This window comes from Pseudomonas sp. TH32 (assembly GCF_016650855.1).
Taxonomy (GTDB): domain Bacteria; phylum Pseudomonadota; class Gammaproteobacteria; order Pseudomonadales; family Pseudomonadaceae; genus Aquipseudomonas.
The window spans coordinates 3,381,799-3,439,153 of record NZ_JAEKFA010000002.1 but is presented as its reverse complement, the minus strand read 5'-3'; the positions used below and the strand labels follow the sequence as shown (position 1 = coordinate 3,439,153).

General features: G+C 62.2%; 45 protein-coding genes, 1 rRNA gene and 1 pseudogene (2 of these 47 running past the window's edge). 21 read left to right on the top strand and 26 right to left on the bottom strand.

Annotation, left to right across the window (positions count from 1 at the left end; genetic code table 11):
• Positions 1–1,005, top strand: partial view of a GNAT family N-acetyltransferase gene (locus JFV30_RS19210; protein ID WP_201124938.1) — the 3' portion only. It extends 9 nt beyond the left edge of the window; the window shows 1,005 of its 1,014 coding nt (coding positions 10–1,014); the start codon falls outside the window, past its left edge; its stop codon occupies positions 1,003–1,005.
• 893 nt (positions 1,006–1,898) lie between these two features.
• Here JFV30_RS19210 and JFV30_RS19205 read toward each other — a convergent pair.
• Positions 1,899–2,450, bottom strand: coding sequence for an RNA polymerase factor sigma-70 (locus JFV30_RS19205; protein ID WP_076953019.1), 552 nt, complete (start codon positions 2,448–2,450; stop codon positions 1,899–1,901).
• A 278-nt stretch (positions 2,451–2,728) separates the two neighbouring features.
• Between JFV30_RS19205 and JFV30_RS19200 the strand changes: the two genes are divergently transcribed.
• The 3 genes and pseudogenes from JFV30_RS19200 (at position 2,729) to JFV30_RS19195 (ending at position 16,486) form a co-directional block, all read left to right on the top strand.
• Positions 2,729–3,487 (top strand): thioesterase II family protein, encoded by a 759-nt coding sequence (locus tag JFV30_RS19200; RefSeq protein WP_201124937.1) that lies wholly within the window; start codon positions 2,729–2,731, stop codon positions 3,485–3,487.
• A gap of 62 nt (positions 3,488–3,549) precedes the next feature.
• Positions 3,550–5,432: pseudogene (locus JFV30_RS33685) on the top strand (AMP-binding protein).
• Positions 5,393–16,486 (top strand): non-ribosomal peptide synthase/polyketide synthase, encoded by an 11,094-nt coding sequence (locus JFV30_RS19195; RefSeq protein ID WP_446739863.1) that lies wholly within the window; start codon positions 5,393–5,395, stop codon positions 16,484–16,486. The pseudogene JFV30_RS33685 and the gene JFV30_RS19195 overlap by 40 nt, the downstream one beginning before the upstream one ends.
• 125 nt (positions 16,487–16,611) lie before the next feature.
• On the opposite strand, the gene dsbG is transcribed toward JFV30_RS19195, so the two are convergent.
• The 3 genes from dsbG to dsbD are packed head-to-tail and all read right to left on the bottom strand — an operon-like array spanning position 16,612 to position 19,948.
• Positions 16,612–17,373 carry a thiol:disulfide interchange protein DsbG gene (gene dsbG / locus JFV30_RS19190; protein ID WP_201124936.1) on the bottom strand — a complete coding sequence of 254 codons (762 nt, stop codon included), beginning with the start codon at positions 17,371–17,373 and terminating at the stop codon, positions 16,612–16,614.
• A complete protein-coding gene (locus JFV30_RS19185) occupies positions 17,349–18,218 on the bottom strand; it encodes a TlpA disulfide reductase family protein (RefSeq protein ID WP_201124935.1) in 870 nt (289 codons plus the stop codon). The genes dsbG and JFV30_RS19185 overlap by 25 nt, the downstream gene beginning before the upstream one ends.
• On the bottom strand, positions 18,218–19,948 hold the full coding sequence (dsbD, locus tag JFV30_RS19180) for a protein-disulfide reductase DsbD (RefSeq protein WP_201124934.1): 1,731 nt from the start codon (positions 19,946–19,948) through the stop codon (positions 18,218–18,220). Before dsbD ends, JFV30_RS19185 begins: the two co-directional genes overlap by 1 nt.
• Before the next feature lie 175 nt (positions 19,949–20,123).
• On the opposite strand from dsbD, the gene JFV30_RS19175 reads away from it, so the two are divergent.
• The 5 genes from JFV30_RS19175 to JFV30_RS19155 all read left to right on the top strand — a co-directional run bounded on the left by JFV30_RS19175 (position 20,124) and on the right by JFV30_RS19155 (position 24,874).
• Positions 20,124–20,804 (top strand): response regulator, encoded by a 681-nt coding sequence (locus JFV30_RS19175; protein WP_003209011.1) that lies wholly within the window; start codon positions 20,124–20,126, stop codon positions 20,802–20,804.
• The gene (locus JFV30_RS19170) at positions 20,804–22,123 is read left to right on the top strand and encodes an ATP-binding protein (protein WP_201124933.1); all 1,320 of its coding nucleotides are present in this window, start codon (positions 20,804–20,806) and stop codon (positions 22,121–22,123) included. The genes JFV30_RS19175 and JFV30_RS19170 overlap by 1 nt, the downstream gene beginning before the upstream one ends.
• A gap of 121 nt (positions 22,124–22,244) precedes the next feature.
• Positions 22,245–23,018, top strand: a complete 774-nt coding sequence (locus tag JFV30_RS19165) for an N-acetylmuramoyl-L-alanine amidase (RefSeq protein ID WP_201124932.1) — start codon at positions 22,245–22,247, stop codon at positions 23,016–23,018.
• 150 nt (positions 23,019–23,168) lie between these two features.
• The gene (locus tag JFV30_RS19160) at positions 23,169–24,569 is read left to right on the top strand and encodes an aspartate aminotransferase family protein (RefSeq protein ID WP_201124931.1); all 1,401 of its coding nucleotides are present in this window, start codon (positions 23,169–23,171) and stop codon (positions 24,567–24,569) included.
• 80 nt (positions 24,570–24,649) lie between these two features.
• Positions 24,650–24,874, top strand: a complete 225-nt coding sequence (locus tag JFV30_RS19155; RefSeq protein ID WP_003209001.1) for an MbtH family protein — start codon at positions 24,650–24,652, stop codon at positions 24,872–24,874.
• 55 nt (positions 24,875–24,929) lie between these two features.
• Here JFV30_RS19155 and JFV30_RS19150 read toward each other — a convergent pair whose 3' ends face one another.
• From JFV30_RS19150 to JFV30_RS19115, 8 genes are read right to left on the bottom strand one after another with little or no spacing between them, the layout of a single operon-like run.
• Positions 24,930–25,877, bottom strand: coding sequence for a metal ABC transporter solute-binding protein, Zn/Mn family (locus JFV30_RS19150; protein ID WP_201124930.1), 948 nt, complete (start codon positions 25,875–25,877; stop codon positions 24,930–24,932).
• On the bottom strand, positions 25,877–26,776 hold the full coding sequence (locus JFV30_RS19145; RefSeq protein ID WP_169385853.1) for a metal ABC transporter permease: 900 nt from the start codon (positions 26,774–26,776) through the stop codon (positions 25,877–25,879). The genes JFV30_RS19150 and JFV30_RS19145 overlap by 1 nt, the downstream gene beginning before the upstream one ends.
• A complete protein-coding gene (locus JFV30_RS19140; RefSeq protein ID WP_201124929.1) occupies positions 26,773–27,519 on the bottom strand; it encodes a metal ABC transporter ATP-binding protein in 747 nt (248 codons plus the stop codon). The genes JFV30_RS19145 and JFV30_RS19140 overlap by 4 nt, the downstream gene beginning before the upstream one ends.
• The gene (locus JFV30_RS19135; protein ID WP_029615742.1) at positions 27,516–28,436 is read right to left on the bottom strand and encodes a metal ABC transporter substrate-binding protein; all 921 of its coding nucleotides are present in this window, start codon (positions 28,434–28,436) and stop codon (positions 27,516–27,518) included. The genes JFV30_RS19140 and JFV30_RS19135 overlap by 4 nt, the downstream gene beginning before the upstream one ends.
• Positions 28,437–28,462: 26 nt before the next feature.
• Positions 28,463–29,020 (bottom strand): DUF6162 family protein, encoded by a 558-nt coding sequence (locus tag JFV30_RS19130; protein WP_201124928.1) that lies wholly within the window; start codon positions 29,018–29,020, stop codon positions 28,463–28,465.
• A complete protein-coding gene (locus tag JFV30_RS19125) occupies positions 29,017–29,346 on the bottom strand; it encodes a hypothetical protein (RefSeq protein WP_177042805.1) in 330 nt (109 codons plus the stop codon). Before JFV30_RS19125 ends, JFV30_RS19130 begins: the two co-directional genes overlap by 4 nt.
• On the bottom strand, positions 29,343–29,882 hold the full coding sequence (locus JFV30_RS19120) for a thiamine pyrophosphate-binding protein (protein WP_201124927.1): 540 nt from the start codon (positions 29,880–29,882) through the stop codon (positions 29,343–29,345). Before JFV30_RS19120 ends, JFV30_RS19125 begins: the two co-directional genes overlap by 4 nt.
• Positions 29,879–31,081 carry a PepSY-associated TM helix domain-containing protein gene (locus tag JFV30_RS19115; protein WP_201124926.1) on the bottom strand — a complete coding sequence of 401 codons (1,203 nt, stop codon included), beginning with the start codon at positions 31,079–31,081 and terminating at the stop codon, positions 29,879–29,881. Before JFV30_RS19115 ends, JFV30_RS19120 begins: the two co-directional genes overlap by 4 nt.
• 251 nt (positions 31,082–31,332) lie before the next feature.
• Between JFV30_RS19115 and leuC the strand changes: the two genes are divergently transcribed.
• Both leuC and leuD read left to right on the top strand, forming a co-directional pair.
• Positions 31,333–32,754, top strand: a complete 1,422-nt coding sequence (leuC, locus tag JFV30_RS19110) for a 3-isopropylmalate dehydratase large subunit (protein WP_201124925.1) — start codon at positions 31,333–31,335, stop codon at positions 32,752–32,754.
• Positions 32,751–33,365: a 3-isopropylmalate dehydratase small subunit gene (leuD, locus tag JFV30_RS19105; protein ID WP_201124924.1), complete on the top strand. Its 615-nt coding sequence runs from the start codon at positions 32,751–32,753 to the stop codon at positions 33,363–33,365. The genes leuC and leuD overlap by 4 nt, the downstream gene beginning before the upstream one ends.
• A gap of 867 nt (positions 33,366–34,232) precedes the next feature.
• On the opposite strand, the gene JFV30_RS19100 is transcribed toward leuD, so the two are convergent.
• From JFV30_RS19100 to JFV30_RS19085, 4 genes are all read right to left on the bottom strand, one after another.
• Positions 34,233–35,147 carry a LysR substrate-binding domain-containing protein gene (locus JFV30_RS19100; RefSeq protein ID WP_201124923.1) on the bottom strand — a complete coding sequence of 305 codons (915 nt, stop codon included), beginning with the start codon at positions 35,145–35,147 and terminating at the stop codon, positions 34,233–34,235.
• A gap of 155 nt (positions 35,148–35,302) precedes the next feature.
• A complete protein-coding gene (gene dctA, locus JFV30_RS19095; protein ID WP_010166551.1) occupies positions 35,303–36,607 on the bottom strand; it encodes a C4-dicarboxylate transporter DctA in 1,305 nt (434 codons plus the stop codon).
• A gap of 99 nt (positions 36,608–36,706) precedes the next feature.
• Positions 36,707–37,582: an alpha/beta fold hydrolase gene (locus JFV30_RS19090; RefSeq protein ID WP_201124922.1), complete on the bottom strand. Its 876-nt coding sequence runs from the start codon at positions 37,580–37,582 to the stop codon at positions 36,707–36,709.
• Between the two features lie 238 nt (positions 37,583–37,820).
• A complete protein-coding gene (locus JFV30_RS19085; protein ID WP_201124921.1) occupies positions 37,821–38,282 on the bottom strand; it encodes a VOC family protein in 462 nt (153 codons plus the stop codon).
• Positions 38,283–38,517: 235 nt separating this feature from the next.
• On the opposite strand from JFV30_RS19085, the gene JFV30_RS19080 reads away from it, so the two are divergent.
• The 3 genes from JFV30_RS19080 to JFV30_RS19070 are packed head-to-tail and all read left to right on the top strand — an operon-like array spanning position 38,518 to position 41,216.
• On the top strand, positions 38,518–39,741 hold the full coding sequence (locus JFV30_RS19080) for an SfnB family sulfur acquisition oxidoreductase (protein ID WP_201124920.1): 1,224 nt from the start codon (positions 38,518–38,520) through the stop codon (positions 39,739–39,741).
• 3 nt (positions 39,742–39,744) lie between these two features.
• A complete protein-coding gene (locus JFV30_RS19075; RefSeq protein WP_010166559.1) occupies positions 39,745–40,410 on the top strand; it encodes a methionine ABC transporter permease in 666 nt (221 codons plus the stop codon).
• Between the two features lie 35 nt (positions 40,411–40,445).
• Positions 40,446–41,216 carry a MetQ/NlpA family ABC transporter substrate-binding protein gene (locus tag JFV30_RS19070; protein ID WP_201124919.1) on the top strand — a complete coding sequence of 257 codons (771 nt, stop codon included), beginning with the start codon at positions 40,446–40,448 and terminating at the stop codon, positions 41,214–41,216.
• 130 nt (positions 41,217–41,346) lie between these two features.
• On the opposite strand, the gene soxR is transcribed toward JFV30_RS19070, so the two are convergent.
• Complete coding sequence (gene soxR / locus JFV30_RS19065) at positions 41,347–41,790, bottom strand: redox-sensitive transcriptional activator SoxR (protein ID WP_201124918.1); 444 nt, start codon at positions 41,788–41,790, stop codon at positions 41,347–41,349.
• 90 nt (positions 41,791–41,880) lie between these two features.
• On the opposite strand from soxR, the gene JFV30_RS19060 reads away from it, so the two are divergent.
• Complete coding sequence (locus JFV30_RS19060; protein ID WP_201124917.1) at positions 41,881–42,243, top strand: antibiotic biosynthesis monooxygenase; 363 nt, start codon at positions 41,881–41,883, stop codon at positions 42,241–42,243.
• Here JFV30_RS19060 and JFV30_RS19055 read toward each other — a convergent pair.
• From JFV30_RS19055 to msuE, 4 genes are read right to left on the bottom strand one after another with little or no spacing between them, the layout of a single operon-like run.
• Entirely contained in the window at positions 42,235–43,338 is a 1,104-nt protein-coding gene (locus JFV30_RS19055) for a sigma-54 interaction domain-containing protein (protein ID WP_010166567.1), read from the bottom strand. The two genes, JFV30_RS19060 and JFV30_RS19055, sit on opposite strands and share 9 nt — an antisense overlap.
• Positions 43,339–43,349: 11 nt before the next feature.
• Positions 43,350–44,537, bottom strand: coding sequence for an acyl-CoA dehydrogenase family protein (locus JFV30_RS19050; protein WP_010166569.1), 1,188 nt, complete (start codon positions 44,535–44,537; stop codon positions 43,350–43,352).
• A gap of 47 nt (positions 44,538–44,584) precedes the next feature.
• The gene (gene ssuD, locus JFV30_RS19045) at positions 44,585–45,730 is read right to left on the bottom strand and encodes an FMNH2-dependent alkanesulfonate monooxygenase (RefSeq protein WP_201124916.1); all 1,146 of its coding nucleotides are present in this window, start codon (positions 45,728–45,730) and stop codon (positions 44,585–44,587) included.
• A gap of 9 nt (positions 45,731–45,739) precedes the next feature.
• Positions 45,740–46,303, bottom strand: coding sequence for an FMN reductase (gene msuE / locus JFV30_RS19040; RefSeq protein ID WP_010166573.1), 564 nt, complete (start codon positions 46,301–46,303; stop codon positions 45,740–45,742).
• A gap of 397 nt (positions 46,304–46,700) precedes the next feature.
• On the opposite strand from msuE, the gene JFV30_RS19035 reads away from it, so the two are divergent.
• From JFV30_RS19035 to JFV30_RS19025, 3 genes are all read left to right on the top strand, one after another.
• Positions 46,701–46,970, top strand: coding sequence for a hypothetical protein (locus JFV30_RS19035; protein ID WP_201124915.1), 270 nt, complete (start codon positions 46,701–46,703; stop codon positions 46,968–46,970).
• Between the two features lie 228 nt (positions 46,971–47,198).
• Complete coding sequence (locus JFV30_RS19030; RefSeq protein ID WP_201124914.1) at positions 47,199–48,359, top strand: cysteine desulfurase family protein; 1,161 nt, start codon at positions 47,199–47,201, stop codon at positions 48,357–48,359.
• A gap of 36 nt (positions 48,360–48,395) precedes the next feature.
• Complete coding sequence (locus JFV30_RS19025) at positions 48,396–50,204, top strand: aminopeptidase P family protein (RefSeq protein ID WP_201124913.1); 1,809 nt, start codon at positions 48,396–48,398, stop codon at positions 50,202–50,204.
• On the opposite strand, the gene JFV30_RS19020 is transcribed toward JFV30_RS19025, so the two are convergent.
• The gene (locus tag JFV30_RS19020; RefSeq protein WP_201124912.1) at positions 50,197–51,105 is read right to left on the bottom strand and encodes a LysR family transcriptional regulator; all 909 of its coding nucleotides are present in this window, start codon (positions 51,103–51,105) and stop codon (positions 50,197–50,199) included. The genes JFV30_RS19025 and JFV30_RS19020 overlap by 8 nt on opposite strands.
• Before the next feature lie 115 nt (positions 51,106–51,220).
• On the opposite strand from JFV30_RS19020, the gene JFV30_RS19015 reads away from it, so the two are divergent.
• Positions 51,221–52,216: a zinc-dependent alcohol dehydrogenase family protein gene (locus JFV30_RS19015; RefSeq protein WP_201124911.1), complete on the top strand. Its 996-nt coding sequence runs from the start codon at positions 51,221–51,223 to the stop codon at positions 52,214–52,216.
• On the opposite strand, the gene JFV30_RS19010 is transcribed toward JFV30_RS19015, so the two are convergent.
• Both JFV30_RS19010 and JFV30_RS19005 read right to left on the bottom strand, forming a co-directional pair.
• Positions 52,213–52,803: a 2-hydroxychromene-2-carboxylate isomerase gene (locus tag JFV30_RS19010; RefSeq protein WP_201124910.1), complete on the bottom strand. Its 591-nt coding sequence runs from the start codon at positions 52,801–52,803 to the stop codon at positions 52,213–52,215. The genes JFV30_RS19015 and JFV30_RS19010 overlap by 4 nt on opposite strands.
• Before the next feature lie 35 nt (positions 52,804–52,838).
• Positions 52,839–53,570, bottom strand: coding sequence for an SDR family oxidoreductase (locus JFV30_RS19005; RefSeq protein ID WP_169385838.1), 732 nt, complete (start codon positions 53,568–53,570; stop codon positions 52,839–52,841).
• Positions 53,571–53,659: 89 nt separating this feature from the next.
• Between JFV30_RS19005 and JFV30_RS19000 the strand changes: the two genes are divergently transcribed.
• Positions 53,660–54,220, top strand: a complete 561-nt coding sequence (locus tag JFV30_RS19000) for a TetR/AcrR family transcriptional regulator (protein ID WP_169385837.1) — start codon at positions 53,660–53,662, stop codon at positions 54,218–54,220.
• Positions 54,221–54,232: 12 nt separating this feature from the next.
• Here JFV30_RS19000 and JFV30_RS18995 read toward each other — a convergent pair whose 3' ends face one another.
• The gene (locus tag JFV30_RS18995; protein ID WP_003210144.1) at positions 54,233–54,514 is read right to left on the bottom strand and encodes a hypothetical protein; all 282 of its coding nucleotides are present in this window, start codon (positions 54,512–54,514) and stop codon (positions 54,233–54,235) included.
• A gap of 167 nt (positions 54,515–54,681) precedes the next feature.
• Positions 54,682–55,569, bottom strand: coding sequence for a threonine/homoserine exporter RhtA (rhtA, locus tag JFV30_RS18990; protein ID WP_003210146.1), 888 nt, complete (start codon positions 55,567–55,569; stop codon positions 54,682–54,684).
• 697 nt (positions 55,570–56,266) lie between these two features.
• Here rhtA and JFV30_RS18985 point away from each other — a divergent pair.
• A 16S ribosomal RNA gene (locus JFV30_RS18985) occupies positions 56,267–57,355 on the top strand (it continues 448 nt past the right edge of the window).

Genomic DNA, 57,355 nt, shown 5'->3' with positions numbered 1-57,355 from the left:
CTGAATGACCTGTCTGCCCTGCCGTTGCCGGCGGGGCCTGCCCTGAATGCTGATGAAACTGACACGCGCCTGAGCCTTACCCTTGAAGGGCAGCCGCTGATTCGCCTGCGCCTTGAGCGGGGCGATGAGCTGCAGGTGCACTTGCAGGAGCCCGGCAGTGTGCCGGCTGCCCGTGCGTTGTGGGCGGCCTGTTACTGGTTGTTTGCCAGGGAGCCTGGGCGGCAGCGGCTGGCCTGGCGCCTTGAGCATGTGCCGGAGGATGCCTTGCGCAGTGGGCTGTTGGTGGCGACTGAGGTTGCCGGGCAGTTTTATTGCGAACGCACGTTGTTTTGGCAATTGCCGCAACCGTGGCTGGGGCAATCCCTCACGGGGACTTATCCGCAGCAGATGATTATCAGCGCCGGTAAGCGTCATCCTGCCCGTGCGCCGAAGCCTCGGGGTGAGGTTTATCGACGGTTCGATGCGCGGTTGGGGGCGTGGATTTCACTGCGCACGGTGGAGATTGATGTTGATCTGGCGCGGTTTAATCGGTGGCAGAACAGCACGCGCGTGGCGAATTTCTGGCAGGAAAGTGGCAGCCTTGAGCAGCATCGGGAGTATCTGGACACGCTGGAAGCGGATCCTCATGCGTTGACGTTGATCGGCTGTTTCGATGATGAGCCGTTTGCGTATTTCGAGGCGTATTGGGCCAAGGAGGATCGGATTGCGCCGTTCTATGACGTGGCGGATTACGATCGCGGGATTCATATGCTGGTGGGGGAAGAGCATCACCGGGGGCCGCACAAGGTAGCGAGTTGGTTGTCGGCGTTGGTGCATTACCTGTTTCTGGATGATCCGCGTACGCAGCGGGTGGTGGCTGAGCCTCGGGCGGATAACGGGAAGATGATTGGGTATATGCAGAATCAGTGTTTCCACTGTGAGAAGGAGTTTGATTTTCCGCATAAGCGGGCGGCGTTGATGATCCTGGGGCGGGAGCGGTTTTTTGAGCGGTGTGGGTTGGTTTGAGTGTGTACATATCCGTTATTTAGGTAACGGCTGAATATGGTTTCGCTCTTACAGCGACTCACTTTGGAAAAGCCCCAAAGTAAGCAAAGGGCTCTGCCCCGCCTGTCGGCGCCTCGCTAGGGCTCGGCGTTCCCTCACTCCGGCATTGCTCCGCGGGCCGCCGCGACGGGGCGTCCCTGCCCCGTCGCGGCTAAACCGGCGTCCTGCCGGTTTACCCGCTCCTCAATCCCTGCGTTCGGCCTCGGGCTTATTGGGGCAGTCAGAGCCAGATCAAGATCAAAAGCAAGAGCACAGCGGCCTACAGGCCGGCTTGAGTGGTAGAAGCCAGAGCAAAAGCCAAAGCGAAAGCCAAATCTGAAACTGCTGCAGGTCTGCTTTTCTGTGGGAGCTGGCTTGCCTGCGATGCAGACACCTCGGTTTTTCAGGTACACCCAGTTGATGCCATCGCAGGCAAGCCAGCTCCCACATTTGACCGTGCCCGCTGTAGATTTTGATCTTGATGTTGCCTTTGCTTCACACCACTCAAGCCGGCCTGTAGGCCGCTGTGTTCTTGATCTGCTTTTGATCTTGATCTTAGGCGCCCCGTTAAACCACGCTGGCCGAACGCAGGTAGTACGGAGCGGGTAAACCGGCAGGGCGCCGGTTTAGCCGCGACGGGGCAGGGACGCCCCGTCGCGGCGGCCCGCGGAGTAGTACCGGAGTGAGGGAACACCGAGCCTGAGCGAGGTGCCGAGTGGTGGGGCAAGAGCCTTTTGGTTACTTTTGGGCTCCTTTCAAAAGTGACCCGCTGTAAGAGCGGAACCCATATCAGCCATCACCCAAATAACGGATATGCACTCAGCAGCAGGGCAGAGCAGAGCAGAGCAGAGCAGGGCAGGGCAGAGCAAAGCCAATCAAACCCGCCGCGCAAACGTGTCGCTATGGGTCCCGGAAACCTTGCGGCAATGCACCAACGCATCCCGAATCATAAAGTTCACCAGCGTCGGCGACACCCCCAGCTCCTTGGCAATATCCTTCTGCGGCACCCCATGCAACCGGTACATCTCAAACGCATAACGCGTGCGCTGAGGCAACTCCGTCAACGCATCCGCGATGTTTTCCAGCGTAGAAAAATTGATGTGCGAAGTCTCAGGTGAAGCCCCGTGAATAACCACATTCAACCCTTCCTCTTCAGTGCCGGAATATTTCAACTCCAGCGCCTGCTTGCGGTAATGATCAATGGCCAGGTTACGCACGATCTGGAACAGGTAACTGAGCTGAGCCTTGAACGATGACGTGATAGTCGGTGCCGATTGCAACCGGAAGTAGGCGTCTTGCACCACATCTTCAGCACGGGAGCGACAGCCGGTAATACGCGCCGCGATCTTGACCAGGATCAGCCGGTTATCGACGAAGGCCTGGAGGAGGGGTGAGTCGCACCTGCCTGTGGATACTTGTTCCGTCATGGAAATCACCTTGTTGCAAGAGAAGGTTGGGGGAGGGCGTCCTTGCTGAGGCCTCCTACACATCGGGCAACAAATTATGCTTAATGATAATGATTGTCAAATGAGAAGACGAACTAATCTTATGCCTTATCGAGAGGTGTGAACCGCGTCTCGCTGACTAATTATTTCCAGGGGCCATCCGTTCTCATGGGTGACAGGCCAGTTAACAAACCGGCCAAGGATCAGCGCCTGGAGGAGGACAAAATGGGTTTTTATCGTGTGAGCGGGAGTGGTCTGAAATGAACACGCCGGCTCGATTACGCCTGTTTTGCCTGCCTTATTCCGGCGCCAGCGCCATGGTCTACAGCCGCTGGCGGCGGGTGCTGCCCGAGTGGTTGCAGGTGCGGCCGCTGGAGTTGCCGGGGCGCGGCATGCGCATGGACGAGCCGTTGCAGCGCGACATCAAGGCCCTGGCCGGGCAACTCGCCGATGAGATCAGCGCGGAGCTGGACGGCCCCTACGCCTTGTTTGGCCACAGCCTCGGCGGCCTGCTGGCGTTCGAGTTGGCCCATGCCCTGCGTGAGCGAGGTGTGCCGCAGCCACTGGCGCTGTTTGCGTCGGGTACTGCCGGCCCGGCCTGTCGGGATGTCAGCGAGTACGCCATCGAGAAAAACGACGGACAACTGATCGCCCGCCTGCGTGAACTCAAGGGCACGGGCGAAGACGTGCTGGCCAATGCCGAGTTGATGCAGTTGATGCTGCCGATCCTGCGGGCCGACTTCCTCCTGTGCGGCAGTTTTGAATACGGCGAGCGTGAGCCGTTGGCCCTGCCCATCCATGTGTTTGGCGGCAAGCAGGACACTGTTCGCGCCGATCAACTACTGGATTGGCAGCAAGACACCGCCAGCGGTTTCTCCCTCGACATGTTTGACGGTCACCACTTCTTCCTGGTGCAGCACGAAAGTTCTGTACTGCGCTGTGTGCGGCGCTATGCCGACGAACACCTGGCCCGCTGGCGCAATGGCGCGGCGCGGCAGATGGCCCGGGCGACCGGCTGAACAAGCCCCCTGGCCACACATTCCCCCGATTTCCCAGTAAGCCGATTTCAGGCAGGAACCCCATGATGGACGCCTTCGAACTTCCCCGCACCCTGGTTCAGTCCCTTCAACGCCGCGCCGCGCAAACCCCGGATCAACTGGCGTTGCGCTTTCTCGCCGAGACGGCTGAACAGGGCGCTGTCCTCAGTTACCGTGACCTTGACCTGCGCGCCCGCACGATCGCCGCCGCCTTGCAGGCCAGCGCCGGGCTGGGTGATCGCGCGGTGCTGTTGTTCCCCAGTGGGCCGGATTACGTCGCGGCGTTTTTGGGTGCCTGTATGCCGGGGTGATCGCGGTGCCGGCGTATCCGCCGGAGTCCGCTCGCCGTCATCATCAGGAGCGGCTGCTGTCGATCATCGCGGACGCCGAACCTCGGTTACTGCTGACCACCGCCAGCCTCGGTGATTCGCTGCAGCAACTGGAAGGTGCGCCGCAGCTGCTGTGCGTCGACCAACTGAGTGCCGACATCGCCACCGACTGGATGGCGCCGAACCTTTCGGACGATGACATCGCCTTCCTGCAATACACCTCCGGCTCCACCGCGTTGCCCAAGGGGGTGCAAGTCACCCACGGCAACCTGGTGGCCAACGAAATGCTGATTCGCCGGGGCTTTGGCATCGACCTGAACCCCGATGACGTGATCGTCAGCTGGCTGCCGCTGTACCACGACATGGGCCTGATCGGTGGCCTGCTGCAACCGATCTTCAGCGGTGTGCCGTGCGTCTTGATGTCGCCGGCCTACTTCCTCGGCCGGCCACTGCGCTGGCTGGAAGCGATCAGTGAATACGGCGGCACCATCAGCGGCGGGCCGGACTTTGCTTATCGGCTGTGCAGCGAGCGGGTCAGTGATTCGGCCCTGGAGCGCCTGGATCTGAGCAAGTGGCGCGTGGCGTATTCCGGCTCGGAGCCGATCCGCCTCGATACCCTGGAACGCTTCGCCGAGAAGTTCGCCGCCTGCGGTTTCACCCCGAACAATTTCTTCGCCTCCTACGGGTTGGCCGAAGCCACGCTGTTTGTTGCCGGCGGCACACGTGGCCAGGGCATCCCGGCCCTGCGCCTGGACGAAAAGGCCCTGGCCGCCAACCGCGCCGAGCCGGGGCAGGGCGCGGCGATCATGAGTTGCGGTACCAGCCAGCCTGAACATGCCGTGTTGATTGCCGATCCCGCCAACCTGATGACGCTCCCCGACAATGCCGTGGGTGAAATCTGGGCCGCCGGCCCGAGCATCGCCCACGGTTACTGGCGCAACCCGCAAGCCACCGCCAAGACCTTCGTCCAGCACGCTGGCCGCACCTGGTTGCGGACTGGCGACCTGGGTTTTATCCGCGAAGGTGAAGTGTTCATCACCGGCCGCCTCAAAGACCTGCTGATCGTGCGCGGCCACAACCTGTATCCCCAGGACATCGAGCAAGCCATCGAACGTGAAGTGGAAGTGGTGCGCAAGGGCCGCGTCGCGGCGTTTGCGGTGAATGACAACGGCCAGGAAGGCATCGGCATCGCCGCGGAAATCAGCCGCAGCGTGCAAAAAATCCTGCCGCCCGAAGCGTTGATCAAGGCGATCCGCCAAGCGGTGGCCGAAGCCTGCCAGGAAGCTCCGAGCGTGGTGGTGTTGCTCAATCCTGGCGGCTTGCCGAAAACCTCCAGCGGCAAGGTGCAGCGTTCGGCTTGCCGCACGCGCCTGGCGGATGGCAGTCTCGACAGTTATGCGCAGTTCCCCGGCGTGCAGGCCCAGGCCGGTGATGCGGCGCTGGAATCCGAACTGCACAGCCAGATTGCCGCGATCTGGTGCGAGCAATTGCAGGTGGCGCAAGTCGCTGCCGACGATCACTTCTTCCTGCTGGGGGCAACTCCATCAGCGCCACCCAGGTGGTCGCCCGACTGCGGGAAACCCTTGGCCTGGAGCTGAACCTGCGCCTGTTGTTCGAAGCGCCAACCCTGGCTGCCTTTGCCGCCAGCGTCGCGCAATTGCAGCAGGACGGCGGTGTTGCCCAAGGCGCGATCCACGCCCTGTCGCGTCAGGAAGACTTGCCACAATCCCTGGCACAAAACCGCCTGTGGATCACCTGGCAACTGGACCCGCACAGCAGCGCCTACACCATCCCCGGCGGCCTGCGTTTGCGCGGCGAGCTGGACGAAGACGCGGTGCGTGTGAGCTTCCAGCAACTGATCCAGCGCCACGAAGCCTTGCGCACGCGCTTCTTTGAACGCGATGGCCAAGGCTTCCAGCGAGTCGACGCCAAGGTTGATTTCGAGCTGCAAGTCATCGACCTCAGCGACCTGCCTGCCGCCGAGCGCGAAGCCCGCGCGAACCAGATCCGCGAAGACGAAGCCCGCACCCAGTTCGACCTGGAGAAAGGCCCGCTGCTGTGGGTAACGCTGGTGCGCCTGGACGACGAAGACCACCAGTTGCTGGTGACGATGCACCACATCATCGCGGACGGTTGGTCGCTCACTGTATTGATCGACGAATTCTCGCGCCTGTATGCCGCAGCGTCCCAGGGCCAAACCCTTGAGCTGCCGGCGCTGGCCCTGCAATACGCCGACTACGGCAGCTGGCAGCGCCAGTGGCTGGCCGAAGGCGAGAGCCAGCGGCAACTGGCTTACTGGAAAGCACAGCTTGGCGACGAACACCCGACCCTGAGCCTGGCCACCGATCACCCGCGCTCGGCTCAAACGGTACGCAGTGCTTCACGCCACAGTGTGCGTTTGAGTGCGAGCCTCGGCGAAGCCATTCGCAAGACCGCCCAAACCCACGAATCCACCCCGTTCATGCTGTTGCTCGCCGCGTTCCAGAGCTTGCTCCATCGCTACAGCGGCCAGCGCGATATCCGCATCGGCGTGCCCAACGCCAACCGTCCGCGCCAGGAAACCCAGGGCCTGATCGGGTTCTTTATCAACACCCTTGTGCTGCGCGCCGAACTGGATGCCCGCCTGCCCTTCGCCGAGTTGCTGGCGGCGACGCGAACCACCGCGCTGGGTGCCCAGGCCCATCAGGACCTGCCGTTCGAGCAGTTGCTGGAAGCCTTTCCGCAAGCCCGGGAACAAGGCCTGTTCCAGGTGATGTTCAACCACCAGCAACGCGACGTGAGTGCCTTGCGCCGCCTGCCGGGCCTGCTCGCCGACGAGCTGGCGTGGCACAGCCGCGAAGCCAAGTTCGACCTGCAACTGCACAGTGAAGAAGACCGTAACGGGCGCCTGAGCCTCTCCTTCGACTACGCCGACGAACTGTTCGACGCCGCGACTATCGAGCGTCTGGCCGAGCACTTCATCAACCTGCTGCAAGCCGCCTGCGAACAACCGCAACAGGCCATCGGCGACTTGAAACTGCTGCATGACGACGAGCACACGCAGCAACACCAGTGGAGCGCTGCACCTTGCGCGGCGGCGCAGCAGTGGCTGCCGGAACACCTCAACCAACAGGTCTCGGAACGCACCGCGCTGGTGTGGCAGGACGGCAGCCTGACCTTCGCCCAACTGCACACCCAGGCCAACCGCCTGGCCCATTACCTGCGGGACAAGGGCGTCGGCCCGGACGTGTGCGTGGCCATCGCCGCCGAGCGCTCGCCGCAACTGTTGATCGGCCTGCTGGCGATCATCAAGGCCGGCGGCGCCTACGTGCCCCTGGACCCGGATTACCCAGCCGATCGCCTGGCCTACATGCTCAAGGACAGCGGCGTGCAGCTGCTGTTGACCCAGACTTCGCTGCTGGAACAATTGCCTACGGCAGAAGGCGTCAGTGTCATCGCCATGGACAGCCTCAAGCTGGAGAGTTGGCCAACCCACGCGCCGGGCCTGCACTTGAATGGCGACAACCTGGCCTACGTGATCTACACCTCCGGCTCCACCGGCCAGCCCAAGGGCGTGGGCAACACCCATGCCGCGCTGGCCGAGCGCTTGCAGTGGATGCAAGCCACCTACGTACTGGATGAAACCGATGTGCTGATGCAAAAGGCGCCCATCAGTTTCGACGTGTCGGTGTGGGAATGCTTCTGGCCGTTGATCACCGGTTGCCGGCTGGTACTGGCCGGGCCGGGTGAGCACCGCGATCCCCATCGCATCGCCCAGTTGGTGCAGGAACACGGCGTGACCACGCTGCACTTTGTGCCGCCGCTGTTGCAGCTGTTTGTCGATGAACCTTTGGCGGCCGAATGCACCAGCCTGCGCCGCCTGTTCTCCGGCGGCGAAGCGTTGCCCGCCGAGTTGCGCAACCGGGTGCTGGCGCAGTTGCCGGCGGTGCAGTTGCACAACCGGTATGGCCCCACCGAAACCGCGATCAACGTGACGCACTGGCATTGCCAGGCGGATGACGGCGAGCGCTCGCCGATTGGCCGGCCACTGGGCAATGTGATTTGCCGGGTGCTGGATGATCAGTTCAACCCGCTGCCAGCGGGTGTGCCGGGTGAATTGTGCATCGGCGGCATCGGCCTGGCGCGGGGGTACCTCGGGCGTGCGGGGCTGACCGCTGAACGGTTTGTCGCCGACCCGCTGGGCGAGGCGGGCGCACGCCTGTATCGCACCGGTGACCGCGTGCGCTGGGCTGCCGACGGTGTTTTGGAATACCTGGGGCGCCTGGATCAGCAGGTGAAGTTGCGCGGCTTCCGTGTCGAACCGGAAGAAATCGAAGCGCGTCTATTGGCCCTCGACGGCATCGCCCAAGCGGTGGTGCTGGTGCGCGAAACCGCTGCCGGTGCGCAGTTGATCGGTTACTACACCGCCAGCGAAGCGCTGGATGAACAGGACGTAAAAACCGCCCTGGCCGCCGAGCTGCCGGAGTACATGGTGCCGGCGCAGTTGATGCGCCTGGACGCAATGCCCCTGAGCCCCAGCGGCAAACTGGATCGCCGTGCGTTGCCGGAACCGGTGTGGCGGGTGCGTGAACACGTCGAACCTGAAACACTGCTGGAACAGCAAATCGCAGCGATCTGGCGCGAAGTGCTGGCCCTGCCGCGTATCGGCCTGCGGGACGACTTCTTTGCCCTCGGCGGCCATTCGTTGCTGGCCACGCAAATCATCTCCCGCACCCGCCAGGCCTGCGACGTCGAGCTGCCGCTGCGCACGCTGTTCGAAGCCAGCGAGCTGGGGGCTTTCGCCGAACAGGTCCGCCTGATCCAGGCCTCGGGCCAACGCAATCAACAACGGGCCATCGGCAAGGTCGACCGCAGCCAACCGGTGCCGCTGTCCTATTCCCAGCAGCGCATGTGGTTCCTCTGGCAGATGGAACCGGACAGCCCGGCGTATAACGTCGGCGGCATGGCGCGGCTGCGTGGCGTGCTGGACGTGGGGCGTTTCGAGGCGGCGTTGCAGGCTTTGATCATGCGTCACGAAACCCTGCGCACCACCTTCCCGAGCATCAACGGCGTGGCGCAGCAGAAGGTCGCGGCGCAAACCGATGTGCGCATGGATTGGCAGGATTTCTCGGGGTTCAATCAAGCCGAGCGCGAACGCCGTGTGCAGCAACTGGCCGACCATGAAGCCCATACGGCTTTCAATCTGGAAACCGGGCCGTTGCTGCGTGCCTGCCTGGTCAAGGCCGGCGAGCAGGAACATTACCTGGTGCTGACCCTGCACCATATCGTCACCGAAGGCTGGGCCATGGACATCTTTGCCCGTGAACTCAGCGCACTGTACGAAGCCTTCATCGACGACCGCGAATCGCCACTGGCGCCGCTGCCGGTGCAGTACCTCGACTACAGCGTGTGGCAACGGCAGTGGCTGGAATCCGGCGAGCGCCAGCGCCAGCTGGATTACTGGACCGCGCAACTGGGCACTGAGCATCCACTGCTGGAGCTGCCGGGCGACCGTCCGCGGCCACCGGTGCAAAGTCATCAGGGCGAGCTGTACCGTTTCGATTTGAGCGATGACCTCGCCGCCCGTGTGCGAGCGTTCAACGCCGAGCGTGGTTTGACCTTGTTCATGACCATGACCGCCACCCTCGCCGTGTTGCTGTACCGCTACAGCGGCCAGACCGACCTGCGCATCGGTGCGCCGGTGGCCAACCGGATTCGCCCGGAAAGCGAAGGGCTGATCGGCGCGTTCCTCAACACCCAGGTGCTGCGTTGCCAGCTCAACGGGCAGATGAGCGTCGGGGAATTGTTCGAGCAGGTGCGTCACACGGTGATCGAAGGCCAGTCCCATCAGGACCTGCCGTTCGACCACTTGGTGGAGGCCCTGCAGCCACCCCGCAGCGCGGCGTACAACCCGCTGTTCCAGGTGATGTGCAACGTACAGCGCTGGGAGTTCCAGCAAAGCCGCACGCTGGCCGGGATGACCGTCGAGTACCTGGCCAATGATGCCCGCGCCACCAAGTTCGACCTCAACCTGGAAGTCACCGACCTCGACCATCGCCTGGGCTGCTGCCTGACTTACAGCACCGATCTGTTCGACGAGCCACGTATTGCCCGCATGGCCGCGCATTGGCAAAACCTGCTGGAAGCCTTGCTCGCCGATCCGCACCAGCGCCTGAGCGAGTTGCCGTTGCTGGAAGCCGCCGAACAGCGCGCCCTGCAAGACAGCCTGGGCATTGAAGCCGGCGAACATCGCCTCGACCAGTGTATCCATCACCTGTTCAGCGAGCAGGCCCTGGCCCGTCCGGATGCCCCGGCGTTGACCTTTGCCGGGCAGACCCTGAGCTACAGCGAACTCGACGGCCGCGCCAACCGCCTGGCCTGGATGCTGCGCGAGCGTGGCGTAGGCCCGCAGGTGCGGGTCGGCCTGGCGCTGCCGCGTTCGCTGGAAATGGTCGTCGGCCTGCTGGCAATCCTCAAGGCCGGTGGCGCCTATGTGCCGCTGGACCCGGAATACCCGCTGGACCGCCTGCACTACATGATCGAAGACAGTGGCATCGGCCTGCTGCTCAGCGACGCGGCGATGTTCGACGCGCTGGGTGAATTGCCCGCCAGCGTGGGCCGCTGGTGCCTGGAAGATGACCAGCCGACCCTGGCCGCGTACCCGGCCAGCGAGTTGCCGTTTATCAGCCTGCCGCAACATCAGGCGTACCTGATCTACACCTCCGGCTCCACCGGCAAGCCCAAGGGCGTGGTGGTGTCCCACGGTGAAATCGCCATGCATTGCCAGGCGGTGATCGAGCGCTTCGGCATGCGCCCGGATGACTGCGAGCTGCACTTCTATTCTATCAACTTTGACGCCGCCACCGAGCGTCTGCTGGTACCGTTGCTCAGCGGCGCGCAGGTGGTATTGCGGGCCCAGGGCCAATGGGATGCGGAAGAAATCTGCGGGCTGATTCGTCAGCACCGCATCAATATCCTCGGCTTTACCCCGAGCTACGGCAGCCAGTTGGCGCAATGGCTGGCCACGCAAAACCAGACCCTGCCGGTGCGCATGTGCATCACCGGCGGTGAGGCCTTGACCGGCGAACACCTGCAGCGTATTCGCGCCGCGTTCAAGCCGGCGCTGTTTTTCAACGCCTATGGCCCAACCGAAACGGTAGTGATGCCGCTGGCCAGTCTTGCCCCGCAAACCCTGGAAGAGGGCGCCGGCAGCGTGCCGATCGGCAGCATCATCGGCGCGCGCGTGGCCTATATTCTGGACGCGGATCTGGCCCTGGTGCCGCAAGGTGCCACCGGCGAGTTGTACGTCGGCGGTGCTGGCCTGGCTCAGGGTTATCACCAGCGCCCGGGCATGACGGCAGAGCGGTTTGTGGCTGATCCGTTTGCCACGAACGGCGGTCGGCTGTATCGCACCGGCGACCTGGTGCGCCAGCGTGCCGATGGCCTGGTGGAGTACCTCGGCCGTATTGACCATCAAGTGAAGATTCGCGGTTTCCGTATCGAGCTGGGGGAAATTGAAACCCGCCTGCTGGAACACACAGCGGTGCGTGAAGCAGTGGTGCTGGCGCTGGACTCACCGAGTGGCAAACAGTTGGTGGCCTACCTGGTCAGCGACGAAGAACAGGGCGCCTTGCGTGAATCCCTCAAGAACCATCTGAAAGCACAGCTGCCGGACTACATGGTGCCCGCGCACCTGATCGTCCTCGACAGCATGCCGCTGACCGCCAACGGCAAGCTCGACCGTCGCGCCTTGCCGCAGCCGGACCCCGAAGCGAACCGTCAACAGTACGTGGCGCCGCGCAACGAGTTGGAGCAAACCCTGGCGGCGATCTGGTGTGCGGTATTGAACGTGCAGCAGGTTGGCCTCGACGATAACTTCTTTGAGCTGGGCGGCGACTCGATCCTGTCGATCCAGGTGGTCAGCAGGGCACGGCAGGCGGGGATTCATTTCAGCCCGCGTGATCTGTTCCAGCACCAGACCGTACAGACCCTGGCCGCCGTAGCGACCCGCACCGAGCAGGTCATCGCCGAGCAAGGGGTGTTGACTGGCGCATCCGCGCTGACCCCGATCCAGCACTGGTTTTTCGACACCGACATCCCCGAGCGTCAACACTGGAACCAGGCGCTGCTGCTGGAGCCGGTTCAGGCCCTCGAACCCCATCGCCTGGAACAGGCGCTGCTGGCGGTGCTGGAACACCACGACGCCCTGCGCCTGAGCTTCACCCGGCGCGACGCGCAATGGCACGCCGAACACTTGGCGGTACCGGAAGGCGGCTTGCTGTTGCAGGCCCAGGTGGCGGACATGGAGCAGTGCCAAGCGCTGTTCACCGACACCCAACGCAGCCTCAACCTTGCCCATGGCCCGCTGTTGCGTGCCCTGCTGGTGGACGGGCCGCAAGGCCAGCGTCGCCTGCTGATCGCGATCCATCACCTGGTGGTGGACGGCGTTTCCTGGCGCGTGTTGCTGGAAGATTTGCAGACCGTGTATCGCCAGTTGAGCGACGGCCAACCTGTCAGCCTGCCGGCCAAGACCAGCGCCTTGCGCGACTGGGCGGCGCGCTTGCAGGCCTATGCCGGCAGCGAATCCCTGCGTGAAGAACTGGACGTGTGGCAGCAGCAGTTGGCTGGCCCCACCGTTGAATTGCCGGTGGATCGCCCGCAAGGTTCGCTGCGCAATCGCGACGCGGATACCGTCAGCGTGCGCCTGGATGCCGAGCGCACCCGCCAGCTGTTGCAGCAGGCGCCGAGCGCCTACCGCACCCAGGTCAACGATTTGCTGCTGACCGCCCTGGCCCGTGTGTTGTGCCGCTGGAGCGGCCACGCGTCGGCCCTGATCCAGCTCGAAGGCCACGGCCGCGAAACCCTGTTCGACGAGATCGACCTGACCCGCAGCATCGGCTGGTTCACCAGCGCTTACCCGCTGCGCCTGACTCCGCTGCACATCGAAGAAGCGGCCGGGCAGGGCGCCTCGATCAAGGCGATCAAGGAGCAATTGCGCGGCGTGCCCCATAAAGGTCTGGGGTATGGCGTGCTGCGCTACCTGGCCGACGACCTGTGCCGCCAGACCATGGCCGCGTTGCCGACGGCCAGCATCACCTTCAACTACCTTGGCCAGTTCGACCAGAGCTTTGGCGCCGACGCGCTGTTTCACCCGCTGGACGAATTTGCCGGGATTGCCCACGACCCGGACGCGCCGCTGCCTAACGAGCTGAGCGTCGACAGCCAGGTGTATGGCGGTGAGCTGGTGCTGCGCTGGACCTTCAGCCGCGAGCGCCACGACAGCCAGACCATCACTGAACTGGCGGACGCTTACCTCGCGGAATTGCAGAGCCTGATCGAGCATTGCCTCAAGCCAGACGCGGGCGGCCTCACGCCGTCGGACTTCCCGCTGGCGCACCTGACCCAAGGGCAACTCGACGCGCTGCCGGTGCCGGCCACGGCCATCGAAGATGTGTACCCGCTGACGCCGATGCAGGAAGGCTTGCTGCTGCACACCCTGCTGGAGCCGGGCACCGGCCTCTATTACATGCAGGACCGCTACCGCATCAACAGCGCCCTGGACCCGGAGCGTTTCGCCCAGGCCTGGCAGGCGGTGATCGCCCGGCATGAAGCGCTGCGCGCCTCGTTCTGCTGGAACGTCGGGGAAGACATGCTGCAGGTTATCCACAAGCCGGGCAGCACGCCGATCGAATACCTCGACTGGAGCGCCGACCCTGAAAGTGAACAGGAACCGCGTCTGCAAGCGTTGCTTAAAAGCGAGCGCGAAGCCGGCTTCGATCTGCTCAACCAGGCGCCGTTCCACCTGCGGCTGATCCGTGTGGGCGAGGCGCGCTACTGGTTCATGATGAGCAACCACCACATCCTGATCGATGCCTGGTGCCGCTCGTTGTTGATGAATGACTTCTTCGACATCTACATGGCCCTTGGCGAAGGCCGTGACGCGCAACTGGCGACGCCACCGCGCTATCGCGATTACATCGCCTGGCTGCAACGCCAGAACCTGGTCGAGGCGCGCCAGTGGTGGCAGCAGAACCTGCAAGGGTTTGAACGCACCACGCCGATCCCGAGCGACCGGCCGTTCCTGCGCGAACACGCGGGCCACAGCGGCGGCATGGTGGTGGGCGACTGCTACACCCGCCTGGATGTGTGCGATGGCGCGCAATTGCGCGAGCTGGCCCAGGCCCATCAACTGACGGTGAACACCTTCGCGCAGGCAGCGTGGGCCCTGGTGCTGCGGCGCTTGAGTGGTGATCGCGACGTGCTGTTCGGCGTCACCGTGGCCGGACGCCCGGTAGAAATGCCGGAGATGCAGCGCACGGTCGGGCTGTTTATCAACAGCATCGCCTTGCGGGTCAAGCTGCCCGAGGACCACCAGACGTGCAGCGTGCGCCAATGGTTGAGCGGCCTGCTCGACAGCAACATGCAACTGCGTGAGTACGAATACCTGCCGCTGGTGACGATCCAGGAGCACAGCGAACTGCCCAAGGGTCAGCCGCTGTTCGACAGCCTGTTTGTGTTCGAAAACGCCCCGGTGGAAGTCTCGGTGCTGGACCGTGCGCAAAGCCTGAATGCCACCTCGGATTCCGGTCGCACCCACACCAACTTCCCGCTGACGGCCGTGTGCTACCCGGGCGATGACCTGGGCTTGCACCTGTCCTACGACCAGCGTTATTTCGATGAAACCACCGTGCAAGGCATGCTCGGTGAGTTCAAGCGCCTGCTGCTGGCATTGGTGCAGGGCTTCCACGGTGACATGGCCGACTTGCCGCTGATTGGCGAGCAGGAGCGCGAGTTCCTGGTGGACGGCTGCAACCAGAGCGCGCATGAATACCCGCTGGAGCGCAGTTACGTCGAGCTGTTCGAGGAGCAAGTGGCACGGCATCCACAACGGATTGCCGCCAGTTGCCTGGATCAGCAATGGAGCTATGCCGAGCTGAACCGGCGCAGCAACCGCCTGGGCCATGCGCTGATTGCTGCCGGTGTCGGGCTGGATCAACCGGTGGCGTTGCTGGCCGAACGTAATCTGGATTTGCTGGGGATGATCATCGGCAGCTTCAAGGCCGGCGCGGGTTACTTGCCGCTGGATCCGGGGCTGCCGAGCCAGCGCTTGAGCCGGATCATCGACCTCAGTCGTACGCCGTTGCTGGTGTGCACCGAGGCTTGTCGGGGACAGGCGGATCTGTTGCTGGAAGAGTTTGCCTGTGGTTCGCGACCAAGGCTGCTGGTGTGGGAGGAACTGGTGGGTTCAGAGCAGAACCCGGGCATCTACAGCGCGCCGGATAACCTGGCCTACGTGATCTACACCTCGGGCTCCACTGGGCTGCCCAAGGGCGTGATGGTCGAACAGCGCGGCATGCTGAATAACCAGTTGAGCAAGGTGCCATACCTGAATTTGAGCGAGAGCGATGTGATTGCCCAAACCGCTTCGCAAAGCTTCGATATCTCGGTGTGGCAATTCCTCGCGGCGCCGCTGTTCGGGGCGCGGGTGGACATTGTGCCGAATACCCTTGCCCATGATCCCCAAGGCTTGCTGGCTCACGTCGAGGCCCAGGGCATTACCGTGCTCGAAAGCGTGCCGTCGCTGATCCAGGGCATGCTCGCCCAGGATCGCATCAGTCTGGATGGCTTGCGCTGGATGCTGCCGACGGGTGAGGCGATGCCGCCGGAGCTGGCTCACCAGTGGTTGTTGCGTTACCCGGATATTGGCCTGGTCAACGCTTATGGCCCGGCGGAGTGTTCGGATGACGTGGCGTTCTTCCGCGTCGACCTGGCGTCGACACGCAGCACTTACCTGCCTATCGGTACGCCGACCGACAATAACCGGTTGTACCTGTTGGACGGTGCGCTGGAACTGGTGCCCCAAGGCGCCGTCGGCGAGTTGTGCGTGGCCGGGACCGGCGTGGGTCGTGGCTATGTCAGCGACCCGTTGCGCACGGCGCAAGCGTTTGTGCCGAATCCATTTGGTGCGGACCGGTTGTATCGAACAGGGGATTTGGCCCGCCGTCGCAGTGATGGGGTGTTGGAATATGTCGGTCGCATCGACCATCAGGTGAAGATTCGTGGTTACCGGATCGAGCTGGGCGAAATCGAAGCGCGCCTGCATGAGCAACCGGAAGTTCGCGATGCGGCCGTCGGGGTGCAGGAGGGCGTCAATGGCAAGCATCTGGTGGGCTACCTGGTGGCGGCGGATGCGCAGCTAAACCCGGGTGAGCGCCTTGATCGCATCAAGCAACGCCTGCGGGCCGAGCTGCCGGAGTACATGGTGCCGTTGCATTGGTTGTGGCTCGACCGTTTGCCGCTGAACGCCAATGGCAAGCTCGACCGCAAGGCCTTGCCGGCGCTCGAAATCGGCCAGTTGCACAGCCAGGATTATCTGGCGCCGCGTAATGAGCTGGAGCAGACGTTGGCCGGGATTTGGGCCGAGGTGCTCAAGGTCGAGCGCGTGGGGGTGCAGGACAATTTCTTTGAGCTGGGCGGGCATTCGTTGCTGGCCACGCAGATTGCTTCACGGGTGCAGAAGACGCTGCAGCGGGATGTGCCGTTGCGGGCGATGTTCGAGTGCAGCACCGTGGAGGAATTGGCGGGGTATATCGACGGGCTGGCGGCGAATGAGATCAGCGCGGAGAAGGTGGATCGGTTGAGTGATTTGATGGCGGAGCTGGAGGGGTTGTAAGACTCTGAACCTTCGCTGTGGTTGATGGCCTCATCACAGGCAAGCCAGCTCCCACATTTTGGATTGTGAACACATTCAAAAGGTGGGAGCTGGCTTGCCTGCGATGGCGTGAGACCGGTCGCCGCTTATTTGGGCCCGAGAATCTTCACCAACTTATCCGGCGACGGCGCTCCTTGCTGTTGCTGCAATCCGCCCTTGTCATCCAGATAGAAAATCGCCGGCGTCGCCGACAGCTCCAGCTCGTCCATCAGCTTCATATTGGAGTCGAGCTTGGCCTGGATATCCGCCGGGATCTTTTCCAGTGCCTGCAACTTGCTGCCTTTACCGGCCGACTCATGGGCTTCCAGGGCCTGTTGTGGGTCCTTGGCTGCAAACAGCGCCGCCGATTTGCCCGGGCTGTCCTCACGAATAATCCCCACCATGATGTGCCGCAACTGCACCTTGCCTGCCTTCACCCACGGCCGCGCCTGTTCCCAGAACATGTTGCAGTACGGGCAGTTCGGATCGCTGAACAGGTAAACGATGCGTGGCGCATCCTTGTTGCCGTCCTGGATCCAGTTGCTGTGTTCCATCTTGGCCCAGACTTCCTTGGCCATGGGCGCATACACCAGTTTTTCCAGGGGCGCGGTGCTCAGGTCGTTGCCATCAGCATCGTACAGGTTGCCGGCGATCACGCTTTTGCCGTCTGCGGTCAGGTACAGCGCCATGCCGCGGTTCTGGTATTGCGCCGCATAACCCGTGAGGCCGCTGGGTGCATCGAACTTGCCGATGATCTTGGCGCCCTTGGCCTCGATGTTCTTGATCGGCGCTGGCCAGTCCTCGGCGTGGACCAGGCTGGCGGCCAGGGTCAGGGGCAACAGGGTCAGCAAGTGGCGGAGGCGGAGCATGGCGAATTCCTTGTGGTGGCCGGCAGGGCCGGTTTGGCGTTGATCGGTTCGAAGCGCTCCATGGCGCGGGCCAGGCTGGCCTGTGAGAGTTCGCCCAAGTGGCTGTTGATCAGGCGACCGTCCGGTTGATAGAAGAGGGTGGTGGGCAAAGCCATGGAGCCGACGGCCTGGCCGAGGCGGCCGCTGGCGTCGAACAGCACGTTGTCCAGGTTCAGGCCCTGGGTCGCCAGGTAAGTGGCGACGCTTTGCATGCTTTCGGCCTGGTTGACGAACAGGAAGGTCACGTCCGGGCGTTGGCGCTGGGCGCTTTCCAGTACCGGCATTTCACGCCGGCATGGCGGGCACCAGGTGGCCCACAGATTGATCACCAGCGGGCCGCCCTTGTAGTCGGCCAGTTGCACGGTTTCGCCATTGGCGTTGCGCAGGGCGATGTCCGGCAGGTGCGTGCCTTTTTCGTAGAGGGTCAGGGACAGGCTGGTCAAGGCCCAGAACGCCAGGCCGGTGATCACACCGGCGCCCAGTGGCTTGCGCAACAGCGGGCGGCGCCAGCCATAGATCAGGGTGGCGATGATCAGCGCGATGACGCCGGGCCAGGCGAGAAAACCGCCGTCGCGCAGGTCGACGATTTGCAGCGGGTCATTCTGGTAGTACGTCCAGTACATCAGCACGAAGCTGACGCGCGCGGCGAGCATGCCCAGCAAGAACAGGGTGAACAGCACTGACTCCGGGTTCTCGCCGCCGCGCTTGGCCACCCGCCAGCCCACCAGGGTGGCGAGGATCAACGCCGTGATCAGCAGCAAGTGATTCAGGGCGATGGCGAACGTGCCGATGGTCAGTGTCAGCATCAGAGGGTGTCCCTGGCTTGGGTCCAGCGTTGTAGGAAAGCGGCGGCGTCGACTTCACCGGTGATGCGCTGGGCGCGGCGTTCTTCACCGTCGGGGCCGATCCAGACAAAGCTCGGCGGGCCGGGCACCTTGTAGCGGCCCAACAGTTCGCGGCTGGCGGCATTGTCGGCGGTGACGTCGAGGCGCAGCAGGCGCACATCCTTGAGGGCGTCGAGGACTTCGGGTTTGCCGAACACCTGTTTTTCCATGATCTTGCACGACACGCACCAGTCGGCGTAGTAGTCCACCAGCACCCATTGGCCCTGGGCCTTGGCGCTGTCGAGCTGGGCTTGCAGCACAGCCGGGTCGTTGATGGTCATGAAGGCTTCGTGGGCGGTGGGGGCTCCGGCTACCCGCGAGCCGCTGTAGACCTTCAAAGGCTGCCACAGGTCGTCGCTGCCGCCGGCCGCGCCGATCACCAATACGCTGCCCCAAAGGCCCAGTACCAGGGAGCCGGCACCGAACAGCATGGCGGTGCGCCCGAAATCCCGGGCCAGGCGCCAGCCGCAATAGGCCATGACCAGCGCCAGCACACCCCACAACCCGAGCCACAGGGTTTCGCCGACTACCGGGCGAATCATCAACACGGCGGTGGCAAGGAACAGGAAGCCGAAGATGCCCTTGAGGATATTCATCCAGGTACCGGGCTTTGGCAGGAAGCGGTTGCCCACGGTCACCAGCAGCAACAGCGGCACGCCGATGCCGATGCCCATGGCAAACAGGATCAGGCCGCCATGCAGGGCGTTGCCGCTTTGGGCGATGTAGAGCAAGGCGCCGGCCAGGGGGGCGGTCATGCAGGGGCCTACCAGCAGGCCGGACAAGGCGCCGAGCACGCCCGCACCTACCAGGCTGCCGCCGCTTTGGTTGCGGCTGACGTTATCCAGGCGGTCCCGCAGGAAGGCCGGCAGTTGCAGTTCAAAGAAGCCGAACATCGGCAAGGCCAGGATCACAAACAACGCGGCGAAACTGCCGAGGATCCACGGGGTTTGCAGCAGGGCGGCCAGGTTACCGCCGAGCAGTGCGGCCAATACGCCGAGGGCGGCATACACCAGCGCCATGCACACCACGTAGCTGGCGGCCAGGGCAAAGCCGCGGCGGGGACTGGCGCCGCTGCCGACCACAAGGCCAGCGAGGATCGGCAGCATCGGCAAGGAGCACGGGGCAAAGGCCAGCAGCAGGCCCAGGCCGAAGAACACCAGCAGGCTCCAGCCCAGGCTGCGCTGTTGCAGGCCGCTGGCCAGGCTTTGGTCCTGGGCCTGGCCGGTGGCGGCGACGGCGGGGTTGCCTCCAAGGTCCACGGTGATCGATTGCGGCGGGTAGCACAGGCCGGCATCGGCGCAGCCCTGCCAGCCGACTTTGACCTGGCCGGTGGCGCCGGCAGGAATCTTCACTTCCAGGCCCTGGCGATAAACCTGCTGCTCGCCGAAGAATTCGTCGCTATGGGCTTCGCCCTGGGGCAACGTCGGCTTTTCAGCCAGGCCGTCGAACTTCATGCGCTGCTGGTACAGGTAATAACCGTCGGCAATCTGCCAGAACAACTGGGTTTCGCCGGAGGCCAGACGTTCGGAGGTAAAGGTGAAGGCTTTGCCTACCGGGAGGAAGTCGGGTTTGGTCTCGAAAGGATTGCTGCCAGGCGCGGCCTGGGCAAATCCAGCAAACAACACCAGCAGAAAGATAAACAGATGCCGCATGATCAAGCCTTAGTTCGAAGCAAGTGGGACACACAATGTGTGGCGTTGATTAACCGATGATTAACCGGGCTATCCTAGAAAGAAGGGATTATCCGGGATTCTTGGCGTTGGCGGCATAATGCACGCTTAATCCAGCGCCTTTTAAATCAGCCTCACATTTTGCAAAGGGTTCACCATGCACGTACTGGTTTGTGAAGACGACGAACTGATCGCCAGCGGCATTGTTGCCGGGCTCAGCGCCCAGGGCCTGACGGTCGAGCGCGTCGGCACGGCTGCGGCTGCCCGGGCGATGCTCAAGGTGGCGGAATTCGACGTGATGGTACTCGACCTCGGCCTGCCGGATGAAGACGGCTTGAAGTTGCTGCAGCAATTGCGCAGCCAGGGCCTGGAGATTCCGGTGCTGATCCTCACGGCGCGGGACTCGGTGACCAACCGGGTCGACGGCCTGCAGGCCGGTGCCGACGATTACCTGCTCAAACCCTTCGACCTGCGGGAACTGGCCGCGCGCCTGCACACCCTGTTGCGCCGGGTGGCCGGGCGCAGCGTCAACCTGATCGAACACGGGCGCCTGACCTACAACCCCAGCAGCCGCGAAACCCTGCTGGGTGGCGAGTCGGTGGACCTGTCCCGTCGCGAGCAGGCGCTGTTGCAGGCCCTGCTGCAAAACCGGGGCCGGGTGCTGTCCAGCGAGCAGCTCAAGGACAGCGTCTACGGGCTGAATGACGAACTGGAAAGCAACGCCCTCAACGTGCACATCCACCACCTGCGGCGCAAACTCGGCAACGGCATCGTTGAAACCGTGCGTGGCCTGGGCTATCGCCTCGGCCCGGCTGACGGTGGAGAGGACGCTTCGTGATGAGCCTGCGCCTGCGGCTGACCTTCAAGCTCGGCGCGGCCTTCGTGCTGATCTGGGCACTGGCCGCCGCGTGGATGCTCAACGACCTGCGCAACCAGATGATGTTTTCCCTGGACCAGCGCCTCGTGGCCTCGGCGCGCATGGTGGCCGGGCTGATGGAGCAGATGCCGGGCCTGTCCAGCACGGGCGAGGGCGCGCATTTCAGCGCTGAGCAATTGAATGTGCCGGGCGGCATGGCGTGCCAGGTCAGTTCCTTGCGTGGCGTGGTGCTCGCCCGCAGCCACACCACGCCGGACCAGGGCCTGGAGTCGCGCAAGAGCGGCTTTCGCGACCAGATGATTGATGGCGTGGGGTGGCGCAGCTTCACCCTGTCCCGTGGCGATTTGTTTATCACCACCGCCGACCGGCAAGTGGAGCGCGAAGCGTTGAACCTGTCGATCCTGTTGGCGGCGTCGGTGCCGGTAGGCGTGGCGCTGTTGGGCTGCCTGTGCCTGTTGTGGCTGGGGATTGGCCAAAGCCTGTTGCCGCTCAATCGCATGCGTGACGCCTTGATGCGCCGCAGTGCCGACTCCCTCGAGCCCTTGCAGATCAGCCCGCTGCCCAGCGAACTCAAGCCGCTGCTCGACACCCAGAACCAGTTGCTGCAGCGCATCGCCAAGACCATCGAACGCGAACGCCGCCTGACCGGTGACGCCGCCCACGAACTGCGCAGCCCGTTGACCGCGATCAAGACCCACCTGCAAGTGGCGCGCATGACCGAAGGCGCCGCCCGTGACCAGTCCCTGGCCCACGCCGAGGAAGGTGCCGACCGCTTGCACCGTACCCTGGAGCAGTTGCTGCTGCTGGCGCGGGTCGAGGGCAGCCTGTCGTTCGACGACGGCCTGCAATCGAGCGCCGAGCAGGTGGCACAACTGGCGATCCAGGATGCCAATGGCGGCGACAATCAGCGCATTGACCTGATCCTGGCGGGCGACCTTTCCGAAAAACCGGTTGAAATGCCGGTGGGCCTGGCCGTCGCCGCGTTGCGCAACCTGCTGGATAACGCCCTGCGCCACACGCCGGCCGATACCCGGGTGGAGCTGAGTGTGTCCAGTGCGGGCGATAACGTGGTGTTCCGTGTACGTGACCACGGCGCACCGATCTCCAGTGAAGACCTGCAACACCTGACCCAGCGCTTCTGGCGCAATGGCAACAGCCCCGGGTGCGGCCTGGGGCTGGCGATTGTCCAGGCGATCGTGCAGCGCTGCTCGTGCTCGCTGAAATTCGACAGCCAGGCCGATGGCCTGCGGGTCGACCTGGGCATGCCGCTGCGTCGCTGAACCTTCTTTTCTCGGCACAAATAGGTACCGCCATCCTCAAGCGCAACGCTTCAGGATGGCGGTAATTTTTTGTGTTTGAACGGGCTGAATGACTCGGCCTGTGTTGAAAAGGACAGCTTCCATGTTGGTCATCGACTCCACTTACCCCGCAACAGACTTTAACGGCCGTAACGGCGAAGCCGTGCGCCAGGTGATTGTGCATTACACCGCCTCGGCCTTTGCCCCGTCACTCAAGACGCTGACCTGTGGCGGCGTCAGTTCGCATTACTTGTTGGCCGATCCCCATGACCCCGGTTACCGCGCGGCGGGTTATCAGGAGTTGCGGGTGTTTCGCCTGGTGGATGAAGCCCATCGCGCCTGGCATGCGGGCGCCAGCCATTGGGCCGGGCGCGACAACCTCAACAGCCGCTCCATTGGCATTGAAATCGTCAACCAGGCCCGGGACGACGCCGGTGTGTTTACCTTCCCTGCGTATGGCGCACAGCAGATCGACGTGTTGATCGACCTGATCCGGGACATCCAGGGACGGTACCCGGCAATCGGCCCCACCGACATTCTCGGGCATTCGGACATTGCCTATTGGCGCAAGAGCGACCCGGGGCCGCGTTTGCCGTGGCGCTGCCTGTTCGAGGCGGGCGTGGGTGCCTGGTATGAGGACGTGGCCAAGATGGCCTTTCAACGCCGGTTCGACATCAGCCTGCCGCCAGAGGTTGAGGTCGAACGGGCGTTTCAGCGCTACGGTTATGCCCCGGCAAAAAATCGCCTGGGTTTTCAGCAACGTGTCCGCGCGTTCCAGATGCATTTTCGTCCCTGTGACTACAGCGGGTGGCTGGATGCGCAGACCTGCGCCATCCTGTATGCGTTGAATGAAAAATACACCGGGGTTGCCGGGTAAAACCGCTAAAGCGGTTTTTAACGACCACAGGTGTAAATCCTCCCCGCGCTGATGCGTTTCCAGAACAGGAAATCCGTGCGCTGCCCTTGGGCCAGACGCCAACGGGTTGGCAGTTTGGTCACCATCATCAGTGTATTGAGGGATCGAGAGATGTCAGTCGCTACCAGCCGTATTGAAGAGACCCAGGCGGTCCCTGCGGAAACGCTCTACCAGTTCGACGAAACGCCGTTGCTGGCCCGTCAGCGCCAGCAGGAGTCCAATGCCCGCAGCTATCCACGGCGCATTCCCCTGGCGCTCAAGCGCGCGCGCGGGATTTATGTCGAGGACGTCGAAGGCCGCAGCTTCATCGATTGCCTGGCCGGCGCCGGTACCCTGGCGCTGGGGCACAACCACCCGGTGGTGATCGAGGCGATTCGCCAGGTGCTGAGCGATGAATTGCCGTTGCACACCCTGGACCTGACCACGCCGGTCAAGGATCAATTCGTGCAGGACCTGTTCGGCCTGCTGCCGCCGGCGCTGGCGCGGGAAGCCAAGATCCAGTTCTGTGGCCCCACCGGCACCGACGCGGTGGAAGCCGCGCTGAAGCTGGTGCGCACCGCCACCGGGCGCAGCACGGTGTTGTCGTTCCAGGGCGGTTATCACGGCATGAGCCAGGGCGCGCTGAGCCTGATGGGCAGCCTGGGGCCGAAGAAACCCTTGGGCGCGCTGCTCGGCAATGGCGTGCAATTCCTGCCATTCCCTTACGACTATCGCTGCCCGTTCGGGCTGGGCGGGGCAGAAGGCGTGAAGGTCAACCTGCATTACCTGGAAAACCTGCTTAACGACCCCGAGGCCGGTGTATTGCTGCCGGCAGCGGTGATCGTCGAGGTGGTGCAAGGCGAGGGCGGTGTGATCCCGGCCGATCTCGACTGGCTGCGCGGCCTGCGCCGCATTACCGAACAGGCCGGGGTGGCGTTGATTGTCGACGAAATCCAGAGCGGCTTCGGCCGTACGGGCAAGATGTTTGCGTTCGAACACGCCGGCATCGTTCCGGACGTGGTGGTGTTGTCCAAGGCCATTGGGGGCAGCCTGCCGCTGGCGGTAGTGGTGTATCGCGACTGGCTCGACACCTGGTTGCCGGGTGCCCATGCCGGGACCTTCCGTGGCAATCAGATGGCCATGGCCGCTGGTTCGGCGGTGATGCGCTACCTCAAGGACCACGACATTCCCGCCCACGCGGCGGCCATGGGCGAGCGCCTCGGCGAACACTTGCGCATCCTGCAGCGCGACTTCCCGCAGTTGGGGGATATTCGTGGCCGCGGGCTGATGCTCGGTGTGGAGTTGGTGGACCCCGCCGGTGTCCCCGACACCCAGGGCCATCCGCCGGTGCATCGCCAACTGGCACCGCTGGTGCAGCGTGAATGCCTCAAGCGCGGGCTGATTCTTGAACTGGGCGGGCGACACGGCAGCGTTGTGCGTTTCCTGCCACCGCTGGTGATCACCGCCGCAGAAATCGACCGGGTGGCCGAGATATTTGGTCGCGCGCTGGCGGCAGCCGTCACCAGCCTCTAATTTTTTACCGGGCTGGCACGTTCCTTCTTACATCAGCTGTGCATGGTGCGCAGCCAGCCTTACACCGACGGAGAACAGCAATGACCTCAGTATTCGACCGCGAAGACATCCTGTTTCAGGTAGTGGTCAACCATGAAGAACAATATTCCATCTGGCCCGACTACAAGGCTGTGCCGGAAGGTTGGCGCACCGTGGGCAAGAGCGGGATGAAGAAAGAGTGCCTGGCCTACATCGAAGAGGTGTGGACCGACATGCGCCCGCTGAGCCTGCGCCAGAAGATGGACAGCCAGGCGCTTGCTGGCTGATTGAGCGCCAGACATGCAAAAGGCACCGAAAGGTGCCTTTTTTGTGGGGCCGGGTTTAAAGCGCCTTGATCACCTGATCCACATTGCCTTCCAGCTCCGCCACCGGGTCGGCGCCATCGGTGCCCAGCACCAGCAACTTCGCCCCGCCAGCCGTGACTGCCGCCTGTACTGCCTCGCTTGGCGTGCGGTGATGCAGCACCACGGCCACCTCATTCTCTTTCAAGCCTTCGCTCAATTGCTGCAACGCCTCGGGTGTCCACTCGGTATCCGCCCGTGGATCGGTGCTGACCAGCTCCAGGTTCAACCCGCTCACCAGGTAACCAAAGTGATCACTCAGACTGACCACCGTGAGGGTGTCCGCCTTGGCCAGTCGCGCCTCGCTGTCGGCGGTGAGCTTGAGCAGGCGTTGTTTGAGCGCGGCCAGGTTGGCTTCGATCTGCGGCTTGGCCTCGGGCGCCAGGCGGGTCAGGTCGGCGGCCATCACGTCGGCCATGCGGCCCATGTTGTTGCTGGCCTGCCACGGCTGGCTGTTCAGGCCATCGATGGATCCAGGCTGTATCGCAATCCCCGGCAAACCGCCGTCTACCGGGCGTGCGGCGTCGATTTCGACGATACGGATATTGCTGCGCCGGGCCACCGGGTACAGCGGGTCGTCGGGCCATAACGAGCGCAAGCCGATGGCCGCATCGGCATCCTGCGCCAGCGTATTCAGGGCTTGCGCGCCGCGCCCGGTGAAATAGGCGACTTGCCGCGAGCCGGGCAGGTTGGCCGGTGCTGCGCGCTCAAGCAGCACGTCGGTGCCTTTGAGCAGTACCTGCGCCAGGCCATAGGTGATCGGCAAGGCGGCAAGGACTTTCACCGGCGTTGCGGCCTTGGCCTTGTTCAAGGCCGCATGGCCGACGCCTTGGTTGGCGGTGATCTCTAACGGCTTGACGCCGTCGGCGGCGAACGCGGGTGTGGCGATTGCCAGGGCCAGAAGCAGTGGTCGAAAAATCGGGCGCATTATCCAAGATTCCCTTTCAGGCTGGGCACCGTGCCGCGGGCAACGGCGGCGAGGGCGAAGGCGATACCGGCTACCAGAATGATCGCGGCACCGGACGGAATCGGCAGGTCGAAGAGGATCGGCAGCAGGATCCCGCACAGGGTGCTGACCGTGGCGATCAGCACCGAGATCCAGAAGAAGCCTTTGAGCGATTGGCTCAACAGGCGTGCGGCGGCCGCCGGAATCACCAGCAACGCGCCTACCAGGATCGCGCCGATGACCTTGACCGCCGCGACGGTGATCAACGTCACCAGGATTACAAACAGATAGTCCAGGGTTTTGACCGCTACCCCGCGCACTGCTGCCAGTTGCGGGTTGAAGCTGGCGAGCATGATGCGGTTGTAGAGTGGCAACGCCAGGGCCATCACCAGCGAGCCGACAATCGCCAGCACCAGCAGGTCATTGCCGTTCACCGTCAGTACCGAACCGAACAGCACGTTTTCGAGGATGTGCACGTTGATCTTGCCCGCCAGAATCAGCAGCAGGCTCGCGCCCAGGGCCAGGGACACCGACAGGAACACCCCGATCAGCGTGTCCGGCGCAAGCCCCGTGCGGTTACGCAGGTAGTTGAGCAGGATGCCGAACAGCAGGCAGTAGCCGAACAGGCTGCCGTAAGGCCCGGTGTAGGGCTCTCCCAGCAGAATGCCCACGGCCACGCCGGTCAGCGCGGCATGGCCCACGGCTTCGGAAAAGAACGCAAAGCGCTTGACCACCACCAGGGTGCCCAAGCCGCCCAGCACCGGACCGATCAACAGCCCGGCCAGCAACGCATTGACCACAAACCCATAGGCCAGCGCTTCCGGCAAATACCCGGAGGACGCCCAACCCTGGACCATCAAGCGAAAGGCTTCGTAGCTCATAAGGCCGGGCTCCGTGGATGGGTGGAGAACAGGGTCAGCAGACGGTCCGGGGTCAACGCCTCCTTGGGCGTGGCATCGAACAGCACGCGGCGGTTCAGGCCGGTAACACGGTCAGCCAAACGGCCGACGGCTTCCAGGTCGTGTTCGATCCACAGCACGGTGATCCCGGCCTGGCGCCAGTCGTTCAGCAACCGCTCGAACACCTGGATGCCGGCTTCGTCCAGCGCCGACATCGGTTCGTCCAGTACCAGCAATTGCGGCGCCGGGATCAAACCCTGGGCCAGCAGCACCCGCTGGCGTTCACCCCCCGACAAGGCGCCCATGCGCCGTTTGCGTTTGTCCTGCATGCCGACCCGTTCGAGCGCTTCGCCAATCGCGGCGGCGTAATGTTTGGACAGCCCCAGAAACGCCGGCCGCCGCTGGCACATGGCAGCCATGAAGTCGTCCACGGTCATTGGCAAGCCCCGGTCGAACTCCAACGCCTGGGGCACGTAGCCGATGGTGCCCGGCCCATCGGGCCAGTGCAGGCTCAACTGGCCCTGGTGCGGCGTTTGCCCCAGCAGGGTCTTGATCAACGAGCTTTTGCCGCCGCCGTTGGGGCCGACCAGTGCATGGATGCTGCCGGGCTGGACCTGGAAGCTCACCGCATCGAGGATCACCGTGCGGCCCAGGGTCAGCGCCACATTATTGAAGTCGAGGGTCGGGCCAACACTGGCCACCTTCAAGTGTTCCGCCGCCGTCATGCCCCGGACTCCTGAATCGCCCGTACCACGGTGTTGAGGTTGCCGGTCATTTCCACTTCGTACTTTTCAGCGCTGTAGTCGCCATAGGAAATGTGCGACAGCGGGTACAGCTTCACGCCCGACTCACGCTGGATGGTGTCGACGTAGCTGGACGGGAAATCCATCTCCGAGAAGATCACTTTCACGTCCAGTTCCCGCAACTGGTCGATGGTTTTCTTCAGCTGGCTGGGGCTCGGCTCGATGCCGTGGGCCGGTTCCACCACGGCGGTGACTTCCAGGCCGAACTCCCGCAGCAGGTAGTCATAAGCCGCGTGCACCGTGGCTACCCGCAGGTCCGGGTTGGGCGCACTGGTGAGTTTGGCCAGGGCGTCGGCGCGCATCTGGCGCAGGCGCTTGCCGTAGGCGCGGGCGTTCTGGGTGTAGGTCTTGGCGTTGTCCGGGTCGAGCTTGCCCAGTTCCCGGGCGATGTTATTCACCTGGGCAATCGAGGCGCTGATGGACAGGAAGGTGTGCGGGTTGACCACCTTGCCGGCACCGCGCGCGGCGTTGCCGGTGGCGGCCAGCAGCGGCACGTTGGCGTTCGCTTCGATCACCGGGATGTCCGGGCGCTCGCTGGTGGCGATCATGCGGTCGGCGAAATCGTCATGGCCGACGCCATTGAGCACGATCACATCCAGGGTGCCGATGCGCTTGATGTCTTCGGCGCGGGGCTCGTAGGCGTGAGGGTTGAAGCCGGCCGGAATCAGCGGCACCACCTCGGCTTTGTCCCCCACGATGTTGGCGACGTAGCTGTAATACGGGTGCAGGGTGATACCGATGCGCAGGCGTTTGGCAGCGTCGGCACTGGCCATGGGCGCCAGCAGCAAACTGAACAAGCCTGCGAGCACCAGGCGTAATAAGGGCGATGAAATAGACATGGTCTTCTCTCGGCTACAGCGTGAATTCAATGACGATGCTGGCGGGTGACACCGGCATCGAACTGCGCGACCACTTGCTGCCAGCCCGCGCTGATCAGCGCCTGGTCAGTGAGGTCGGTGGGAGGCTTGAGGTTGGCGCTGCGGTTGAGCCAGATATCCGGCTCGGCGCCACTGATGCGCATCAGCAGCGAACCGCTGAGGGCCGGGGTCTGGCTCAGTCCCAGGTAGGCGGTGTCCAGCAACTGCCAGTGGTGGTCGCCACGGCTCACCGAGCTGGCGTCCTGGGCGAAAGGCGCAAAGCCTTCTTCGGCCAGTTGCCCGGGTGTCGGCAGGGCGCTGTGTTCTTCCTGCAGCAAGTGGATTTCATCCAGGGTCACCCGCAGGTCGGCATAGATGCCCTGCTCGGCGGCGCTGAGGTCGCGACGGGCGTCCAGTTGGTGGCTGGGCACGGCGGCGATCTCCTGGCGTTCACCGCGCAAGGCCACCACGGTGCCGGCGACGGCGAGGATGATCAGGCACAGCAGCAGGACGTACAGGGTTTCGTGCCCGGCACCGGCCGGGCGAACAACGTGAGTCGTGCTCATTGGGGCTGGATATCCGCTTGGTCGATTTCCACCACGTGGCCGGGGCCGGCATCAAACAACACGTAGAACTCGGCGGACGGTTTCTTGAAGGTCAGCTTCGAGTCTTCACCCAGCTTGCCGGGCACCAGGATGGTTTCGTCATAGCCGATCACGTCGAGCGTCACGCCGGGGGCGCCGCTGCCATCGGAGAAACCGCCGGTGCACTGGATCTGCTCACCGGCGATTTCCTTGCATTCACACATCGGGTTGTGGGCGAGGGCAACGGTACTGAAACCGGCGCCGAGGATCAGCACGCCACAGGCGCGGGCCAATTGCTGCAAGGTCATGGTTTAACTCCTCGTTTTTTCAGCCAGTCGATGGTGGCCGGCGATGCCTGGCTCAAGGGAATGGAGGCCTGGTGCATGGCGCCGTCCCAGCCTTCCATGGTGATCCACACTTCGGCGTCCAGCGGCGTGCGTTCAGGGATCGGCAGCGCGGCGCCCATGCGGTACGGGGTGCCGAAGAAAATCACCCCGGCGGCCCGCAGGCTGCGTGGCTTGCCGATGCGCAGGTAGGTGGCCTTGACCTGCTCGGTACAGGCAGTGCACAGGGCCGCGTTGAAGGATTTCATCGGGCCCGCCGGGTCAGGGCGCGGAGGCTCGTTGCGCAGCTCTGCGAGCTTCAGGCTCCAGGGGCCGACCTGCACGTCGCCGATCTCCCGTTCGCCGAGGCCGCTGTCACCGCGAAACAGCGCCGCGTCGGCGAAGTACTTGGGCATAAAGCCCAGGGGCACCAGCAACAGCAAAATATTGATGTGGAAGCGCCATTTGAGCCAAAAGGCCCGCAGCGGCGAGGGCGGTTGAACCGTCGTGGCCTTGTTCATCGGTTGCCCTCCGTGGTTTCAGCCTGCAAGGCCTGGATTTTCGCCGGTTGACGGGACGCTTTGGCTTCGCGTTTCAGGGCATTGAGGGTGGCCAGGGCCGTGCGTTTGGTCCAGATCAGCAAGCCGCTCAAGACCATCATGCTCAGCACCAGGCCGAAGAAGGCCCAGATCAGCTTGATCCAGATCCCGCCAAAATCCCCGGTGTGCAACGGGCGCATGGATTCGGTGACGAACTCCAGGGCCGAACGGTCTGACAGCAGGTGCGAGGCAGCGATTTCGCCGTTGTACGGGTTGATTTCTGCGGTCTGGAACATCAGCGGGTACCAGCCACGCCCGCCGATGCGCAGGTGGCTGTAGGCGTTGCTGGGCAGGCTCACAAAGCTGGCCTCGAGCCCTGGAATCCGCTGGGTGGCGATGGTGATCGCCTCGTCCAGCGGAATCATGGGCGCCGGCACGCCCGGGGCGGACATCGGCACTTTGTCGCGGGCAATCGCCGGGACGATAGGCTCGCTGGAAATGGTGATCTGGTTATCGCCCAGGATCGCCTGGATCAGGAACCAGGTGCCGGTGATCGAAATCACCGCGATAAACCAGATCGACCAGATGCCGCTCAACCGGTGGAAGTCGCCCCAGAAAATCCGCGCACCGTGACGAATGCGCAGCGTCGGCCTGAAAAAACCTTTCCAGAAGCGCTTGTAGACCACGAGGCCGGTGACCAGCGAGGCCAACAGCGGCAAGCCCAGCAGCGAGACCAGGTACCAGCCCCAGCTGTAACCATTGGTGAACGGCACCAGCCACCAGCCATGCAGGGCACGGGTAAATTGCTGGAAGTTGAACGATGGGCTGATGCCCTGGATCACCCCGGTGTACGGGTTGACGTAAACCTCCAGCGAGCGCCCGTCGGGGTAGCTGAGGTCGGCGCTGAGGGCGAAATGCGATTCGTCCGGGCGGCTCAGGGATTCGACGATCACCTGGGGTTCGGCGCGCTTGATGGCGCCGATCACCTGGTCGTAGGTGAGCGGTTCGGCATCGTCCGACGGCTTGCTGGCGCGGATGTCCGGGTTGGCCAGCCAGACGATCTCCTGGCTGACCACCGCCAGGGTGCCGGTGACGCAGACGATCAGCACAAAGAACCAGATGGGCAATGCCAGCCAGCTGTGCACGAGAAACCAGAGTTTTGAGCGTGACTTCTTCGACATGTGAATGAGGGTCTTGATCGGAGGGGGGCAGTAAAGGCCCGGAAAACGCCACCCGTAGCTTTTGCTGACGCGAGCGGCTGTATCTAAGTTAAGACGGATGAGAAACGCAAAACCCTAAGGCGGATATGAAAGTAAATGTTTCAGATACGCATTCATGCAACACGAAACATGTTCCGAGTCATCACCAAGGCGGGATTGATGGGGCGGGGGTGCTGCCTATGATGGGGTCATACCGTTGAGCGAGCCCCATAATGACTTCTGCCAGAACCCTCTACGACAAACACATCGATTCCCACACGGTGTGCCGCCTGGATGACCAGGGCCATGTGCTGCTGTACATCGACCGCCAGGTGATCAACGAATACACCAGCCCCCAGGCCTTCAGCGGCTTGCGCGAGGCAGGCCGCGGCGTGTGGCGCCCCGGCACGGCGCTGGCGGTGGTCGACCATGTGAACCCCACCACGCCCAAGCGCATTGCCGCCATGCCGGATGCGGGCGGCGCGCGGCAAGTGTCGTACCTGGCGGAAAACTGCCGGGACTTCGGGATTGAACTGCTGGACATCCTCGACAAGCGCCAGGGCATCGAACACGTGATCGCCCCGGAGCAGGGCTTTATCCTGCCGGGCATGGTGATTGCCGCCGGCGACAGCCACACCACCACCTATGGCGCACTGGGCGCATTCGGCTTTGGCATCGGCACCTCGGAAATCGAGCATTTGCTGGCCTCCCAAACCCTGGTCTACAAACGCCTGAAGAGCATGCGCGTGACCGTGGACGGTGCATTGGCCCACGGCCTGACCTCCAAGGACGTGATCATGGCGCTGATCGGCAAGATCGGTGCCTCGGGTGCCACCGGCTATGCCATTGAGTTTCGTGGCTCGACCATCGATGCCCTGAGCGTCGAGGCCCGCATGACCATCTGCAACATGGCGGTGGAAGCGGGCGCACGCGGTGCCTTCATGGCGCCGGATGAAAAAGTCTTCGCCTACCTCAAGGGCAAACCCCGCGCGCCGAAGGGCGAACTGTGGGACCGCGCCCTTGCAGGCTGGCGCCAGCTGCACTCGGACGCAGACGCAGTGTTCGACCTCGAAGTGCACCTGGACGCCACGGCCCTGGAGCCGATGGTCACCTGGGGCACCAGCCCCGACCAGGCCGCGCCCATCGGCGCCCGCGTGCCCGACCCGCAAGACGTCAGCGACCTGATCCTGCGCCAGGACATGCGCCGCGCCCTGAACTACATGGGCCTGGAAGCCGGCATGCCGTTGAGCGAGATCGTCATCAGCCATGCGTTTATCGGTTCCTGCACCAACGCCCGCATCGAAGACCTGCGGGACGCCGCCAGCGTGGTGCGCGGCAAGCACGTGGCGGACCACGTGCGGGCGATGATCGTGCCGGGCTCCACCGAAGTGCGCGACCAGGCTGAAGCCGAAGGCCTCGCCGCGATTTTTATCGACGCCGGGTTTGAATGGCGCCAGTCCGGGTGCTCGATGTGCCTGGCAATGAACGACGATGTGCTGGAGCCGGGCGATCGCTGCGCCTCCAGCACCAACCGCAACTTCGAAGGCCGCCAGGGCGCGGGGGCACGCACCCACCTGATGAGCCCGGCCATGGTTGCCGCCGCTGCCATCACTGGCCGCCTGACGGATATTCGCTACTTTGGAGACCGCACATGAGCCTGCAACCCTTCACTCGCATCACCGGCAAGGCCGCGCCGATGCTGGCGGCCAATATCGACACTGACGTGATCATGCCCAAGCAGTTTCTCAAGGGCATCGACCGCAATGGGCTGGACCGCGGGTTGTTCTTTGATTTGCGTTTCTTGCCGTCGGGCGAGGCCAACCCGCAATTCGTGCTGAACCAGCCGGCCTGGCAGGGCGCGAGCTTTATGGTGGTGGGGCCGAACTTCGGTTGTGGTTCCAGCCGGGAGCATGCGGTGTGGGGCTTGAAGCAGATGGGCATTCGGGCGCTGATCGGCAGCAGTTTTGCCGGGATTTTTTATGACAACTGCCAGCGTAACGGGGTGTTGTTGATTACGCTGGACGAGGCGGTGTTGCAGCGGTTGGGGCAGACCGTCAGCCAGCCTGAACAGGCGCAGATCAGTGTGGACCTTGAGGCGCAGGAGATTCTTTTGGCGGACGGGCGGGTGATTCCGTTCCAGATTGATACGTTGCGCAAGACTGCGTTGTTGCTGGGGTTGGATGCCATCGGTACTACGTTGCAGCGCAGTGAGCAGATCAGGGCGTTTGAGCGTGAACATCTGGCGGCCAATCCTTGGCTTGGGTGATAGGGTTGTTGTTGCAGTTTGAGTGCGGTGAATGGGGGGGGCATATCCGTTATTTAGGTAACGGCTGCTTAGGGTTCCGCTCTTACAGCGGGTCACTTTTGAAAAGCGCAAAAGTAACCAAAACGCTCTGCCCCGCCTGTCGGCACCTCGCTAAGGCTCGGTGTTCCCTCACTCCGGCATTGCTCCGCGGGCCGCCGCGACGGGGCGTCCCTGCCCCGTCGCGGCTAAACCGGCGTCCTGCCGGTTTACCCGCTCCGCACCACCTGCGTTCGGCCTCGGGCTTATTGGGGCAGTCAGAGCCAGATCAAGATCAAAAGCAACAGCACAGCGGCCTACAGGCCGGCTTGAGTGGTAGAAGCCAGAGCAAAAGCTAAAGCAAAGCTGCTTTTCTGTAGGAGCCGGCTTGCCGGCGAAAAACCTGAGAGCGCCGCGTTGAATCAGGATGCCCACGTCATCGTTAACCACCTTCGCCGGCAAGCCAGCTCCTACAAGGGATCGTGCCCGCTTTAGATTTTGATGGTGCCCTTGCTTCACACCACTCAAGCCGGCCTGTAGGCCGCTGTGCTGTTGTTCTGCTTTTGATCTTGATCTTAGGCGCCCCGTTAAACCACGCTGGCCGAACGCAGGCTTTGGAGCGTGGGTAACCCGGCAGGACGCCGGGTTAGCCGCGCTGGGCCAAGGATGGCCCATCGCGGCGGCCCACGGTCCAAAGCCGGAGTGAGGGCACACCGAGCCTAGGCGAGGTGCCGAGTGGTGGGGCAAGAGCGTTTTGCTTACTTTTGCGCTGTTCAAAAGTGAGCCGCTGTAAGAGCGGAACCAATACCAGCCATCACCCAAATAACGGATATGTACCCAAGCCCCGGGGCATCAAATCGACAACCCCTTGAAGTGCTCCTGCAAAAACTCCACACACGCCCGCAGCTTCCCGGAGTACGCCAGCCGCGTCGGATACACCGCCCACACGTTGGCACTCTGGGTGTAGTCATGCAGCACCTGCACCAGTTTCCCTTGCTCCAGCAGCGGCTTCACATCCCACATCGACCGCAACAACACCCCACGCCCATCAAGTGCCCATTGCAAAACGATCTCGCCATTGTTGGATGACAGCGGCCCACGCACGCGCACGCTGTCCTGCACGCCATCGCGTTCCAGGTGCCAGATGCCAAAGGCGTTGTCGCGCTCTTTGAGTACCAGGCAGTCGTGTTGCTCCAGGTCGCTCAAGTGCTGCGGCGTGCCTCGGCGTTCGAGGTAGGCGGGCGCGGCACACAACACCCGGCGGTTGCTCACCAGCCGGCGGCCGATGTGTTGCCCGGGAATGTCGTCGCCCACGCGAATCTCCAGGTCAAAACCCTCGCTGACGATATCCACCACCCGGTCAAACAGGTCCAGGCGAATCTCCAGGTCCGGGTATTGCTCAGCCAGCAGCGACAGGGCCGGCGCCACATGGTTGCGGCCGAAACCGAAGCTGCTGCACAAATGCAGATGGCCACGGGGGCTGTCGTGGGCGTCGGAAAGCTCATCGGACAGTTGCTGGAAGTCTTCGAGAATACGCACGGCCCAGCGCTGCACGCGCTCACCGTCTTCGGTCAGGGCGATACGGCGGCTGGTGCGGTGCAGCAGGCGGGTGGCAAGGGTGGTTTCGAGAATCTGGATACGCTTGCTGACGTAGGCCGGGGACAAGCCCAGCTCATCGGCAGCCGCAGCAAAGCCGGCCTTGCGGATCACGGTCAGGAATACCCGCAGGTCTTCAGGTAGGGGCACGGTATCTTTCTTGTTAGTCATCAGAAACAGGCGTGGCGGCATGAGCCGCCAGAATAGCACCGGTGTGGCGAGGGAGCTTGCTCCCGCTGGGCTGCGCAGCGGCCCCAAAAAGAGGGGAGCGCTGCGCACTCCAGCGGGAGCAAGCTCCCTCGCCACAGGGGATTGGTACTTAAGGTCTACTCAGCGGCGATCTTCGCCTGCGCAGCAGCCCGCGCATGACGGCCATGCTTGAGGGCGATAGGCGCCATCTTCTCGCGGTCCAGTTCGCCTTCCCACGCAGCCACCACCAGGGCGGCCACGGCATTGCCGATGATATTGGTCAACGAGCGGCACTCGGCCATGAAGCGGTCGACACCCAGGATCAGCACCATCGCCGCCACCGGCACCGTCGGCACCACCGCCAGGCTGGCGGCCAGCGCGACGAAGCCTGCGCCTACCACTGCGCCCGCGCCTTTGGAGGTGAGCATCGCCACCGCCAGCAGGGTCAGTTGTTGCTCCAGCGTCAGGTCGATATTGGTGGCCTGGGCCAGGAACAGCACCGCCAGGGTCATATAGATGTTGGTGCCGTCCAGGTTGAAGGTGTAGCCAGTGGGCACCACAATCCCCACTACGCCTTTGGAGGCGCCGAGGCTTTCGAGTTTCTGGATCAGTTGCGGCAGGGCCGATTCGGAGGAGCTGGTGCCCAGCACGATCAACAGTTCGGCCTTGATGTACGTCAGCAGCTTGAAGATGCTGAAGCCGACATAGCGGGCAATGCTGCCCAGCACCACCGCCACGAAGAAAAACGCGGTGACGTAGAACGTGCCCACCAGTTTCAGCAGCGGCAGCAGCGAACCCAGGCCGTATTTGCCGATGGTGAAGGCGATCGCGCCGAACGCACCGATCGGCGCGACGCGACTGATCATCCCGACGATGCGGAAGAACACTTCGCTGGCCTGGTTGATCACGCCTACCAAGGGCCGGCCCTTCTCGCCTATCATCACCAGCCCGAGGCCAAACAGCACTGACACAAACAGCACCGGCAGGATTTCGCCCTTGGAGAAGGCGTCGAAGAAGGTGGTCGGGATCACGTGCATCAGGAACCCGGTGACGCCTTCGCCGTGTTCGGCCTGGCCGACAAAACCGGCGATGGCCGAGCTGTCGAGGGTCTTCACATCAATGTTGAACCCCACGCCCGGGTGCAGCAGATGCGCGGCGAGGATGCCGATCACCAGGGCGATGCTGGAGACAATCTCGAAATACAGCAGCGCCTTGCCGCCCACGCGGCCCACCTGCTTCACGTCGTGCATGCTGGTGATGCCGGAGACCACGGTGCAGAAGATGATCGGGCCGATGATCATCTTGATCAGCTTGATAAAACCGTCGCCCAAGGGCTTCAGGTCAATGCCCACCTGGGGCCAGTGGTTGCCGATCAACACGCCCAGCACAATGGCGATGATCACCTGCACATACAGGGTTCCCAGCAGTTTTCTGATTGTCATTTTTATTATCTCGAGACGTTTCTTGGGCAAGCAGATCCCGTCGCAGGCTTTTTCAAGCCTGCGGGGCGGGATCGATCAGATCAGCGGTTGACTAAAGGCTCAACGAAGGAAGGTCAGGACTTCGCCGAGCAACAGCTCTGGGGCTTCTTCAGCGATGTAGTGGCCGGCCGGCAGGGCCTTGCCACGTACGTCGGTGGCTACTTTTTGCCATTCCTTGAGGGGTTCGAAACAGCGCCCGACGGTACCCTCGGCGCCCCACATCACCAGCAACGGCAGGTTCAGCTGGTTGCCGTTGTCGATATCGGCGCGGTCGTGCTCGAGGTCGATGCCGGCGGCGGCACGGTAGTCTTCGCAGATGCCGGTGGCGGTGCCGGGCAGTTTCAGGCAGCGCAGGTATTCGGCAAAGGCTTCATCGGTGAACGGCTTGAGCCCGGCACTGCGGCTGCCCATGACGCTGCGCAGGTACAGCTCGGGGTTGCTTTCGATCAGGCTTTCCGGCAACGGCGCCGGGCGGATCAGGAAGAACCAGTGCCAGTAGGCGCGGGCAAAGGCCTCGTCGGTCTGGGCGTACATCGAAAGCGTCGGTGCGATGTCCAGCAGCACCATGCGTTGCACGGCCTTGGGGTGGTCCAGGGCCAGGCGATGGGCGACGCGGGCGCCACGGTCGTGGGCCAGCACCGAGAATTCATCAAAGCCCAGGGCCTTCATCAACTCGACGCCGTCGCGGGCCATTTCGCGCTTGGAGTAGTGGATGTGATGCTCATCGGCGGCGGGTTTGCTGCTGTCGCCGTAACCGCGCAGGTCGGCGGCGACCACGGTGAAGTGTTCGGCCAGTTGCTCGGCGACTTTGTGCCAGATGACGTGGGTCTGCGGGTGCCCGTGCAGTAGGAGCAGGCCGGGACCCGCGCCGCCTTTGCGGTAGTTGATGTCCACACCGTTGACGTGGCGCTGGTCTTTTTGGAATCCGGCGAACATGGAATGACTCCTTGTGATGATTGCCTGCATCCTGAAATCACACGGCGCCTGGGGCAAGGGGGAAAACGTGGAGGGGTTGTTCATGAAGTGTGTTGAAGCCCGATCTTTCAGGCAGTGCAGGTCAACTGTGGGAGCTGGCTTGCCTGCGATGCAGGCAACTCGGTGTATCAGTCGCACCGAGGTGATGCCATCGCAGGCAAGCCAGCTCCCACAGTTGGGTTGTGTCGCCCAGGCGACTTCATCCTTGCTTGAACAACGCCTCGGCCCGCTGGCGAACCTGTGCCTCGGTCAAATCCTCCTTGCGCGTAGCCAGGAACCACACGTGCCCGAACGGGTCTTTCAGCGTCCCGGAACGGTCGCCGTAAAACTGATCCTTGGGCTCTGAAATCGCCGTGCCGCCAGCCTTGATCGCCCGGGCGAACTGTTGGTCGACGTCTTGCACGTAGAGATGCAGGCACACACTGGGGTGTTCCTTGCCCGGGCTGCCGAACGACATCTCGCCGCAGGGCGAGGCCATCATGATCGGCGAATCACCAATGCGCAGTTCGGCATGGCCGACCTTGCCGTCGGGCATGTCCAGGCGCATGACTTCGGTGGCGCCAAAGGCTTGTTTGTAGAACTCGATGGCTTCAGCGGCTTTGTCGATGCCCAGGTACGGCGTGATGCTGTGATAGCCCTCGGGAATGGGGTTAACGCTCATTTCGTTCTCCTTGATTGTGGTTATGGAGGGACGGCTTTTTCACTATAGGCCACGTGCGCCGTGGCCTGCGGGCAGCCGACGAGGTGTTGCCCAGGCAACAGCAAACCGGCAGTTTGCTGCGCCGTGGGCGGTCTGCCGCGCGTAGATCGGGCGCAAACCCTTGTGTTTGAAGGCCTGGCGCCTCAGGCACAGAAGCTGCAATGCCTCAGGTAAATCATTCGCCCGAGAGCGTTGTATGTCTGTACTGCCTGTATCTGCCGATTACCCGATTCACTCACCTCACGCCGAGCTGATCCGCGACGAGGCCCATGCCCTGGCCGTTGCCCACCAAGTCGCCGCCGTATTGCTGGAACAAGACGCCGAACGCGATCGCACCCGCCAGGTGCCGGCGGACGTGGTCGACCTGTATTCCAACAGCGGCCTGTGGGGCATCAGCGTGCCCCGCGAGTTTGGCGGCGCCCAGGTGTCCTACGCGGTGCTGGCCCAGGTGATTGCGATTATCTCGGCGGCCGATCCCTCGCTGGGGCAAATCCCGCAGAACCATTACTGCCTGCTGGAAGACATCCGCCTGCAAGGCACGCCTGAACAGCAGGCGTACTTTTTTGGCCTGGCGCTGGAGGGGCATCGGTTTGCCAACGCACTGTCGGAAACCGGCGGCAAGAACGTCCAGGACATCCAGGCGACCATCCGCCGGCAAGGCGACGGCTATGTGATCAACGGCCGCAAGGGTTATTGCACCGGTTCGCTGTACGCCCACTGGCTGGCGGTGCTGGCGCTGGATGAACAGCAAAATGCGCAACTGGCGTTCGTGCCGCGCGGCACTGAAGGCCTGGTGGTGGTCGATGACTGGGACAGCATGGGCCAGCGCACCACGTCCAGCGGTACGGTGTTGGCCGAAAACCTGAAGGTGCCGGCGTTCAACCTGTTTCCTACCCATCGCTCCTACGATTCGCCGACCCTGGCCGGGCCATTCGCCCAACTGACCACCGCCGCCATCGACGCCGGCATCGCCCGTGCCGCGCTGCGTGACACGGTGCAGTTCGTCCAGCAATTCGCCCGCCCATGGATCGATGCCAGGGTGGAAAAAGCCAGCGAAGACCCGCTGACCATTATCCAGGTCGGTGCGCTGGATATTCGCCTGGAAGCGGCGGAAGCCCTGCTGGAACGGGCCGGAAAAGCCCTCGACGCCGCGCGCCCGGCACCCGATGAAGACAGCGTCGCCCATGCCTCACTGGCCGTTGCCCGGGCCAAGGTGCTGACCACCGAAATCGCCATCGACGCCAGCAACAAACTCTTCGAACTCGGCGGCACCCGGTCCACCTTGAAGAAGCACAACTTCGACCGGCACTGGCGCAATGCCCGGGTGCATACCCTGCATGACCCGGTGCGGTGGAAGTACCACGTGGTGGGCAACTGGTTGCTCAACGGCGCCAAGCCCCCGCGTCACGACTGGTCTTGAACCATGGCCGAGCTGTTTAAAAACATCTATTGGGCCGACATCGGCCAAGCGTGCCTGGAAACCCTGAGCATGCTCAGCGCGGCCCTGGGTTTTACCGTGCTGCTCGGGTTGCCGCTGGGGGTGGTGTTGTTCCTCACCGGCAAGCGCCAGTTGCACGAAACCCTGGTGGTGTACCGCGCGTTGTCGGTGGTGGTGAACGTGCTGCGTTCGCTGCCGTTCATCATCCTGCTGATTGTGCTGATCCCGGTGACCACCTTGCTGGTGGGCACCTCATTGGGCGTGCCCGGCACGATTCCGCCGTTGGTGGTGGGCTGTACGCCGTTCTTCGCGCGGCTGGTGGAAACCGCCTTGCGTGAAGTCGACCGTGGCGTGGTGGAGGCCACCCAGTCCATGGGCGCCAGCACCTGGCAGGTGATCCGCCATACGCTGTTGCCGGAAGCCCGGGGCGGCCTGCTGGCGGCGGTCACCGTCACCGCGATTGTGCTGGTGGACTACACCGCCATGGCCGGGGTGATTGGCGGCGGTGGCCTGGGCGACCTGGCCATCCGCTACGGCTATCAGCGTTTCCAGACCGACGTGATGGTGGTCACCGTGTTGCTGCTGTTGGTGCTGGTGCAGGCCCTGCAAATGACCGGCGACCGCTTGGTGGCGCGTTACAGCCGCCGTTAAAACCTATTCCTAGAACGACTGCTTTCGGAGCAATCATGAAAAAATCCCTGGCCATTTTGGCTGCTGTCTTCTCCCTGAATGCCCTCGCCAACGAGACGTTGGTGGTGGGTGCCACACCCGTGCCTCACGCCGAGATCCTGGAGTTCGTCAAACCCGCGCTGGCCAAGGAAGGCGTGGACCTGCAAATCAAGGTCTTCACTGATTTCATCCAGCCCAACCAGCAACTGGCGCTGAAGAACATCGACGCCAACTACTACCAGTACCGGCCATTCCTGGATGACTACAACAAGACCCGGCACACCAATCTGGTGCCGGTGGTAGGCGTGCACATCGAGCCGTTCGGCGCTTATTCGACCAAGATCAAAAATATCTCCGAGCTGAAAGACGGCGCCACGGTGTCGATCCCCAACGACCCGGTCAACACCGGCCGCGCCTTGGTGCTGCTGGACGAAGCCGGCCTGATCAAACTCAAGGACCCGAGCAACACCCTGGCCACCCCACGGGACATCGTCGAGAACCCCAAGCACCTGAAAATTCGTGAGCTGGAAGGGGCGTTGCTCGCGCGTTCAGTGAGCCAGGTGGACCTGGCGTTCGTGTTCGCCAACTACGCCCTGGAAGCCGGGATCGACACCAACAGCGCGTTGATCGTCGAGAAGGGCAAGAGCCTGTACGTCGAGTACCTGGTAGCGCGCCCGGACAACATCAACGACCCGGGCATCCAGAAGCTGGCCAAGGCGTTGAACTCCGATGAAGTGCGCCAGTTCATCCTGACCCGCTACAAGGGCCAGATAGCCCCGGGTTTCTAAGCTCGATGGAGATCGAAATGTGGGAGCGGGATTGCTCGCGAAGGCGGTGGGTCAGCCACTGCATCTGGCGACTGATACCCCGCTTTCGCGAGCAAGCCCGCTCCCACATTGATCGAGTGTTACCCCGCCATTATGTGGACGGCTCCAAGAGTTGTGCCCCAGACCCGCGCTCACCCAGTACATCATCGTGATTACGCAGTGGGCACGCCTCCAGCGACAAACACCCGCAGCCAATGCAGCCACTGAGTTTGTCCCGCAGCAGCATCAGCTTGTCGATGCGCTGGTCCAAATCCTCACGCCACAGCGCAGACAGGCGTTCCCAGTCGGCAGCCGTTGGCGTGCGGCCATCGGGCAAGGTTTGCAGCGCCTCATGGATAGTCGCCAGGGGGATGCCCAAACGCTGGGCAATCTTGATCACCACCACCCGGCGCAACACGTCCCGCGGGTAGCGCCGTTGATTGCCGGCGTTGCGGTTGCTCTTGATCAACCCCTTGGTTTCGTAGAAGTGCAGCGCGGTGACCGCCACGCCACTGCGGGCCGCCAGCTGGCCGACGGTGAGTTCTTTGGTGACCATGAAAAAGCCCTTGACCTTGACTTAACTAGAGGTTTTACCCTGCGTGGCATCGAATCGCAAGATTGTGCCTACAGTGAGAGGGAAATGTTCATGCAGGTATCAGAGAAGAGTCTGAGTTTCACCCAGATGGTCGAATTCCAGATCGAACCTCAGCAGCAATCGGCTTTGGTGGCGGCCCTGTCGTCCCAGAGCGAGCGTTTGGCCCAAGGCCATGGCGGCTTTATCAATGCGAGTGTGCAGGTCAGCGATGATGGACGCCGGGTGCTCAGCTACCTGCAATGGCGCTCCCGCGAAGACGGGGAGGCGGCCTTCAAGTGTTTTGAGCACGGTGAGGAAGATTTCTGGACGCTGATCCGCGCCCACCAGGCCACGGCAGTGACCTTCGGTTCGTTCCAGGTGCTGCGCAGCATCGAGCGCAGCCATGACAACGCCTTGCACTGCCGCCTAAATTGACAGGTGCAGCATGCGCTCGCCCTGAACGTTCTCGCCGGGACGTCGCTTGTTTACCGCCAGTTCACCGATCTTGATCAAACGGGTCCGGGTCACGTTGCGGCTCAGGCCCAGCAGGTTGGCGGTGTGCACCTGGTTGTAATGGCTGAATCGGTACGCGGCACGCAGCAACGCATCCTCGACCTTTTCATGCAGGGCGCCGGCCTGTTCTTCGAAAAGTTTTTGAAAGGCCCGTTCCAGCAAGGCTTCAGCGCTGTTGTCGATGCCGTGCTGGCTGTCGTCCTGACGCTCGATGCGCATGTTCGACAGGCGCAGATCGTCGCGCTCGATCACGCCATTGCGGCAAATCAGCAGGGTGTGGTGGATGACGTTTTCCAGTTCGCGGATGTTGCCCGGCCAACTGTAGCTCTTGAGTTTCTGCTCGGCCTCGCGGCTTATGGTGATGGGGCCATAACCCAGGCGCTGGCTGTAGGCTTCGATGAAGTGACGGGTCAGTGGCAGGATGTCACCGGGGCGGTCCCGCAGCGGGCTCAGCTCCAGGCTGACCACGTCGAGGCGGTAGTACAGGTCCTCGCGAAAATGCCCGGCGTTGATGGCTTTTTCCAACTGAACGTTGGTGGCAGCCAACACCCGCACGTCGATGGGGATGCTTTTGCGCGAGCCCAGGCGCACCACTTCGCGTTCCTGCAGGACGCGTAGCAGCTTGACCTGAATCGCCATCGGCAAGTCGCCAATTTCATCGAGGAACAAGGTGCCGCCGTCGGCCTCTTCGAACCAACCGGCCTTGGCGCTGAGAGCGCCGGTGAAGGCGCCTTTTTCGTGGCCGAACAGCTCGGCTTCCACCAGGGATTCGGAAAACGCGCCGCAGTTGACCGCCACGAACGGCCGGTTGCGCCGCGCGCTGAGGTTGTGGATATGGCGCGCCACCAGCTCTTTACCGGTGCCGGTTTCGCCGATGATCAGCACGCTGGCTTCGCTCGGCGCGACTTGCTGGATGTGCGCCAGCAACGCCTGGGATTTGGGGTCTTCGAAGACCTGGGCCGTGGCGCGGATCGAGGTCGCAAGAGCGGGCGAGGGCGGTAAGGTTAAAAGCTGCATGGGCACCTCTTCTAGGAGTAGAACGTGGGAATCGGCAGGGACTGGTTCAGCGCCCAGTCCCCCAGTTCGTGGAGTTTGTAGTCCACCGGATCGTGCAACGTTTGCGTGCGCAGGTTGCGCCAGTGCCGGTCCAGGCGCAGGGAGGCGTGGGTGGAGCGCGCGCCGGTGACTTCGAACAGGCGGCTGCACAGTTCCAGGCCGTTGCGGGTAGCGGCCACTTTGGCGGTGGCGATGGCGATGGCCAGTTCGCCGCGCTCGCTTTCACTGAGGCTCGGGCCTTTGGCCCAGGCCTGGTCCAGCAGTTCGGCGGCACGCTCCACCAACAGGCGCACGCCTTCCAGCGCGACCCAGAATTCGCCGTAGTGGTTGAGCACGTACGGGTCCTGGCGAATGTCCTGCACCGTGGATTTATGCCAGGGCCGGGTTTCGGTCAGGGTGTAGTTGCGGGCTTCGGCAAACGCGCCTTCGGCGATGCCGAGGAACATGTGGGTGAAGGTCAGCTGGGCGATCAGCGGGCGCAGACAGGCGAAGGGCGTGCTGAGCGGGCCGGGATCGAGGAGCAATTCCGACTCTTCCACGCGTACCCGTTCGAAGGTGGCGCTGCCGCTGTCGGTCTGGCGCTGGCCGATGTTGTTCCAGTCGTTGTGCAAGGTGATGCCGCTGCGGCCGCTGGGGATGGCCGCAATCAGCAGTTTGCCGCCGGCGCTTTCATCCACCGCCGAGGCGATCAGCATTTCCGAGTCGCTGGCGCCGGAGCAGAAACTTTTCTTGCCGGAAAATTCGCGCCAGCCGCCGAAGGCCTTGACCACCGTGCGTGTGTCCAGCGGGTTGAGGGCGTTGCCCCAGAACCAGTTTTTACGCGCGGTCTGTTCGAACCAGGGTTGCCATTGCTCCGGGCGGGAGAACAGGCGCACGGTGGCGAGCATCAGATGATGAAACCCGAAGACGTGGGCGATGGAACTGTCGACCTTGGCGAACTCGCGCACGATCTCCAGGGTCTCGCTCCAGCGGGCGCCGAGGCCGCCGTATTGGGTGGGAATGCTCAGGGCCAGCAAGCCGCTCTGGCGCAGGGCGTCACGTTCGGTCTTCGGGGTGCCGCCACGCTCGTCGCGTTCGACGGCGGTGAGGGCGAATTCGGCGGCCAGCAGTTTGGCGGTCTGCAAGGGGGAGGGCAGGACGCTGTTGGGTTTGGCTGTCACGCGGTATTCCTCATGGTGTGCCGGGGCGTACCCCGGCAGACGGCAGGTCAGGCCTTGGCTTTTGCCGGCAGCACGTCGTTGGCAATCATTTCGCCGAACGGTCCGGTGAGGTTGGTGACGCCGCGCCCGGCCAGGCTGGCGTAGGGTTCCGGCAGCAGCGGGAACACCAGCTCGGCAAAGCGGTACGCCTCTTCCAGGTGCGGGTAGCCGGAGAAGATGAAGCTTTCGATGCCCAGGTCCGCGTATTCCTTGATCCGCTCGGCGACTTGCGCAGGGTTGCCCACCAGGGCCGTGCCCGCGCCGCCCCGCACCAGGCCGACACCGGCCCACAGGTTGGGGGCAATTTCCAGGTTGTCGCGACGCCCGTCGTGCAGCGCGGCCATGCGCCGCTGGCCTTCGGAGTCAAAGCGCGAGAAGGATTTTTGCGCGGCGGCGATGGTTTCGTCGCTGATGTGTTCAATCAGTTTGGCGGCGGCTTTCCAGGCGTCTTCTTCGGTTTCGCGCACGATCACATGCAGGCGAATCCCGAACTTGACGGTGCGGCCATGGCGCGCTGCGCGCTCGCGAACGTCGGCGAGTTTCTCGGCGACGGCGGCCGGTGGTTCGCCCCAGGTCAGGTACACGTCCACCTGTTCGGCGGCGAGGTCGTGGGCGGCATCCGAGGAACCGCCGAAGTACAGCGGTGGATATGGCTTCTGCACCGGTGGGTACAGTGCCTTGGCGTTCTGCACACGCAGGTGTTTGCCTTCAAAATCTACCGATTCGCCCTGCAACACGCGGCGCCAGATCTTGAGGAATTCGTCGGTCACTTCGTAGCGTTCGCTGTGATCGAGGAAGCTGCCGTCGCCGCGGTTTTCGTCGGGGTCGCCGCCGGTCACCACGTTGATCAGCAGGCGGCCACCGGACAGGCGGTCTAGGGTGGCAGCCATGCGTGCCGAGACGGTCGGCGAGATGATCCCCGGGCGAATCGCTACCAGGTAACGCAGGCGTTCGGTCAATGGCACCAGCGCCGAGGCGATCACCCAGGAGTCTTCGCAGGAGCGGCCGGTGGGGATCAGCACGCCGTGGTAGCCGAGGTTGTCCGCCGCTTGAGCGACTTGTTTCAAATAGTTGAGGGTGACCGGGCGAGCGCCTTGGGTGGTGCCCAGGTAATGGCCGTCACCGTGTGTAGGCAGAAACCAGAAAACATCCATGACAAATCCTTAAGCGATTTTCAGCAGAGAGGTGGGATGCGCGGCAAACAATGGCGCGGCGCGTTCTGCAGCAAGGCGAATGCGGGCCTTCAAGGGCTCACTGGTTATGTGGTAATCGGTGAAATCGGCCTCGGTGGCGTACACGCCAATCGGCAAGGTCAGGGCCTGGAAGAAACTGAACAGCGGGCGCAGTTGGTGATCGAGTACCAGGGCGTGGCGTTCGCTGCCGCCGGTGGCCGCCAGCAACACCGGGGTGTTGATCAGCGCGTTGAGGTCGACCAGGTCGAACAGGTGCTTGAGCAGGCCAGGGTAGGAGCCGCGATACACCGGGGCGGCGACGATCAGCAGGTCGGCCTGCTCGATCGCTTGCAGTTGGGCTTCGACGTCGGCGGGCAGTTCCTGGCGCGACAGTGCGCCTCCCAGCGGCCGGGCAATGTCGCCGAGTTCAATCAGGGTGGTCTGGATCGGCAATTGATTGGCCAGTTCGGCCAGCACGGCCTGGGTCAGTACCAGGGTGCGGGACGGGCGCCAGGTTCCGCCGGAGAGGGCAACGACATTCAGTGGACGAGTCATCAACAGTTCCTTTTTCAACAGTGGCTCAGGGCAAGAGCAGTAGCGGGGCTTGAGCAAGAGCTGTACCAAACTGCGCAGCCCTTGATTGGCGAGGCCTCTGGGCCAGGTGTTGGAAAATGGCGGTGTTGTCTGCCTGGTGTTTTGTTGAATGACTGTTGCCTGGGCAACAGTTGCCAGGCGAACAGTGGCGTGAGCGCTGAGGCCATTTATAGAGGGTTGTATTTATTCCGTAAATGAACGTATTTCCATATTTATAGATCTGTATGGAATATGTGGCGTGACTATCACAGGTGTCGCAAAGGTTGATAGCGACTATCACGGCTGATGATTTTTCACCGTGCAGGGGCGGGAGTAGCCTGTGTTCATTGACTTCAACCCGTTTCGCAGGACCTTCGCCATGAACCGTTTTCTCGCCATTGCCGTATTGCTTGTCACCTCAGTCCTTGCCGGTTGTGCGACCCATTCGTCGCCTGAATTGCGTGCCTACTCGGCTGAAGAGAGCAAGGAACTGGCGCTGGAAGCCCTGAGCCGTCGGGGCCTGTCGTTTGATGAATACCAACAGAAGAAAGCTGAACTGACTGGCCAGCCACAGAACACGTTTGGTTTTGACCGCCAGGGCGAAATGAATGCCGAGCGTGGCGTGACGCTGCACGGTCGCCCCAGTTGAGTCAGTGGCCAGGTCTGAAGAGCCCGAGGTTTCCCACAGGAACCTCGGGCTTTTTGTTTGCCATCCGTTTCCCGGAGCCTGTTAAGCTGAATTTCAGGAGCGTTCCTACGCACTTTTAAATAAAGTGGTCTTTCTTTAACGGCACGGGATCAGGTAAACCATCTTCCTTTCTGATCGCTGCCCCTGAGACGCTGCTCTCGGGAACATGCTCTGCGAGTCTTTAACGTCATGAATAAACGTCCGCTGTATTTCGACTACGCCGCCACCACGCCGGTGGATGAGCGGGTCATCCAGGTGATGGTCGAGTGTCTGGGTTTCAACGCCAACTTCGGTAACCCTGCGTCCAGTTCCCATGCGTTCGGCCAACAGGCCCGGCAAACGGTTGAACAGGCGCGGCGCCAGGTGGCCGAACTGGTTGGCGCCGAGCCGGCACAGATTGTCTGGACCTCCGGTGCCACCGAGTCCAACAACCTCGCCATCAAGGGCGTCGCCCAGGCGCGGGGCGTGGCCGGTGGGCATATCATCACCAGCCAGATCGAACACAAGGCCACGCTCGACACCGCTCGCCAGTTGCAGGAAGCCGGGGTTGCCGTGACGTACCTGGTGCCGGACGCCGAAGGGTTGATCAGCGCCGAGGCGGTGAGTGAAGCATTGCGTGAAGACACCTTTTTGGTGTCGCTGATGCTGGTGAACAACGAGTTGGGCACCCTCAACGATATCCAGGCGATTGGCGCGCGAGTGCGTGAGCATGGGGCGTTGTTTCACGTGGATGCGGCGCAGGGCGCGGGCAAGGTGGCGATTGACCTGGCCGAGTGGCCGGTGGACCTGATGTCGTTTTCCGCCCACAAGCTCTATGGTCCCAAGGGCATCGGCGCCTTGTACGTCGGCCCGCGTGCGCAGCAGAAAGTGCTGGCGCAGATTCACGGCGGTGGCCATGAAGGCGGCTTGCGTTCCGGCACCCTGGCGACTCACCAGATCGCCGGCATGGGCACGGCGTTTGCCCTGGCGGCAGCGTCCTTCGCTGAAGAAAAGGCGACCATCGTCGCCTTGCGCGAGCGCCTGCTGGAACAGATGAATACCATTGCCGGGGTGCGCCTCAATGGCAGCCTTACCCAGCGTATCCCCCACACCTTGAGCCTGACGTTCAGCGAGGGCGAGTTCAACTCCGCCGCCCTGAGCGCGGGCATTGCCTTTTCGGCGACCTCGGCCTGCAATTCGGCGAGCAATGCACCGTCCCATGTGCTTCTGGCGCTGGGCCATGATGCCCGCAGCGCAGGTCGCACCATTCGCTTGAGTCTCGGTCGGTTTACCACCGAGCAGGACATCGATCAGGCGGTACAACTGATCAAGGCGGCACTGGCCAGCGCACCGGCTTTCTGGGCCGTTTGACCCCATAACAATTATTAGTGGTTAGCAGGAGACACGATGAGCACACAGCCTTTGACCCATGGAACGGTTCCCCAGCGCCTGGCGCATACCCGCGAACTGATGAGCCGCGAAGGCATTCATGCCCTTTTGGTGCCGTCGGCCGACCCGCACTTGTCCGAATACCTGCCGGGTTACTGGCAGGGGCGCCAGTGGTTGTCGGGTTTTCACGGCTCGGTGGGCACACTGATTGTCACCGCGGATTTCGCCGGTGTGTGGGCAGACAGCCGCTATTGGGAACAGGCGACCAAGGAACTCAAGGGCAGCGGTATCGAATTGGTCAAGCTGCAACCCGGCCAGCCCGGGCCACTGGAATGGCTGGCGGAACAGACTCCGGAAGGCGGCGTGGTGGCAGTGGACGGTGCGGTCATGGCCGTGGCCTCGGCGCGTACCCTGGGCAGCAAGCTGGAAGCACGTGGTGCACGCTTGCGCACGGACATCGACCTGCTGAATGAAGTCTGGCAAGACCGCCCAACCTTGCCGAACCAGCCGATCTATCAACATCTGCCGCCCCAGGCCACCGTCAGCCGCGGCGAAAAACTCGCGGCCCTGCGCGAAAGCTTGAGCGAGAAGGGGGCCGACTGGCATTTCATCGCGACCCTGGACGATATCGCCTGGCTGTTTAACCTGCGTGGTGGTGACGTTTCGTTCAACCCGGTGTTTGTGTCCTTTGCCTTGATCGGTCAGCAGCAGGCGACATTGTTTGTGGCTTTGAGCAAAGTCGATGCCGAGCTTCGTGCCGTGCTGGAGCAGGATGGCGTGGCCCTGCGTGATTACAGCGAAGTCGCAGCTGCATTGAAGGCCATTCCGTCGGGCGCCAGTGTGCAGGTCGATCCGGCACGGGTGACCGCCGGCTTGCTGGAAAACCTCGGCAGTGGCGTCAAGCTGATCGAAGGGCTTAACCCGACCACCTTGGCCAAATCGCGTAAAAGCCTGGCGGACGCCGAGCATATTCGCCAGGCCATGGAGCAGGACGGCGCGGCCTTGTGCGAATTCTTCGCCTGGCTCGACAGTGCGTTGGGCCGTGAGCGCATCACCGAACTGACTATTGATGAACACCTGACGGCGGCCCGTACCCGCCGGCCGGGTTATGTGTCGCTGAGTTTCAACACGATTGCCGCGTTCAACGCCAATGGCGCGATGCCGCACTACCACGCGACTGAAGAAGAGCACGCGCTGATCGAAGGCGATGGCTTGCTGCTGATCGACTCCGGTGGCCAGTACCTGGGTGGCACCACCGATATCACGCGGATGGTGCCCATCGGCACGCCAACCGAAGAGCAGAAACGCGATTGCACGCGGGTGCTCAAGGGTGTGATTGCCTTGTCCCGCGCGCATTTCCCCAAGGGCATTCTTTCGCCGCTGCTGGATTCCATCGCCCGTGCGCCGATCTGGGCCGAAGGCGTGGACTACGGCCACGGCACCGGTCATGGCGTCGGCTACTTCCTCAATGTGCATGAAGGCCCGCAGGTGATCGCCTATCAAGCCGTCGCCGCACCGCAAACCGCGATGCAGGCCGGCATGATTACGTCCATCGAGCCGGGCACTTACCGTCCGGGGCGTTGGGGTGTGCGGATCGAGAACCTGGTGCTGAACCGTGAAGCGGGCAAGACCGAGTTTGGCGAGTTCCTCAAGTTCGAGACACTCACGCTGTGCCCCATCGACACCCGTTGCCTGGAGCCGTCGTTGCTGACGGTGGACGAGCGCCAGTGGTTCAACGATTACCACGCGCAAGTCCGCGAGCGCTTGAGCCCGCTGCTCAGTGGCGCGGCGCTGGAATGGTTGCAGGTGCGTACGGCTGCTATCTGAGGGGCTGCAGTTCGGGCGCCTGGGTCAGGGCATCGGCCATGTAGTCGATAAACGCTTTGACCCGGGCGGACTGACGGCGATTGGGTGCCGAAACGGCATGAATCGGCAGCGACTGCGGGGTGTAGTCCTGCAGCAAGGCGACCACCCGGCCGGCCTTCAGGTCATCAAAGAACAACCACAGGGGCGATAGCGCAATGCCGAGCCCCGCCAATACCATCTCGCGTACAGCCTCGGAGTTATTGCTCTGGGCGTTGCCCTTGATCTTGACGCTGTGCCGCGTCCCGTCCTTTTCGTAGACCCATTGGTTCTGGCTGCTGAGCAGGTTGAACAGCAGGCAATTGTGCCGGGCCAGCTCTTGCGGTGTTTGCGGCGCCGGGTGTTTGGCCAGATAGGCCGGGCTGGCGAGGGTGACCCGGTGAGTAGTGCCGATCTGCCGGGCGATCAGGCCGCTGTCGCGCAACTCGCCGATGCGCAGGGTAACGTCCAGGCCTTCGCTGACCAGGTCCTGATTTTGATCGTTCAGTTGCAGGTCAACCTGTACCTGTGGGTATCGATCGAGAAATCCCGCCAGGCGTGAGGCGATGTGCAGGCGACCGAAGCTCACCGACGAGCCAATGCGTAACGGACCGGCGACAGCCTCCCTGCCGGACTGGAAGCTGTGTTCTGCAGCATCCACCGCCGCGAGGATTTGCCGGCAATGGCTGTAGTAGCGCTGGCCTTCGTCTGTCAGGGAGAGTTTGCGGGTGCTGCGGGAAATCAGCTTGCCACCCAGTTCTGTCTCCAGTGCACGCAGTACTTTGCTGATGGTGGGCTGAGTGGTGTGCAATTCCCGGGCAACCGCAGAGAAACTCCCGCGCTCGATCACCCGGACGAAAATGGCCATTGCGTTGAGCTTATCCATGGGGCTACCAATTCATGCCAAATGAGCATGGTCACTATAGCGGTTTGGCGTCTTATCGGCATGAATGGCTGGGCACATCATGGTGATCACTTCCTGATGAATCGAGATCGCGACCATGACTGATACAACTCAAATGCATGCCCTGGTGGTGGATGTGGCGAATGGGCCGTTACGGCTGGCAACGATTCCAAGGCCGATGCCGGGGGAGGGTGAGGTGCTGGTGAAGATCAAGGCCAGTGGCCTCAACCCGTTGGACGGGAAAATTCGTGCAGGCGAGGCGGCCCATGCCCGTCAGCCGTTGCCGGCTGTGATTGGCTTGGACTTGGCGGGGATCATCGAGACGGTGGGCCCGGGTATCAACGAGTGGAAGGCGGGCGATGAGGTGTACGCCCTGGCGACGGGAGTGGGCGGCATCCAGGGCTCGTTGGCGGAGTTTGCCGTGGTGGATGCGCGCTTGCTGGCGAGAAAACCCGTGACCCTGAGCATGCGCGAAGCCGCGGCATTGCCGTTGGTGCTGATCACCGCATGGGAAGGGCTGGTGGACCGTGCGCATGTAGGTCCGGGGCATAAAGTACTGATTCAGGGCGGTGCGGGTGGTGTAGGACATGTCGCCGTGCAAGTGGCTAATGCATTTGGCGCCGAGGTGTTTGCGACCGGTTCAGCCAGGCAGCGGGCGTTGATCGAGGGGCTGGGCGCTACGTTTATCGACTACCAACAGCACACCGTCGAGGAGTACGTAGCCTTGTACACGGCGGGCGAAGGTTTTGACATTGTGTATGACACGGTGGGCGGGCCGACGCTGGATGCGTCCTTCCGGGCGGCCAGGACTTATCACGGGCATGTGCTGAGTTGTCTTGGCTGGGGTTCTCATAGCCTGGCGCCGTTGTCGTTTCGCGGGGCGACTTACTCCGGGGTGTTTACCCTGCTGCCGATGCTGACGGGCAAGGGGCGGGAGCACCACGGGCAGATCCTTGCCGAGGCGGCGCAGTTGATTGATGACGGGAAGCTCACGCCGATTCTCGACGGGCGTCAATTCGACCTGCACACGGCAAACGCCGCCTGCGAGTTACTCGCCGGCGGCGCTCAAAGGCGTCTGGTGATTGAAATCTAGCTCAGCGCTTCGCGGACAAACTCCAGGCGGTCCTGGCCGAAAAACAACTGGTCGCCGACGAACATCGTAGGCGCCCCGAATACGCCGCGCTGGATGGCGTGCTCGGTGTTGTCCTTGAGGGTGGCCTTGACGGCGTCGTCATTCGTCAACGCCAGGACTGCTTCGGGATCAAAACCGTGTTCAGCCAGCACCGCAGCCACCACAGCAGGATCACCCAGGTGACGGCCTTCTACCCAAAGGGCACGGAACAGGCAATCGATGAAATCCTGAAAACGCTCGGGTTGGCGCATTTGGACACCGGTGACTGCGCGCATCAGTGTCAATGTATTGATGGGGAAGTGCGGGTTGAACTTGAGCGGGACGTTGTAGCGCTGGGCGTAGCGCGCCAGGTCCTGAAGCATGTAGCGGCCTTTGGCGGGAATGGTGACCGGTGATGCATTGCCGGTGGCCTTGAACACGCCGCCCAGCAACATTGGCTTATAAATCAGCTGGGCGCTGGTTGCAGCGCACAGGCCTGGAAGCTGCGTATAGGCCAGATAGGTGGCAGGGCTGCCGAGGTCGAAGAAAAACTCCACGGTTTTACTCATGCTGGGTACTCGCTGTTTATTGTTATGGGGCGTGCTTACCAGGGTTCATTCCAGGGGCGCAGGTCCAGCTCGAAGGTCCAGGCGTCCCGGGGCTGACTGTGCAGGTACCAATAGTTATCGGCGATGTGTTCGGGGTTGAGAATACCGTCCTGATCCTTGAGGGCGTACTTCTGCGGGAAGTTGTCACGAATGAAGTCAGTGTCGATGGCGCCATCCACGACTACGTGGGCGACGTGGATGTTCCTCGGACCCAACTCGCGGGCCATGCTTTGCGCCAGTGCGCGGATCCCGTGTTTCGCGCCTGCGAACGCGGCAAAGCCGGCGGCACCGCGCAATCCGGCAGTGGCACCGGTAAACAGGATGGTGCCGCGGTGACGGGTGACCATGCGCTTGGCCACTTCGCGCGCGTTGAGGAAGCCAGAGAAACAGGCCATTTCCCAAATCTTGAAGTACTTGCGGGCGGTTTCTTCCAGGATGCTGCACGGTACATTCGCACCGATGTTGAACACAAAAGCTTCAATGGGCCCCAGCTCGGTTTCAATCTGTTCGATCAGCGCAATCACGTCTTCTTCCTTGCGGGCGTCGCAGGCAAAGCCATGTGCCTCTCCGCCGGCCGCCTGGATGCTGTCCACCAAGGGTTGCAGTTTTTCGGCGCTGCGCCGGGTAACGCATGCGACATAACCTTCACGGGCGAAGCGTTTGGCAATTGCGCCGCCAGTAGCATCACCAGCACCCACTACCAGTACGATTTTCTTGTTGTTCGTCATGGGAGATCCTTTAGTAAACGATCGTTTGGTAAACGAACGTTATGCTATGATCCGGCGGGCGTCAAGCTGACAACACCAGGGGGAAAGCGATGCGATATTCGGCCAGTCATAAGCAGGAAACCAGAGAGAAACTGCTGGATAGCAGTGCAGCCCTGGCGAAGAAAGAAGGGTTTGCCAGTGTCGGAGTGGATGGCTTGATGAAAGCCATCGGCTTGAGTGGTGGCGCGTTTTATAGCCACTTCGCCTCAAAGGACGAATTGTTCAGCTCGATTGTCGAGCGCGAATTGAGTCACAGCCTTGAGCGCTTGAATGGTAATGGCGTGCAGAGTCGGGAGCGGCTGGATCGCTGTTTGAAGTTCTACTTGAGCATGGCCCATGTGGAGCAGTCTGAAGCGGGCTGTGCGTTGCCGAGCCTGGGTGCCGAGATTGCTCGATCGGATGTGGCGGTGCGCCAACAGGCGCAGGACTGGATTTGCCGATTGCAGGCGGGGTGGGCTGCAACGCTGGGTAGCGAGGACCTGGCGTGGTCGATTTTGTCGCAATGCATCGGCGCCCTGGTAGTAGCGCGGATGATGGTCAACCCGCAGGTGCAGGCACAGGTGCTGTCATCGAACTACGACGTACTCAGCCAGCAACTGTCGAACCTGTAAAGGCGTCGGCAGTTACTTGCAGATCACTATCATGCTGCGGCTGGTGTAGCCGGCGGGGTTGAGACCAAACGGATAGTCGCCCGGGTCTTCAGCGTTGTCGCCCGACTTGGCGATGACTTTATAGCCTTTGGCACCACATGAATTGGCCGCACTGGCGTAGCACTGGTCCCAGGAGGAGGACAGGCCCGAGCAGTTGATATGCAGCCCCTTTTTTCCCCGTTTCACTTCGGTCTTGGTCGTCGCGGCACAACCTGCGATTGCCACAATCATGAACAGCATCAAAATTCGCTTCATTACTATCCTTAATAGCCGCCTCGCTTAAATGCACGAAGCTGGCTTTGCTCGCTCTCGAGTGTAGCGTTCATGATGTCCTTATCGAAATTCTCCATGAGTGACACTGGGTTACGGCCTAAACATGGCCTAATTGAGCGGCAAATGCCAGAGCTACGTCAAATCCTGAATCAATCGGCTGGAACGAGTGGCTTTGATTCGTTACGCATGGTCAGGGTTGCACCAACGGAGGCCAGGATAATGCAGGTAATGGCCAGCCATTGCGCCAGGGACAGGTGTTCTTGAAGGAAAAACAGGCCAGACAAGGCGCCGAACGCGGGCTCGATACTCATCAGGGTTCCGAATGTGCGGGCGGGCAAGCGGGTCAGGGCGACCATCTCCAGGGTGTAGGGCAGGGCGGTGGATAAAACCGCGACACCAATGGCGATCGGAATCAGTGAGGGCGTGAGTAATGCAGCGCCGGCGTGGACAATACCGATTGGCGCGACAAACAGTGCAGCAATCATTACGCCCAGGGCTGCGGTTTGTACGCCGTTGTCGGCACCGGCCTTTTGGCCAAACAGAATGTAGAGCGCCCAGCAGGCGCCTGCGCCCAGTGCGTAGGCGGCGCCTGTGAGATCAATGCCGCTGCTGGCTTCTCCTACGGGGATCAATAGTAGAAGGCCGACGATTGCCAAGGCTATCCAGAGAAAGTCTACCGCGCGTCGCGAAGCATAGATGGCGACGGCCAATGGGCCGGTGAATTCGAGGGCTACTGCGATTCCCAGGGGAACGGTCCGCAGTGACATATAGAAGAGGAAGTTCATTCCGCCCAACGCCATTCCGTAAACGATGACCGTCTGCAGCGACTTGGCTGTCAGCTTGGCGCGCCATGGACGTAATAGAAGCAGCATGATCACACTGGCAAAAATCAGGCGCAGGGTGGTGGTGCCCTGAGCACCAACGATGGGGAACATGCTTTTGGCGAGCGAGGCGCCTGATTGAATGGAGGCCATGGCAATGAGTAGCAGGCCGACCGGAAACAATGTCGAGGCCAGGCTACGGGGTGAGGTGGTCATTGAGGGTGTTCGTCCGAGGTCGTATTAAAGAAGCAGAAGTGGCTATGATGCTTAACTGTTGAGCAATGGGCAATATATTGCTCAATTTGTTCAGGATTCCTCTCTATATAGGTGAATTCCAGGATGGTCGGGATGGATTGATAGAAAATCGGAATTAAGGGTTGACGGCAGATTCTGGAAGTCTATAATTCGCCCCACTTCCGGCGCACTCGAAACGGAAAACTCCTTGGTAAACAAAGAGTTATGTAGGTTTCGACAGTGAGCTGCTTCAGATATCGAAGCCTGGAAGAAGTTGATAGAGCGGTGTAGTTTAGCTCTGTTAACGGTTCGATCTTCTCGGTCGAAAGCGGAGAAAAAGAGGTGTTGACAGCAGCGTGTAACGCTGTAGAATTCGCCTCCCGCTAACGAGAGATCGGAAGCGCAAGTGGTTGAAGTTACAAAGGAAACTTTGAAAGCTTCTGAAAATAATCACTTGACAGCAAATGAGGCTGCTGTAGAATGCGCGCCTCGGTTGAGACGAAAGATCTTAACCAACCGCTCTTTAACAACTGAATCAAGCAATTCGTGTGGGTGCTTGTGGAGTCAGACTGATAGTCAACAAGATTATCAGCATCACAAGTTACTCCGCGAGAAATCAAAGATGTAACCAACGATTGCTGAGCCAAGTTTAGGGTTTCTTAAAAACCCAAAGATGTTTGAACTGAAGAGTTTGATCATGGCTCAGATTGAACGCTGGCGGCAGGCCTAACACATGCAAGTCGAGCGGTAGAGAGAAGCTTGCTTCTCTTGAGAGCGGCGGACGGGTGAGTAATGCCTAGGAATCTGCCTGGTAGTGGGGGATAACGTCCGGAAACGGACGCTAATACCGCATACGTCCTACGGGAGAAAGCAGGGGACCTTCGGGCCTTGCGCTATCAGATGAGCCTAGGTCGGATTAGCTAGTTGGTGGGGTAATGGCTCACCAAGGCGACGATCCGTAACTGGTCTGAGAGGATGATCAGTCACACTGGAACTGAGACACGGTCCAGACTCCTACGGGAGGCAGCAGTGGGGAATATTGGACAATGGGCGAAAGCCTGATCCAGCCATGCCGCGTGTGTGAAGAAGGTCTTCGGATTGTAAAGCACTTTAAGTTGGGAGGAAGGGCAGTAAATTAATACTTTGCTGTTTTGACGTTACCGACAGAATAAGCACCGGCTAACTCTGTGCCAGCAGCCGCGGTAATACAGAGGGTGCAAGCGTTAATCGGAATTACTGGGCGTAAAGCGCGCGTAGGTGGTTCGTTAAGTTGGATGTGAAATCCCCGGGCTCAACCTGGGAACTGCATTCAAAACTGACGAGCTAGAGTATGGTAGAGGGTGGTGGAATTTCCTGTGTAGCGGTGAAATGCGTAGATATAGGAAGGAACACCAGTGGCGAAGGCGACCACCTGGACTGATACTGACACTGAGGTGCGAAAGCGTGGGGAGCAAACAGGATTAGATACCCTGGTAGTCCACGCCGTAAACGATGTCAACTAGCCGTTGGGAGCCTTGAGCTCTTAGTGGCGCAGCTAACGCATTAAGTTGACCGCCTGGGGAGTACGGCCGCAAGGTTAAAACTCAAATGAATTGACGGGGGCCCGCACAAGCGGTGGAGCATGTGGTTTAATTCGAAGCAACGCGAAGAACCTTACCAGGCCTTGACATCCAATGAACTTTCTAGAGATAGATTGGTGCCTTCGGGAACATTGAGACAGGTGCTGCATGGCTGTCGTCAGCTCGTGTCGTGAGATGTTGGGTTAAGT

What these genes read in the sequence shown, in the direction of transcription:
- JFV30_RS19205 (WP_076953019.1), bottom strand. Translation starts at nt 2,450, where the DNA reads ATGACGGAACAAGTATCCACAGGCAGGTGCGACTCACCCCTCCTCCAG.
- JFV30_RS19200 (WP_201124937.1), top strand. Translation starts at nt 2,729, where the DNA reads ATGAACACGCCGGCTCGATTACGCCTGTTTTGCCTGCCTTATTCCGGC.
- dsbG (WP_201124936.1), bottom strand. Translation starts at nt 17,373, where the DNA reads ATGCTCCGCCTCCGCCACTTGCTGACCCTGTTGCCCCTGACCCTGGCC.
- JFV30_RS19185 (WP_201124935.1), bottom strand. Translation starts at nt 18,218, where the DNA reads ATGCTGACACTGACCATCGGCACGTTCGCCATCGCCCTGAATCACTTG.
- dsbD (WP_201124934.1), bottom strand. Translation starts at nt 19,948, where the DNA reads ATGCGGCATCTGTTTATCTTTCTGCTGGTGTTGTTTGCTGGATTTGCC.
- JFV30_RS19175 (WP_003209011.1), top strand. Translation starts at nt 20,124, where the DNA reads ATGCACGTACTGGTTTGTGAAGACGACGAACTGATCGCCAGCGGCATT.
- JFV30_RS19170 (WP_201124933.1), top strand. Translation starts at nt 20,804, where the DNA reads ATGAGCCTGCGCCTGCGGCTGACCTTCAAGCTCGGCGCGGCCTTCGTG.
- JFV30_RS19165 (WP_201124932.1), top strand. Translation starts at nt 22,245, where the DNA reads ATGTTGGTCATCGACTCCACTTACCCCGCAACAGACTTTAACGGCCGT.
- JFV30_RS19160 (WP_201124931.1), top strand. Translation starts at nt 23,169, where the DNA reads ATGTCAGTCGCTACCAGCCGTATTGAAGAGACCCAGGCGGTCCCTGCG.
- JFV30_RS19155 (WP_003209001.1), top strand. Translation starts at nt 24,650, where the DNA reads ATGACCTCAGTATTCGACCGCGAAGACATCCTGTTTCAGGTAGTGGTC.
- JFV30_RS19150 (WP_201124930.1), bottom strand. Translation starts at nt 25,877, where the DNA reads ATGCGCCCGATTTTTCGACCACTGCTTCTGGCCCTGGCAATCGCCACA.
- JFV30_RS19145 (WP_169385853.1), bottom strand. Translation starts at nt 26,776, where the DNA reads ATGAGCTACGAAGCCTTTCGCTTGATGGTCCAGGGTTGGGCGTCCTCC.
- JFV30_RS19140 (WP_201124929.1), bottom strand. Translation starts at nt 27,519, where the DNA reads ATGACGGCGGCGGAACACTTGAAGGTGGCCAGTGTTGGCCCGACCCTC.
- JFV30_RS19135 (WP_029615742.1), bottom strand. Translation starts at nt 28,436, where the DNA reads ATGTCTATTTCATCGCCCTTATTACGCCTGGTGCTCGCAGGCTTGTTC.
- JFV30_RS19130 (WP_201124928.1), bottom strand. Translation starts at nt 29,020, where the DNA reads ATGAGCACGACTCACGTTGTTCGCCCGGCCGGTGCCGGGCACGAAACC.
- JFV30_RS19125 (WP_177042805.1), bottom strand. Translation starts at nt 29,346, where the DNA reads ATGACCTTGCAGCAATTGGCCCGCGCCTGTGGCGTGCTGATCCTCGGC.
- JFV30_RS19120 (WP_201124927.1), bottom strand. Translation starts at nt 29,882, where the DNA reads ATGAACAAGGCCACGACGGTTCAACCGCCCTCGCCGCTGCGGGCCTTT.
- JFV30_RS19115 (WP_201124926.1), bottom strand. Translation starts at nt 31,081, where the DNA reads ATGTCGAAGAAGTCACGCTCAAAACTCTGGTTTCTCGTGCACAGCTGG.
- leuC (WP_201124925.1), top strand. Translation starts at nt 31,333, where the DNA reads ATGACTTCTGCCAGAACCCTCTACGACAAACACATCGATTCCCACACG.
- leuD (WP_201124924.1), top strand. Translation starts at nt 32,751, where the DNA reads ATGAGCCTGCAACCCTTCACTCGCATCACCGGCAAGGCCGCGCCGATG.
- JFV30_RS19100 (WP_201124923.1), bottom strand. Translation starts at nt 35,147, where the DNA reads ATGACTAACAAGAAAGATACCGTGCCCCTACCTGAAGACCTGCGGGTA.
- dctA (WP_010166551.1), bottom strand. Translation starts at nt 36,607, where the DNA reads ATGACAATCAGAAAACTGCTGGGAACCCTGTATGTGCAGGTGATCATC.
- JFV30_RS19090 (WP_201124922.1), bottom strand. Translation starts at nt 37,582, where the DNA reads ATGTTCGCCGGATTCCAAAAAGACCAGCGCCACGTCAACGGTGTGGAC.
- JFV30_RS19085 (WP_201124921.1), bottom strand. Translation starts at nt 38,282, where the DNA reads ATGAGCGTTAACCCCATTCCCGAGGGCTATCACAGCATCACGCCGTAC.
- JFV30_RS19080 (WP_201124920.1), top strand. Translation starts at nt 38,518, where the DNA reads ATGTCTGTACTGCCTGTATCTGCCGATTACCCGATTCACTCACCTCAC.
- JFV30_RS19075 (WP_010166559.1), top strand. Translation starts at nt 39,745, where the DNA reads ATGGCCGAGCTGTTTAAAAACATCTATTGGGCCGACATCGGCCAAGCG.
- JFV30_RS19070 (WP_201124919.1), top strand. Translation starts at nt 40,446, where the DNA reads ATGAAAAAATCCCTGGCCATTTTGGCTGCTGTCTTCTCCCTGAATGCC.
- soxR (WP_201124918.1), bottom strand. Translation starts at nt 41,790, where the DNA reads ATGGTCACCAAAGAACTCACCGTCGGCCAGCTGGCGGCCCGCAGTGGC.
- JFV30_RS19060 (WP_201124917.1), top strand. Translation starts at nt 41,881, where the DNA reads ATGCAGGTATCAGAGAAGAGTCTGAGTTTCACCCAGATGGTCGAATTC.
- JFV30_RS19055 (WP_010166567.1), bottom strand. Translation starts at nt 43,338, where the DNA reads ATGCAGCTTTTAACCTTACCGCCCTCGCCCGCTCTTGCGACCTCGATC.
- ssuD (WP_201124916.1), bottom strand. Translation starts at nt 45,730, where the DNA reads ATGGATGTTTTCTGGTTTCTGCCTACACACGGTGACGGCCATTACCTG.
- msuE (WP_010166573.1), bottom strand. Translation starts at nt 46,303, where the DNA reads ATGACTCGTCCACTGAATGTCGTTGCCCTCTCCGGCGGAACCTGGCGC.
- JFV30_RS19035 (WP_201124915.1), top strand. Translation starts at nt 46,701, where the DNA reads ATGAACCGTTTTCTCGCCATTGCCGTATTGCTTGTCACCTCAGTCCTT.
- JFV30_RS19030 (WP_201124914.1), top strand. Translation starts at nt 47,199, where the DNA reads ATGAATAAACGTCCGCTGTATTTCGACTACGCCGCCACCACGCCGGTG.
- JFV30_RS19025 (WP_201124913.1), top strand. Translation starts at nt 48,396, where the DNA reads ATGAGCACACAGCCTTTGACCCATGGAACGGTTCCCCAGCGCCTGGCG.
- JFV30_RS19020 (WP_201124912.1), bottom strand. Translation starts at nt 51,105, where the DNA reads ATGGATAAGCTCAACGCAATGGCCATTTTCGTCCGGGTGATCGAGCGC.
- JFV30_RS19015 (WP_201124911.1), top strand. Translation starts at nt 51,221, where the DNA reads ATGACTGATACAACTCAAATGCATGCCCTGGTGGTGGATGTGGCGAAT.
- JFV30_RS19010 (WP_201124910.1), bottom strand. Translation starts at nt 52,803, where the DNA reads ATGAGTAAAACCGTGGAGTTTTTCTTCGACCTCGGCAGCCCTGCCACC.
- JFV30_RS19005 (WP_169385838.1), bottom strand. Translation starts at nt 53,570, where the DNA reads ATGACGAACAACAAGAAAATCGTACTGGTAGTGGGTGCTGGTGATGCT.
- JFV30_RS19000 (WP_169385837.1), top strand. Translation starts at nt 53,660, where the DNA reads ATGCGATATTCGGCCAGTCATAAGCAGGAAACCAGAGAGAAACTGCTG.
- JFV30_RS18995 (WP_003210144.1), bottom strand. Translation starts at nt 54,514, where the DNA reads ATGAAGCGAATTTTGATGCTGTTCATGATTGTGGCAATCGCAGGTTGT.
- rhtA (WP_003210146.1), bottom strand. Translation starts at nt 55,569, where the DNA reads ATGACCACCTCACCCCGTAGCCTGGCCTCGACATTGTTTCCGGTCGGC.